The organism is Rhodococcus sp. BL-253-APC-6A1W, assembly GCF_012843405.1.
GTDB lineage: Bacteria > Actinomycetota > Actinomycetes > Mycobacteriales > Mycobacteriaceae > Rhodococcus.
Genome location: NZ_JABAFB010000003.1, coordinates 1 through 57157, shown reverse-complemented (window position 1 = coordinate 57157; position 57157 = coordinate 1). Strand labels below are relative to the sequence as shown.

Annotated in this window: 53 protein-coding genes, 1 tRNA gene and 1 pseudogene (1 of these 55 cut by a window edge); 36 read left to right on the top strand and 19 right to left on the bottom strand. The window is 67.2% G+C overall.

What is annotated here, in order from left to right; all coding sequences use genetic code 11:
* Both pyk and HF877_RS04870 read left to right on the top strand, forming a co-directional pair.
* Nucleotides 1-316 carry the final stretch of a pyruvate kinase gene (pyk, locus tag HF877_RS04875; protein WP_169620060.1) on the top strand. Its footprint begins 1106 nt before the window's first position, so only the last 316 of its 1422 coding nucleotides appear in the window; its start codon lies beyond the left edge, outside the window; the stop codon is at nucleotides 314-316.
* The gene (locus HF877_RS04870; RefSeq protein WP_169620059.1) at nucleotides 313-1185 is read left to right on the top strand and encodes an acyl-CoA thioesterase II; all 873 of its coding nucleotides are present in this window, start codon (nucleotides 313-315) and stop codon (nucleotides 1183-1185) included. Before pyk ends, HF877_RS04870 begins: the two co-directional genes overlap by 4 nt.
* Before the next feature lie 7 nt (nucleotides 1186-1192).
* Here the strand turns inward: HF877_RS04870 and HF877_RS04865 are convergent, their stop codons facing one another.
* The gene (locus HF877_RS04865; RefSeq protein ID WP_169620058.1) at nucleotides 1193-1663 is read right to left on the bottom strand and encodes a MarR family transcriptional regulator; all 471 of its coding nucleotides are present in this window, start codon (nucleotides 1661-1663) and stop codon (nucleotides 1193-1195) included.
* Nucleotides 1660-2277, bottom strand: coding sequence for a DJ-1/PfpI family protein (locus HF877_RS04860; protein ID WP_169620057.1), 618 nt, complete (start codon nucleotides 2275-2277; stop codon nucleotides 1660-1662). The genes HF877_RS04865 and HF877_RS04860 overlap by 4 nt, the downstream gene beginning before the upstream one ends.
* 345 nt (nucleotides 2278-2622) lie before the next feature.
* Here HF877_RS04860 and HF877_RS04855 point away from each other — a divergent pair, with 345 nt between their 5' ends.
* The 21 genes from HF877_RS04855 (at nucleotide 2623) to nuoN (ending at nucleotide 26520) form a co-directional block, all read left to right on the top strand.
* On the top strand, nucleotides 2623-3648 hold the full coding sequence (locus HF877_RS04855; protein ID WP_169620056.1) for an isopenicillin N synthase family oxygenase: 1026 nt from the start codon (nucleotides 2623-2625) through the stop codon (nucleotides 3646-3648).
* Between the two features lie 171 nt (nucleotides 3649-3819).
* The gene (locus HF877_RS04850) at nucleotides 3820-4656 is read left to right on the top strand and encodes a MetQ/NlpA family ABC transporter substrate-binding protein (RefSeq protein WP_169620055.1); all 837 of its coding nucleotides are present in this window, start codon (nucleotides 3820-3822) and stop codon (nucleotides 4654-4656) included.
* Entirely contained in the window at nucleotides 4602-5675 is a 1074-nt protein-coding gene (locus HF877_RS04845) for a methionine ABC transporter ATP-binding protein (protein ID WP_346765061.1), read from the top strand. Before HF877_RS04850 ends, HF877_RS04845 begins: the two co-directional genes overlap by 55 nt.
* Nucleotides 5676-5688: 13 nt before the next feature.
* Nucleotides 5689-6357 carry a methionine ABC transporter permease gene (locus HF877_RS04840; RefSeq protein ID WP_169620054.1) on the top strand — a complete coding sequence of 223 codons (669 nt, stop codon included), beginning with the start codon at nucleotides 5689-5691 and terminating at the stop codon, nucleotides 6355-6357.
* Between the two features lie 233 nt (nucleotides 6358-6590).
* The gene (locus tag HF877_RS04835) at nucleotides 6591-6875 is read left to right on the top strand and encodes a hypothetical protein (RefSeq protein ID WP_169620053.1); all 285 of its coding nucleotides are present in this window, start codon (nucleotides 6591-6593) and stop codon (nucleotides 6873-6875) included.
* 218 nt (nucleotides 6876-7093) lie between these two features.
* On the top strand, nucleotides 7094-8005 hold the full coding sequence (locus HF877_RS04830; RefSeq protein ID WP_169620052.1) for a manganese catalase family protein: 912 nt from the start codon (nucleotides 7094-7096) through the stop codon (nucleotides 8003-8005).
* Between the two features lie 598 nt (nucleotides 8006-8603).
* Nucleotides 8604-9845: a glycosyltransferase gene (locus HF877_RS04825; RefSeq protein ID WP_169620051.1), complete on the top strand. Its 1242-nt coding sequence runs from the start codon at nucleotides 8604-8606 to the stop codon at nucleotides 9843-9845.
* A 92-nt stretch (nucleotides 9846-9937) separates the two neighbouring features.
* Nucleotides 9938-10366 carry a response regulator transcription factor gene (locus tag HF877_RS04820; RefSeq protein WP_169620366.1) on the top strand — a complete coding sequence of 143 codons (429 nt, stop codon included), beginning with the start codon at nucleotides 9938-9940 and terminating at the stop codon, nucleotides 10364-10366.
* A gap of 265 nt (nucleotides 10367-10631) precedes the next feature.
* A complete protein-coding gene (locus HF877_RS04815) occupies nucleotides 10632-10991 on the top strand; it encodes an NADH-quinone oxidoreductase subunit A (RefSeq protein ID WP_169620050.1) in 360 nt (119 codons plus the stop codon).
* 91 nt (nucleotides 10992-11082) lie between these two features.
* Nucleotides 11083-11637, top strand: a complete 555-nt coding sequence (locus HF877_RS04810; protein WP_169620049.1) for an NADH-quinone oxidoreductase subunit B — start codon at nucleotides 11083-11085, stop codon at nucleotides 11635-11637.
* Entirely contained in the window at nucleotides 11634-12353 is a 720-nt protein-coding gene (locus HF877_RS04805) for an NADH-quinone oxidoreductase subunit C (protein ID WP_169620048.1), read from the top strand. The genes HF877_RS04810 and HF877_RS04805 overlap by 4 nt, the downstream gene beginning before the upstream one ends.
* Entirely contained in the window at nucleotides 12353-13678 is a 1326-nt protein-coding gene (nuoD, locus tag HF877_RS04800) for an NADH dehydrogenase (quinone) subunit D (protein WP_169620047.1), read from the top strand. Before HF877_RS04805 ends, nuoD begins: the two co-directional genes overlap by 1 nt.
* Complete coding sequence (nuoF, locus tag HF877_RS04795) at nucleotides 13675-15816, top strand: NADH-quinone oxidoreductase subunit NuoF (RefSeq protein ID WP_169620046.1); 2142 nt, start codon at nucleotides 13675-13677, stop codon at nucleotides 15814-15816. The genes nuoD and nuoF overlap by 4 nt, the downstream gene beginning before the upstream one ends.
* On the top strand, nucleotides 15813-18263 hold the full coding sequence (locus HF877_RS04790) for an NADH-quinone oxidoreductase subunit G (protein ID WP_169620045.1): 2451 nt from the start codon (nucleotides 15813-15815) through the stop codon (nucleotides 18261-18263). Before nuoF ends, HF877_RS04790 begins: the two co-directional genes overlap by 4 nt.
* Nucleotides 18260-19576 (top strand): NADH-quinone oxidoreductase subunit NuoH, encoded by a 1317-nt coding sequence (gene nuoH, locus HF877_RS04785; RefSeq protein ID WP_169620044.1) that lies wholly within the window; start codon nucleotides 18260-18262, stop codon nucleotides 19574-19576. The genes HF877_RS04790 and nuoH overlap by 4 nt, the downstream gene beginning before the upstream one ends.
* Nucleotides 19569-20117 (top strand): NADH-quinone oxidoreductase subunit NuoI, encoded by a 549-nt coding sequence (gene nuoI, locus HF877_RS04780; RefSeq protein WP_169620043.1) that lies wholly within the window; start codon nucleotides 19569-19571, stop codon nucleotides 20115-20117. The genes nuoH and nuoI overlap by 8 nt, the downstream gene beginning before the upstream one ends.
* Nucleotides 20117-20938 (top strand): NADH-quinone oxidoreductase subunit J, encoded by an 822-nt coding sequence (locus HF877_RS04775; RefSeq protein WP_169620042.1) that lies wholly within the window; start codon nucleotides 20117-20119, stop codon nucleotides 20936-20938. Before nuoI ends, HF877_RS04775 begins: the two co-directional genes overlap by 1 nt.
* A complete protein-coding gene (nuoK, locus tag HF877_RS04770) occupies nucleotides 20935-21234 on the top strand; it encodes an NADH-quinone oxidoreductase subunit NuoK (RefSeq protein ID WP_169620041.1) in 300 nt (99 codons plus the stop codon). The genes HF877_RS04775 and nuoK overlap by 4 nt, the downstream gene beginning before the upstream one ends.
* Before the next feature lie 60 nt (nucleotides 21235-21294).
* Nucleotides 21295-23187, top strand: a complete 1893-nt coding sequence (nuoL, locus tag HF877_RS04765) for an NADH-quinone oxidoreductase subunit L (protein WP_169620040.1) — start codon at nucleotides 21295-21297, stop codon at nucleotides 23185-23187.
* 16 nt (nucleotides 23188-23203) lie between these two features.
* Nucleotides 23204-24919, top strand: coding sequence for an NADH-quinone oxidoreductase subunit M (locus tag HF877_RS04760; RefSeq protein ID WP_169620039.1), 1716 nt, complete (start codon nucleotides 23204-23206; stop codon nucleotides 24917-24919).
* Nucleotides 24919-26520, top strand: a complete 1602-nt coding sequence (nuoN, locus tag HF877_RS04755) for an NADH-quinone oxidoreductase subunit NuoN (RefSeq protein WP_169620365.1) — start codon at nucleotides 24919-24921, stop codon at nucleotides 26518-26520. The genes HF877_RS04760 and nuoN overlap by 1 nt, the downstream gene beginning before the upstream one ends.
* Before the next feature lie 42 nt (nucleotides 26521-26562).
* On the opposite strand, the gene HF877_RS04750 is transcribed toward nuoN, so the two are convergent.
* Nucleotides 26563-28605 carry a heavy metal translocating P-type ATPase gene (locus tag HF877_RS04750; protein ID WP_240952042.1) on the bottom strand — a complete coding sequence of 681 codons (2043 nt, stop codon included), beginning with the start codon at nucleotides 28603-28605 and terminating at the stop codon, nucleotides 26563-26565.
* A 341-nt stretch (nucleotides 28606-28946) separates the two neighbouring features.
* On the opposite strand from HF877_RS04750, the gene HF877_RS04745 reads away from it, so the two are divergent.
* Nucleotides 28947-29864: an RNA polymerase sigma-70 factor gene (locus HF877_RS04745; protein WP_169620037.1), complete on the top strand. Its 918-nt coding sequence runs from the start codon at nucleotides 28947-28949 to the stop codon at nucleotides 29862-29864.
* A 99-nt stretch (nucleotides 29865-29963) separates the two neighbouring features.
* The gene (locus HF877_RS04740; protein WP_240952027.1) at nucleotides 29964-31178 is read left to right on the top strand and encodes an FAD-dependent oxidoreductase; all 1215 of its coding nucleotides are present in this window, start codon (nucleotides 29964-29966) and stop codon (nucleotides 31176-31178) included.
* Between the two features lie 85 nt (nucleotides 31179-31263).
* Here the strand turns inward: HF877_RS04740 and HF877_RS04735 are convergent, their stop codons facing one another.
* The 4 genes from HF877_RS04735 to HF877_RS04720 all read right to left on the bottom strand — a co-directional run bounded on the left by HF877_RS04735 (nucleotide 31264) and on the right by HF877_RS04720 (nucleotide 34248).
* A complete protein-coding gene (locus HF877_RS04735) occupies nucleotides 31264-31764 on the bottom strand; it encodes a hypothetical protein (RefSeq protein WP_346765077.1) in 501 nt (166 codons plus the stop codon).
* Complete coding sequence (locus HF877_RS21260) at nucleotides 31646-32479, bottom strand: nitroreductase family deazaflavin-dependent oxidoreductase (protein WP_240952038.1); 834 nt, start codon at nucleotides 32477-32479, stop codon at nucleotides 31646-31648. Before HF877_RS21260 ends, HF877_RS04735 begins: the two co-directional genes overlap by 119 nt.
* A gap of 155 nt (nucleotides 32480-32634) precedes the next feature.
* Nucleotides 32635-33000 (bottom strand): metalloregulator ArsR/SmtB family transcription factor, encoded by a 366-nt coding sequence (locus HF877_RS04725; protein WP_169620036.1) that lies wholly within the window; start codon nucleotides 32998-33000, stop codon nucleotides 32635-32637.
* 3 nt (nucleotides 33001-33003) lie between these two features.
* Nucleotides 33004-34248, bottom strand: a complete 1245-nt coding sequence (locus HF877_RS04720) for an MFS transporter (protein WP_169620035.1) — start codon at nucleotides 34246-34248, stop codon at nucleotides 33004-33006.
* Between the two features lie 174 nt (nucleotides 34249-34422).
* Between HF877_RS04720 and HF877_RS04715 the strand changes: the two genes are divergently transcribed.
* On the top strand, nucleotides 34423-35001 hold the full coding sequence (locus HF877_RS04715; protein ID WP_277350444.1) for a dihydrofolate reductase family protein: 579 nt from the start codon (nucleotides 34423-34425) through the stop codon (nucleotides 34999-35001).
* A 271-nt stretch (nucleotides 35002-35272) separates the two neighbouring features.
* The gene (locus HF877_RS04710; protein WP_169620033.1) at nucleotides 35273-35665 is read left to right on the top strand and encodes a hypothetical protein; all 393 of its coding nucleotides are present in this window, start codon (nucleotides 35273-35275) and stop codon (nucleotides 35663-35665) included.
* Between the two features lie 48 nt (nucleotides 35666-35713).
* Here HF877_RS04710 and lexA read toward each other — a convergent pair whose 3' ends face one another.
* On the bottom strand, nucleotides 35714-36352 hold the full coding sequence (gene lexA, locus HF877_RS04705; protein ID WP_206036664.1) for a transcriptional repressor LexA: 639 nt from the start codon (nucleotides 36350-36352) through the stop codon (nucleotides 35714-35716).
* Between the two features lie 118 nt (nucleotides 36353-36470).
* A tRNA-Leu gene (locus HF877_RS04700) sits at nucleotides 36471-36547 on the bottom strand.
* 111 nt (nucleotides 36548-36658) lie between these two features.
* Here HF877_RS04700 and HF877_RS04695 point away from each other — a divergent pair.
* Nucleotides 36659-37273 (top strand): ANTAR domain-containing response regulator, encoded by a 615-nt coding sequence (locus HF877_RS04695; protein WP_169620031.1) that lies wholly within the window; start codon nucleotides 36659-36661, stop codon nucleotides 37271-37273.
* Nucleotides 37274-37427: 154 nt separating this feature from the next.
* Entirely contained in the window at nucleotides 37428-38756 is a 1329-nt protein-coding gene (locus tag HF877_RS04690) for an ABC transporter substrate-binding protein (RefSeq protein WP_169620030.1), read from the top strand.
* A 74-nt stretch (nucleotides 38757-38830) separates the two neighbouring features.
* Here the strand turns inward: HF877_RS04690 and HF877_RS04685 are convergent, their stop codons facing one another.
* From HF877_RS04685 to HF877_RS04670, 4 genes are read right to left on the bottom strand one after another with little or no spacing between them, the layout of a single operon-like run.
* A complete protein-coding gene (locus HF877_RS04685; RefSeq protein WP_169620029.1) occupies nucleotides 38831-39649 on the bottom strand; it encodes an ABC transporter ATP-binding protein in 819 nt (272 codons plus the stop codon).
* Nucleotides 39646-40662, bottom strand: coding sequence for an ABC transporter ATP-binding protein (locus HF877_RS04680; protein ID WP_169620028.1), 1017 nt, complete (start codon nucleotides 40660-40662; stop codon nucleotides 39646-39648). The genes HF877_RS04685 and HF877_RS04680 overlap by 4 nt, the downstream gene beginning before the upstream one ends.
* Nucleotides 40655-41644, bottom strand: a complete 990-nt coding sequence (locus tag HF877_RS04675) for a branched-chain amino acid ABC transporter permease (RefSeq protein WP_169620027.1) — start codon at nucleotides 41642-41644, stop codon at nucleotides 40655-40657. Before HF877_RS04675 ends, HF877_RS04680 begins: the two co-directional genes overlap by 8 nt.
* Before the next feature lie 3 nt (nucleotides 41645-41647).
* Nucleotides 41648-43009: a branched-chain amino acid ABC transporter permease gene (locus tag HF877_RS04670; RefSeq protein ID WP_169620026.1), complete on the bottom strand. Its 1362-nt coding sequence runs from the start codon at nucleotides 43007-43009 to the stop codon at nucleotides 41648-41650.
* A gap of 223 nt (nucleotides 43010-43232) precedes the next feature.
* Between HF877_RS04670 and polA the strand changes: the two genes are divergently transcribed.
* Nucleotides 43233-45956 carry a DNA polymerase I gene (gene polA / locus HF877_RS04665; RefSeq protein WP_169620025.1) on the top strand — a complete coding sequence of 908 codons (2724 nt, stop codon included), beginning with the start codon at nucleotides 43233-43235 and terminating at the stop codon, nucleotides 45954-45956.
* A 118-nt stretch (nucleotides 45957-46074) separates the two neighbouring features.
* Here the strand turns inward: polA and trxA are convergent, their stop codons facing one another.
* The 3 genes from trxA to HF877_RS04650 form a co-directional block, all read right to left on the bottom strand.
* Nucleotides 46075-46446 (bottom strand): thioredoxin, encoded by a 372-nt coding sequence (gene trxA, locus HF877_RS04660; RefSeq protein ID WP_169620024.1) that lies wholly within the window; start codon nucleotides 46444-46446, stop codon nucleotides 46075-46077.
* Nucleotides 46447-46567: 121 nt separating this feature from the next.
* Nucleotides 46568-47590: a helix-turn-helix domain-containing protein gene (locus tag HF877_RS04655; RefSeq protein WP_169620023.1), complete on the bottom strand. Its 1023-nt coding sequence runs from the start codon at nucleotides 47588-47590 to the stop codon at nucleotides 46568-46570.
* A gap of 232 nt (nucleotides 47591-47822) precedes the next feature.
* Nucleotides 47823-48341 (bottom strand): 2'-5' RNA ligase family protein, encoded by a 519-nt coding sequence (locus HF877_RS04650; RefSeq protein WP_169620022.1) that lies wholly within the window; start codon nucleotides 48339-48341, stop codon nucleotides 47823-47825.
* Here HF877_RS04650 and HF877_RS04645 point away from each other — a divergent pair.
* The 4 genes from HF877_RS04645 (at nucleotide 48340) to HF877_RS04630 (ending at nucleotide 52281) form a co-directional block, all read left to right on the top strand.
* Nucleotides 48340-49488, top strand: coding sequence for an isocitrate/isopropylmalate family dehydrogenase (locus HF877_RS04645; protein WP_169620021.1), 1149 nt, complete (start codon nucleotides 48340-48342; stop codon nucleotides 49486-49488). The genes HF877_RS04650 and HF877_RS04645 overlap by 2 nt on opposite strands.
* A gap of 171 nt (nucleotides 49489-49659) precedes the next feature.
* Entirely contained in the window at nucleotides 49660-50532 is an 873-nt protein-coding gene (locus HF877_RS04640) for an ABC transporter substrate-binding protein (protein WP_169620362.1), read from the top strand.
* Nucleotides 50533-50542: 10 nt separating this feature from the next.
* Complete coding sequence (locus HF877_RS04635; protein WP_169620020.1) at nucleotides 50543-51511, top strand: amino acid ABC transporter permease; 969 nt, start codon at nucleotides 50543-50545, stop codon at nucleotides 51509-51511.
* Nucleotides 51508-52281: an amino acid ABC transporter ATP-binding protein gene (locus HF877_RS04630; RefSeq protein ID WP_169620019.1), complete on the top strand. Its 774-nt coding sequence runs from the start codon at nucleotides 51508-51510 to the stop codon at nucleotides 52279-52281. The genes HF877_RS04635 and HF877_RS04630 overlap by 4 nt, the downstream gene beginning before the upstream one ends.
* A gap of 17 nt (nucleotides 52282-52298) precedes the next feature.
* On the opposite strand, the gene HF877_RS04625 is transcribed toward HF877_RS04630, so the two are convergent.
* The gene (locus tag HF877_RS04625; RefSeq protein WP_169620018.1) at nucleotides 52299-53210 is read right to left on the bottom strand and encodes a class I SAM-dependent methyltransferase; all 912 of its coding nucleotides are present in this window, start codon (nucleotides 53208-53210) and stop codon (nucleotides 52299-52301) included.
* Between the two features lie 232 nt (nucleotides 53211-53442).
* Here HF877_RS04625 and rpsA point away from each other — a divergent pair, with 232 nt between their 5' ends.
* The gene (rpsA, locus tag HF877_RS04620) at nucleotides 53443-54903 is read left to right on the top strand and encodes a 30S ribosomal protein S1 (RefSeq protein WP_072698949.1); all 1461 of its coding nucleotides are present in this window, start codon (nucleotides 53443-53445) and stop codon (nucleotides 54901-54903) included.
* Nucleotides 54904-55097: 194 nt separating this feature from the next.
* On the opposite strand, the gene HF877_RS04615 is transcribed toward rpsA, so the two are convergent.
* The gene (locus HF877_RS04615; RefSeq protein WP_169620017.1) at nucleotides 55098-55310 is read right to left on the bottom strand and encodes a hypothetical protein; all 213 of its coding nucleotides are present in this window, start codon (nucleotides 55308-55310) and stop codon (nucleotides 55098-55100) included.
* Nucleotides 55311-55526: 216 nt separating this feature from the next.
* On the opposite strand from HF877_RS04615, the gene coaE reads away from it, so the two are divergent.
* On the top strand, nucleotides 55527-56744 hold the full coding sequence (coaE, locus tag HF877_RS04610; RefSeq protein WP_346765060.1) for a dephospho-CoA kinase: 1218 nt from the start codon (nucleotides 55527-55529) through the stop codon (nucleotides 56742-56744).
* Nucleotides 56745-56830: 86 nt separating this feature from the next.
* Here coaE and HF877_RS04605 read toward each other — a convergent pair.
* A pseudogene (locus HF877_RS04605) lies at nucleotides 56831-57070 on the bottom strand (MFS transporter); the annotation flags it as partial.
* Nucleotides 57071-57157: the final 87 nt, after the last annotated feature.

Here is a 57157-nt window from a genome sequence, read left to right as displayed (position 1 = left end):
ACTCGTCGCGTTCACGCAATCGGGCGACACGGTGCGCCGACTCGCGCGGCTGCACACAAGGCTCCCGCTGCTCGCCTTCACGCCCGCGCCGAGTATTCGCAATCAGCTGGCACTGACGTGGGGCACCGAAACGTTCTCCGTGCCGCCGGTGGACACCACCGACCAGATGGTCGAGCAGGTCGACGCGGCGCTGCTCTCGCTCGGGCGTTACCAGCGTGGCGATCTCGTGGTGATCGTCGCAGGTGCCCCTCCGGGACGGACGGGTTCGACCAACCTGATCCACGTACACCGGCTGGGGGAGAAGGACACCCGGTGACGGGTGTCGACACGTCGGATCTCCACGTCCTCCTCGGACTGTTCGATCTCGAGCAGACCGGGGAGGACGTGTTCCGCGGCGAACATCCCCCGCAGGTCGGTGCCCGGACGTTCGGAGGGCAGCTCGTCGCGCAGGCGCTCGTCGCGGCGGGACGCACGGTCGGAGACCGGCCGGTACACGCGATCAACGCGCACTTCATCCGGGGTGGAAACGTCAAGGCGCCCATCGAGTACCGGGTCGCGCGGCACCGTGACGGTCGTGACTTCGCGAACCGGATGGTGACCGCCTACCAGGACGGGCAGGAACTGTTCGTCATGCTCGCGGCGTTCCAGCGCTGGGGGAAGGGACTCGAGCATTCCGTCGGGGTTCCGGAAGTTCCTCTGCCGGAAACACTTCCATCCATCGGGGAGCGGTTGCAGGGGTTCGAGGCACAGTTGCCGTACTTCGCGGGGGCACTCAAGCCCATCGACATGCGGTACGCGAACGACCCCGCATGGGTGCTGCGGGGCACCGGCGAGAAGCTCAACCACAACCGTGTCTGGATGCGTCCCGACGGTGAGATGCCCGGCGATGCGCTGCTGCACGCGGCGACTCTGGCCTACAGTTCCGACACCACGGTCCTCGACTCGATTCTGACCACGCACGGATTGTCGTGGGGTCTCGACCGGATCGTCGCGGCCACCGTCAATCATTCGATCTGGTTCCACCGCCCGCTCCGATTCGACGACTGGCATCTCTACGCCACCGAGTCGCCGGTCGCGGCCGGGTCGCGCGGGATGGCGACGGGCCGGTACTTCGACCTCGACGGGCAACTCGTCGCGACGGTTGTGCAGGAAGGTCTGGTGCGGCACTTCCCGTCCCGCCGCTGAGCGACGCTCACGCGCGGTCGCCGGAATCGCCGGTCATCCGCTCGAGCGCCGCCGACAACCGTCGCAGCGCCGACACGGCCTCCTCGAAGTCGTCGCAGCCCATCTCGTCGCACAGACGGCGCGCGGCCGTCGCGTGCGCGGGGTCGATCTGTGCGACCGCCTCGAGACCCGCCGGCGTCGCGGCGACCAGCTTCGCGCGGCGATGCGCCGGGTTCGGCCGGTATTCCGCGAGCCCCTGCTCGACGAGCAGATCCGCGATGCGCTGCACGCTCTGGCGGGTGATGCCCATCTCGCGTGCGATCCCCGCGACCGGCAGCGGCGTGGTGAGTACGGCGCCGAGTACCTGCCAGCGCGAGACGGTCAGGCCTGCGGGTGCGGCGAGGGTGTCCGCGAGGTCCAGGAACTGGCCGTTGAGGCGGAACGATGTCAACGCGGCGGCGCTGAGCAGTTTCGGAATCGAGGTTTCGGTCGTGCTCATCCCTCGTGTGCCGTCAGTTCGTAGTATCCCGACGGGTCGTGCTCGCCGTAGAGCTTGTACCAGGCGGTGAGCACCTCGGGTGTGTACAGATCGAGACGCTCGAAGATGGCGCGGGCGAACTCGACCGGCGCTATCCCGCTCGCGGTGAGGAGGTCCCGGTCGGTGACGGCCAGGTCGTCGCGATAGAGGTGCGCGCCGCCGTATCCGACGCTCTCCAAGAATTCCCTCGCATTGCTCGTGTGGGCGTGGTCGTCGAGCAGCCCCGCCCGCGCGAGTCCGCCGGTCGCTCCGCACATCGCGGCGACCGGGACGCCCGCGTCGAGGAACTCTCTCGCTTTGTCGGTGAACGGAGTGAACGCCTCGGTGGGCCAGATGTTGTTGCCGGCGAGCACGAGCATTGCGGAGGAGGGCGGATCCACCTCGTCGAGTGTGACGTCCGGCACGATGCGGAGGCCGCCCATGGTGGTGACCGGGTCGCGTCCGGTCGAGACGGTGCGGACGCTGTAGCGCCCCGGCTGACGTTGGAAGTCGGGATCTGCGATGCCCGACATCGCGTATCCGATCTCCCAGTCGGCGAGCGTGTCGTACACGGCGAAGTACACGATGCCATCCATGACAGTATGCTGTCTGCATGACAGCGTGCTGTCAATGGTGTGCCGCCGATGGACGATTTGCCCGACCGCCGCGTCGACGATTAGCCTCGTATCGACCACTCGGTGGTTTTGCTGTCGTCTAGGGTCGAGCCCGACCCATCGGAGGGGACATGTTCGGCATGAATCGAGCACAGGACATGCACACACGTGCGGGCGTCGCCGCCCCGTCGTGTTGTTGCGCCTGCCGCTGATACCCCCGACCGGGGCATAGGTCCCCCTCGGGAGCCGTGCCCGAAATCCGTCCCCCGAACCGTGCGCCGTTGGCCTCGTCACCCGAGCCCGCGACGGTTCGAAAGGATCCTCCGCATGTCCGATTCGACGGCACTTCCCGTCATCGATCTCGCCGACTTCGATGCACCTGAAACACGCGATGCTGCGCTCGACCGTCTTCGCACCGTCACGCACGAGATCGGCTTCTTCCACCTCGCCGGCCACGGAATCGATCCCGCGGCGGCCGATCGCCTGATTGCTGCCTCCCGCGAGTTCTTCGCGCTTCCCGACGCCGCCAAACTCGAGGTCGAGAACAGCCACTCACCACACTTCCGCGGTTACACCCGGGTCGGCGGTGAGCGCACCCAGGGCCACGTCGACTGGCGCGAACAACTCGACATCGGGCCGGAACGCGACGCCGTCGCCGAGTTCGATCCGGCGCGTCCCTGGGGGGTGCTCCACGGACCGAACCTGTGGCCCGCGCAGGTTCCGCAGTTGCGCCCGGCAGCAGTGGAGTGGATGGACCGACTCCAGGTGGTCGGTCTCCGCTTGCTGCGCGCCTGGGCCGAATCCCTGGGGGCCCCCGCAGATTTCTTCGACGAGGCCTTCGCCCACCCGGACCCGTTGCTCAAGATCGTGCGCTATCCCGGCCACGATCGATCGGTGACCGACCAGGGAGTGGGCAGCCACAAGGATGTCGGCGCGCTGACCCTTCTGTACCCCGAGCCCGGGAGCACCGGCTTTCAGGTGCAGCGCGACGGCGCATGGTTCGAGGTCGATCCGCTCCCGGGGCACCTCCTCGTCAACATCGGCGAACTGCTCGAGGTGGCCACCGGCGGATATCTCACGGCGACCGTCCACCGCGTCGAACCGCCGTCAACAGGAACGGATCGGGTGTCCCTGCCGTTCTTCCTCAATCCCGCACTCGACAAAGCGCTGCCCACCCTCCCGCTGCCGGATCATCTGGCGGCCGCGGCGCGGGGCGTGGGACACGACGCGCACGGCGGAGCGCTGCACGCGGTGTACGGACTGAACGCGCTCAAATCCCGGTTGCGTGCTCATCCCAATGTCACCGATCGGTACCACGCGGAGTTGCTCCGCTCGTTCGAACTCGGCCGATGACCTCGTCGTCGCCTGCCGCCCCCGCACCGCCGGATTCGTCCGGCCCGACCACACGTCCGCCGTAGCCTGAGAGCCGACCCGTCCGGACTGCGTGATCCCGCGTCGTCCGGGGCGCTCCCACAGTTCCACCCTGCCGACCACCGGCAGTTCCACAACGGAAGGTAGTACCCGATGTTCCTGCGTCGTACCGTCGTCGCGACCACCGCTTTCACCCTCGCCCTCGGCCTGGCAGCCTGCTCGTCGTCCGGAGGAGACGAGAACACCCTGCGGATCTCGGCCTCGTCCACGCCGCACGTAGAGATCCTCGATCACCTCGTGAGCACCGGTGCGCTCGGCGACTACCAGCTCGACATCCTCGACATCACCGGCGAGGTCGATCCCAACGAGTTGCTCGAAGCCGGTGACGTGGACGCGAACTTCTTCCAGCACGAGCCGTACCTGATCGACTGGCAGAAGCAGAACGGTGTCGACGATCTCGTCGCTGTTGCAGACGTGCACCTCGAGCCGCTGAGCCTGTACTCCAACAAGATCGGGTCGCTCGACGAGTTGAAGGACGGCGACACCATCGCGGTGCCGCGTGACACCACCAACTACGCCCGCGCGCTGTACCTGCTCGAATCGGCCGGGCTGATCGAGATGGACGTGCCGTTCGACCAGGCAGATCTGTCGGTGGTCACCGAATCGAACATCACCGCGAATCCGAAGAACCTGAAGTTCCTGGCGATCGAGCGGCCCCAGCTCGCGCGTCAGCTCGACGACGCGCAGGTCACCGCCGCCGTCATCAACTCCAACTACGCCCTCGAGGCCGGACTCACCCCGGCCGAGGACGGCATCGTCACCGAGCAGGTCGACGGCAACCCCTTCTCCAACCTGCTCGTCGTGCGCGCCGAGAACGAGAACGACCCCGCGGTGGTCGCACTCGCGGACGCTCTCGAGTCGCCGGAAACCGCTGCGTGGATCGAGGAGACCTACTCGGGTTCCGTCGTTCCGGTCCAGCCCACGAACTGATGATCGTCGTCGACAATCTCGTCAAGACCTTCCCCGGCGCCGGCGGCGCCGGGGAGGTCGCGGCGTTGCGAGGGGTTTCTCTCGACATCCCGGACGGAGAGATCTTCGGCATCGTGGGTCCGTCCGGATCGGGTAAATCCACTCTTCTCCGGTGCCTGAACCTCCTCGAAAAGCCCACGTCGGGTCGCATCCTTCTCGGCGGGGACGACCTGTCGACTCTCTCCGGGGCCGAACTGCGCTCCGCCCGGCGCCGGATCGGCACCGTCTTCCAGCAGTTCAACCTGCTGCACTCGCGCACCGTCCTCCGCAACATCGAGTTGCCACTCGAACTCGCCGGCTTGGGCAAGGACGAGCGGCGCGCCCGCGCGGCGTCGCTGATCGACCTCGTCGGCCTGTCCGGCAAGGAGAAGAGCTACCCGTCCCAGTTGTCGGGCGGCCAGCAGCAACGCGTCGGCATCGCGCGCGCGCTCGCCGCAGAACCCGAGGTGCTGCTGTGCGACGAAGCGACCAGCGCCCTCGACCCCGACACCACCGAGCAGGTTCTCGACCTCGTCGCCGAGGTGAACCGCACCCTGGGCGTGACGGTTGTGGTGATCACCCACGAACTCGGGGTGCTACGCAGAATCTGCACGTCGGCGGCGCGACTCGAAGCCGGCCGGATCGTGGAGACCGGGCGCATCACCGACCTCGTCGCCTCGCCCGACTCTGCGCTCGGTGCCGCGATGCTGCCGGTCGGTAACGACCCCTCTCTGGGGTCGAGCGCCGACACCGCAGTGGTCACGGCGATCGGAGACGCGGCGCACGGGCCGTGGCTGTCCCAGATGATCCGGGCTGCGGACGCCGATATCGCCGTCGTCGGCGGGCGCGTCGAGCAGGTGGGCGACGTGACCGTCGGCCGGATGCGTTTGCGATTCACGACGGACACCGACCACGCCCGGGTCGAACGATTCGTGGACCAGCACCCGCACCTGACCCTGTCGTGGGGCGCGGGGACCGAACTGGAGGGACTCACCGAATGAGGTCACATCCGCGATGAACAAGCTCACGTGGTACGACTCCTTGCCCGAAGTGTGGGAGGCGACCCTCGAAACGCTGTACATGGTCACGGTGTCGTTCGTGCTCACGGTGATCGGGGGAGTGCTGGCGGGCATCGTCCTGCAGGTCACCTCCCCGTCGGGCCTCCTGCCGCGGCGGACACTCAATACGGTGCTCGGTGTGATCGTGAACCTGTTCCGGTCGTTGCCGTTCCTGATCCTGCTCATCGCGCTGATCGGAGTCACCCGGGCGATCGTCGGTACAGCGATCGGCCCGACGGCGGCGATCGTCCCGCTCACCATCGGGGCCATCCCGTTCTTCGCGCGGATCGTCGAATCCGCGCTGCGGGAGGTGCCGCGCGGCCGGGTCGAAGCAGCCCAGGCGATGGGAGCGTCGACCGGGCAGATCGTGCGGAAGGTTCTCCTGCCCGAAGCCGTCTCGCCTCTCGTGGCCGGCGCGACGCTCACCCTGGTCCTTCTCGTCGGGTACTCCGCCATGGCCGGTGTCATCGGCGGCGGCGGACTCGGCGACTTCGCGATCGTGTACGGCTACCAGCGGTTCAACACGCCGGTGCTTCTGGTTGCCGTGGTCGTGCTGATCGTGATGGTGCAGATCATGCAATCGGTCGGCGACGGCATCATCCGGGCCTACGCGCACCGGCGGTGATCGTCGACAGATACAGGCCGGTGACGAGCCACTAATCGATTGCGAGATGTATGTCACAGTTGATAGTATTTCCGTAACCAAACCCGCTCTCTTCGAGCGGAAGGGAAGCAGAACGCCGAATCCGTTGACAGCGGAGGTGCACACCGTCGTACCGAGAAGGGCATCGGTCGGCAGGGGTGCGGACGTGGGGGCGTCCGGCAACTGTTCTCCAGGGAGGGAACGGAGAGATCGTGATGGCTGCACACCGTCGAAAGGCATCCGAGAACGCGCCGTCGTCGCAGCGGAGGATGCTCGCCATACTTGTTCTTTCCGGCATGCTCACCATCGGCTTCGTCGCTGCCGCACTCACCGGTTCGTACTCGGTGGGGCTGATCTCGTCGCTGCTCATCGGAGCGTGCATCATCGTGGCGCACCTGATGATCGCGCCCGGCGCGATCATCGGACGGGGGACTGTCCATGGTCCCGCTCGGCACGAAATCGCACCTCCGCCACGAGTATTCGAGATCCGTCACGGCTGATGAGTGCCTCCGTATCCGGAGCGCGTCCGCAACACGCGGGGCGCTCCGGATCGTTCTGCACGGTGACGGTCACGACCGGTGTGGCACGGGCGCCGCCGGGGACGGGCACCGGACGAACCGAAAGGGACAGATCCGCTCCAGGAGTTTGGGCGCGTTGTGCGGTGGTACGACACCGCTACTGCACGCACTGTGCGCCGACCTCCTGAAAGGTGAAACCCTTGTTCCGTCACACAGATCACCTCCAGTTCGACGTCAAACCCGAGAAGCCGGACCCCGTCTACGCCCGCAAACTCCAAGAACTCATCGGCGGCGCATACGGCGAAATGACCGTCACCATGCAGTACCTGTTCCAGGGATGGAACTGCCGGATGCCCGGCAAGTACAAAGACATGATCATGGACGTCGCCACCGAAGAAATCGGCCACGTCGAAATGATCGCCACCATGGTCGCCCGGCTCCTCGAAGGCGCACCGGCCACCGAATCGACCAAGAACGCCGCCGCCGACCCCGTCGTCGCGGCCGTGCTCGGCGGGATGGACCCGCAACAGGCCATCGTCTCCGGCGGCGGACCGACGCTGTCGGACAGCAACGGTGTGCCCTGGAACGGACGGTTCATCGTCGCGAGCGGCAACCTGCTCGCCGACTTCCGGGCCAACGTCGCTGCCGAAGCGCAGGGCCGGGTACAAACCGCACGTTTGTATCACATGACCGACGATCCGGGTGTCAAGGACATGCTCGAGTTCAACCTGGCGCGCGATACGTACCACCAGAATCTGTGGCTCGCGGCGATCGAGGAACTGCAGGCCGACGGGATCGAGCCGTCCCCGATCGCACCGAACGCGTTGTTCGACGAGGAGCATTCCGAACATGCCACGAGCCTGTGGCATCTGTCGGACGGTGTCGCGTCGGATCAGGGCCGGTGGGCGCACGGTACCGGTCCCGACGGGTCGACGCCGATGTCGTTCCTGGCCGATCCGGTTCCGCTCGGTGATGTGGCCAGTGCGCCGCCGCCGGATCCGAAGCTGTATGCGACCTATGACGGGTCGCAGGGTGAGCCGCGTTCGGCTGCGCTGGGCACGGAGAAGGGGCTGATGGGCAAGATGAAGGACGCAGTCAACACCGAACCCTGAGTAGGCGAGGGAGACGGTCGCCGGTGCCCGGCGGCCACGGACACCACGGAGTGGTTCGGGTCCGCAGTGGAAACGCACAGCGGCGCTCGGGCGCAGGAACCAGGGAGGGGCCGACATATGTCGGCCCCTCCCGTCGCATGTTTGGTGCTCCCGTACCGCGGGTACAAGTCCGGTACCGATAGGTCGGTCCAGCAGTGCGCCGCCCTCGCATCGAATGCACCGCGTGCCGCGCTTGGCACCGGCGAGGCGAAAGCGACACTGCTGATGGATCCGACGTATTTCGAACGGCTCATCGCCGCACTCTGGACGAGGTGTTCTCCACGCCCCCGATGGGCTCCCGCCCTCGGTGACGGGTGGATGAAAGCCCCGAGCCCCGTGCCTGCCGACCGTGTCGTCAGCATGCGCGCTCCGGAGTCACCGCGCGAATCAGCGCAGGTCGCCGGCTCGTCTTCAGCTCGGCATCGGATGCACACAACGCTCGCGCAGTGGGAGGCGGCGCCCCTCCGCTGTCGAGAGCACCGGCGCTACGGCCGCGGTCGGCAGCAGTAGCCGACTCCGACCGGCCACCGGAATACGCGAAAGAAGAAAGAGGAAGATCATGCGAATCGCGATGGTATCCGACGACATCAGCCCGCTCGCCACCTGCGGGCGTGCGGACACGGACCGCCGGAAAGCGCATAGTGCCGAGTTGTTCGCCGCTCTCGCCCGTGCGGGCCACGACGTGACCGTCTACACCCGGCGCGACAATCCTGATCTCCCCGAACGCGTCACCACAGCTCACGGATACACGGTGGTCCATGTACCCGCGGGCCCGGCAGCCCCGCTGGCGGAAGACGAAGTGCTGCCGACGATGGGCACGTTCGCAGGCTTCCTGGAAGCGGACTGGATGCGGCACCGTCCCGACGTCGCGCATGCGCATTCGTGGACATCGGGAATCGCCACCCAACTCGCCGCCCGAGCGCTCTCCCTCCCTACCGTGCAGACCTTCGCCACCCTCAGCGTTGCCGAATCCGCGCTGCAATCCGGTGGGGAGATGGACCTTTCGAGCCGGATGCGGCTCGAACGTGTGCTGGCGAAGGGAGCACATCATGTGGTCGCGACGTGCTCGGAACAAGTCTTCGAGTTGTCTCGGATGGGTCTGCCACGAACGCGGGCATCGGTAGTCCCGTCCGGCGTCGACGTCGACCACTTCACCGTCGCCGGATTCGGCACGGTCCCGTCGTCCCGTGGACGGTACCGGCTCGTGGCGGCGGGGCGGCCGGCGCCGGAGGACGGGTTCGACACCGCCGTCACGGCGTTGTCGCTGCTGCCCGACACCGAACTCGTCATCGCCGGGGGAGCCGCGCACGACGACGCGGCGGCGGACGAAACGGACCGATTGCTCGCGCTCGCCGACGAACTCGGGGTGCGCGAGCGAGTGCACATGGAGGGGCACGTCACGCGAGACAGGATGCCCGCATTGTTGCGTTCGGCCGACGTGGTGCTGTGCCCGTCGCGGTACGAACCGTTCAGGATCGTGGCGCTCGAGGCCATGGCGTGCGGACGCCCGGTGGTGGCGACCGCAGTCGCGAGCCTGCGCGACATCGTGGTCGACGGGGTGACCGGGCTCCTCGTACCACCGCGCTCCCCGCACGCCGTCGCTACGGCCGTACGGGAACTGATCGCTGATCCGGTGCAGCACGGCGCTTTCGGTGTCGCGGGGCGCGATCGTGCCGAAACGCGCTATTCCTGGGGACGGGCCGTCGTCGACCTTGTCGGTGCCTACGAACGCGCTGTCCGGCAGTCCCTCGCCGAACCCGTCACGGTCCGCGCCGGCGCCTCCCGGTCGGGAGCACTGTGAGACCGGCGGCAGCGAGCGCTTCGGACCGGCCTCCGGCGACACGCGTCCCGACGCCCGCCGGATACGCCCCGCTCGCCCGGTGAGCCTCTAGCATCGGGCGCGTGACCGCCGCGCCCGACAGCACCAGCCCCTCCGCGCCGCTGCGGATACTCCTCTACAGCGACGACGCGGGTGTGCGCGCGCAGTTGAGGTCGGCGCTCGGAGACCGGGTGCACCCCGACCTGCCCCGGTTCGAGTACCTCGAAGTGGCCACCGCGCCGGTGGTGATCGCACATATGGACGCGGGCGACGTCGACCTCGCGATACTCGACGGTGAGACGGCGCCCGCGGGCGGACTCGGCATCGCGAAACAGCTCAAGGACGAGATCGATCCGTGCCCACCGATCGTGGTGCTCACAGGCAGAGCCGATGACGCGTGGCTCGCGTCCTGGTCACGTGCCGAGGCGGTCGTCACGCGCCCGATCGATCCACTGACGCTCGCCCGTGAAGTGGTACGACTGCTGCGTCCGGCCGGCCGCTGAACCGCCCGCGGGCCGATACCGAACCGACCGCTCCGTACCGAACGGCGCGCACGAACCTACCCCATCCGTACCTCGCTTCCGAGCGGACACGCGCGACGGAATTCTGCATCCGAAATCGCTGACAACTGCGGCACGAACGCTACTAGTGTGTGTGCGGTAGCTCACATGTGACCGAGTTGTCCCGGATTGCCGGGCTCGGGCACCGGGGACCGAGGTTCTGTGACTACGGCACGACCGGGAGACGTCAGCGGAACCGGAGGTGGCGATGAACGTCTATGTACCGATCCTGGTGCTGGGAGCGATCGCTGTCGCGTTCGCGGTGTTCTCGGTGGTCGTCGCGTCGATAGCCGGGCCGAGTCGCTACAACCGGGCCAAGCTCGAAGCCTACGAATGCGGCATCGATCCGACACCGCAGCCCGTCGGAGGCGGACGTTTTCCCGTCAAGTACTACCTCACGGCCATGCTGTTCATCATTTTCGATATCGAAATCGTCTTCCTGTATCCGTGGGCGGTGAATTTCGACGCGCTGGGCGTGTTCGGACTGCTCGCGATGGGGTTGTTCATGGTCAATGTGTTCGTCGCGTACGCCTACGAATGGAAACGCGGCGGACTCGCCTGGGAGTAGCCCGCGTGACGCACCGGCCGAGGGCGGTGTCGTCGAAGTGGCTGCGCGCGAAAGTGATCCACACCAACGACGCAAGTGGTAGGAGTCGAACATGGGTCTCGAGGAGAAGGTGCCGAGCGGATTTCTGCTGAGCACGGTCGAAACCCTCGCAGGATTCGCACGCAAGGGTTCGCTGTGGCCGGCGTCCTTCGGACTCGCGTGCTGCGCGATCGAAATGATGTCCACCGCGGGAGGCCGCTACGACCTCGCACGATTCGGAATGGAAGCCTTCCGGGCGTCCCCCCGGCAGGCCGACGTCATGATCGTCGCCGGCCGGGTGAGCCAGAAGATGGCGCCGGCGCTGCGCCAGGTCTACGACCAGATGGTCGAGCCCAAATGGGTGCTCTCCATGGGGGTGTGCGCATCGTCGGGCGGCATGTTCAACAATTACGCCATCGTCCAGGGCGTCGACCATGTGGTGCCGGTCGATATCTACCTACCCGGGTGCCCCCCGCGCCCGGAAATGCTGATCCACGCGATTCTGGCGCTGCACGAGAAGATCGCGCACATGCCTCTCGGTGCCAACCGCGCGGACGCTGTGCGCGCAGCCGAGGAGGCCGCACTCTCGGCACGCCCGCTCATCGAGTTGACGGTGCCTCGGCGATGACGGGCGAACACCCCACTGAGGCCGGCCGGGAACAGATCGGCCCCGAGACCGGCAGGGAGCAGATCGATGTCCGGCGCGGCATGTTCGGTGCCCGCGACAGCGGCGACACCTCCGGGTACGGGCGCCTCGTACGGAGGATCACCCTGCCCGGCAGTTCGCCCCGGCCCTACGGCGGCTATTTCGACGACGTGGCCGACGCCCTCGACGATGCGCTCGCGCCCACCGCGGGGGAGGGATTCGCCGACGCGGTCGAGAAGATCGTCGTCTTCCGCGACGAAATGACGATCCATGTCCGCCGAGAGCATCTGCCGCGTGTCGCCCTCGCCCTGCGCAACGACGCCGCGTTGCGGTTCGAACTGTGCCTGGGAGTCAGCGGGGTGCACTATCCGGAGGAGACCGGCCGCGAACTCCACGCGGTGTACGCCCTCATGTCCATCACGCACAACCGGCGCGTGCGACTCGAAGTCACTGCGCCGGAGTCCGATCCGCACATCCCGTCGCTCTACGCCATCTATCCGACCAACGACTGGCACGAGCGTGAAACGTACGACTTCTTCGGGATCAGGTTCGACGGTCACCCCGCGCTGACCCGCATCGAGATGCCCGACGACTGGTCCGGGCATCCCCAGCGCAAGGACTACCCGCTCGGCGGGATCCCCGTGGAGTACAAGGGCGCCACCATCGCGCCTCCGGACGAACGGAGGGCATACAGCTGATGAGCGACACAGCAGCCACGTCCGGCGGCGCGCGTGACGACACCACCATCCTCACCGCATCCGGCCAGGACTGGGACGAGGTCGTCACGGCCGCCGCGGCGGCGGGTGAAGACCACATCGTGGTCAACATGGGCCCGCAGCACCCGTCCACGCACGGCGTCCTTCGGCTCGTCCTCGAGATCGACGGCGAAACCATCACCGAAGCGCGATGCAGTATCGGCTATCTGCACACCGGTATCGAGAAGAACGTCGAATACCGCAACTGGACGCAGGGCGTCACGTTCGTCACCCGCATGGACTACCTCGCGCCGTTCTTCAACGAGGCTGCGTACTGCCTCGGCGTGGAGAAACTGCTCGACATCACCCATCTCGTGCCCGAGCGGGCCGACGTCATCCGGGTGATGCTCATGGAACTCAATCGGATTTCCTCGCACATGGTCGCCCTCGCGACCGGAGGCATGGAACTCGGCGCCACCACGCCGATGCTGTTCGGCTTCCGCGAGCGCGAACTGATCCTCGACGTCTTCGAAACCATCACCGGACTTCGGATGAACCACGCGTACATCCGGCCGGGCGGGCTGGTCCAGGATCTCCCGTCCGACGCGGTCCCGAAGATCCGCGATCTGCTGGCGATCCTGCCCTCGAGGATCCGCGACATGGAAATGCTTCTCGACGACAACCCGATCTTCATCTCGCGCACCCGGGGTATCGGCTACCTCGACCTGACCGGGTGCATGGCGCTGGGGGTCACCGGGCCGATCCTGCGGTCGACCGGACTGCCGCACGACCTGCGCAAGGCGCAGCCGTACTGCGGATACGAGAACTACGAATTCGACGTGGTCACCGACACCGGCAGCGACTGTTACGGCAGGTACCGGATCCGGATCGGTGAAATGAAGGAGTCGCTGAAGATCGTCGAACAGTGTCTCGACCGGCTCCGCCCGGGCCCGGTGATGGTGGAGGACAGGAAAATCGCGTGGCCGTCGCAACTCACCCGCGGCGGCGACGGTCTCGGCAATTCCCCCGAGCACGTCCGCCGGATCATGGGCACGTCCATGGAGGGACTGATCCACCATTTCAAGCTCGTCACCGAAGGACTGCGGGTGCCCGCGGGCCAGGTGTACGTCTCGGTCGAGTCGCCTCGCGGCGAATTGGGGGTCCACATGGTCAGCGACGGCGGCACACGGCCCTACCGGGTGCACTACCGCGACCCGTCGTTCACGAACCTCCAGGCGGTGGCCGCGATGTGTGAGGGCGGCATGGTGTCCGACGTGATCGCCTCGCTCGCGAGTATCGATCCGGTGATGGGTGGGGTGGACCGATGAGCACCGAATACGTCCACAAGGGAGACACACCCGTTCCCACCGGAGGGCAGGAACCGGTCTTCCTTCCGCTCGGGCCGCGACCGGAAGAAGACGCCTCGATCGTGCGCCCCGGTGCACGCCGGAGCTATCCCGACGACGTGCTCGCCCGGCTCGAGAAGGATGCCGCCGAGATCATCGGCCGCTACCCCCACGGCCGCTCCGCCCTGCTTCCGCTGCTGCACCTCGTCCAGGCCGAGGACAGCTACATCACGCCCGCAGGACTCGAATTCTGCGCCCGGCAACTGGGATTGTCCGGCGCGGAGGTCGCTGCGGTTGCCACTTTCTACACCATGTACCGGCGCAAGCCCACCGGCACCTACCACGTCGGAGTGTGCACGAACGCGCTCTGCGCGGTCATGGGCGGTGACGAGATCTTCGAAGCGGTGCGGGATCATCTCGGCGTCGCCAACGGCGAGACCACCGAGGACGGCGCGATCACGCTCGAGCACATCGAATGCAACGCCGCCTGCGATTTCGCCCCCGTGATGACCGTCAACTGGGAACTGTTCGACAACGCGTCCGTGGAGTCCGCGGTCGACCTCGTCGGCGACCTCCGTGCGGGGCGGCCGCCTCAGCCCACCCGCGGCGCCGCGCTCACGACGTTCCGCGACACCTCCCGGTTGCTCGCCGGATTCCCCGACGAACGCGACGGCGCGCTCGAAGCCGGCGGCACCGCAGGTGGCGCCTCGCTGGCCGGTCTGCGCGTCGCTCGCGATCGCGGTATGGCCGCCCCGCCGGCGCCACGCGACGGTGACGCCCGCGCCGACAGCGATCTCGGGAACGTGGGGACGGCTCTGACGCCCGTGCTCACGCGGTCCTGGGGCGACGACGAGGCGTGGACTCTCGACGCGTACCGCCGTCAGCACGGTTACGAGGCGTTGCCGATCGCCCTCGGCATGGAACCCGACGCCGTGGTGTCGGCGGTCAAGGACGCGGGCCTGCGCGGGCGTGGGGGCGCGGGGTTCTCCACCGGCACCAAGTGGTCGTTCATTCCGCAGGGTGACGACAAGCCCCACTACCTCGTCGTCAACGCTGACGAATCCGAGCCCGGAACCTGCAAGGACATCCCGCTCCTGTTCGCCACTCCGCACGCCCTCCTCGAAGGAGCGATCATCGCGGCCTACGCGATCCGCGCGCGGCACGCGTTCGTGTACCTCCGCGGTGAGGCTGTTCCGGTACTGCGGCGGTTGCAGGCCGCTGTCGCCGACGCGTACGCCGCCGGGTACCTCGGCAACGACATCCTCGGCTCCGGATACGACCTCGATCTCGTCGTGCACGCCGGCGCCGGCGCCTACATCTGCGGTGAGGAAACCGCGCTGCTCGACTCGCTCGAAGGTCGCCGCGGGCAGCCGCGTCTGCGGCCGCCGTTCCCGGCGGTCGCGGGTCTGTACGCGTGCCCCACCGTGGTCAACAACGTCGAATCCATCGCCAACGTGCCGCCGATCATCCGCAACGGAGTCGAGTGGTATCGGTCGATGGGCACCGAGAAGTCTCCGGGCTTCGCCCTGTTCTCCTTGTCCGGGCACGTCACGACCCCGGGGCAGTACGAGGCTCCGCTCGGGATCACGCTGCGCGAACTGCTCGAGTACGCGGGCGGTGTCCGTTCCGGTCACGAGCTGAAGTTCTGGACTCCGGGCGGATCGTCCACACCGATCTTCACCGCCGAGCATCTCGACACACCGCTCGACTACGAAAGTGTCGGCGCCGCAGGGTCGATGCTCGGGACACGTGCCCTGCAGATCTTCGACGACACGACGTGCGTGGTCCGGACGGTGTTGCGCTGGAGCGAGTTCTACGCCCACGAGTCGTGCGGGAAATGCACCCCGTGCCGCGAAGGCACGTGGTGGCTCGTGCAGATCCTCGAGCGGCTCGAGGCGGGCCGGGGCACCGAAGAGGACCTCGCCACCTTGCTCGACATCTCCGACAACATCCTGGGCCGGGCGTTCTGCGCACTCGGCGACGGCGCGACGAGTCCGATCACCTCGTCGATCGGATACTTCCGCGACGAGTACCGCGCGCACGTCGAACAGGGCTGCTGCCCCTTCGATCCGCACAGCGCCACACTCGCCGCCGGCGCAGTACGCGAGGAGACTTCATGAGTTCAGCTCCAGGAACGGACCCGGTCGGCGCCGCCCCGGCGGACGATCAGGTCACCGTCACCATCGACGACATCGAAATCCGTGTTCCCAAGGGAACATTGGTGATCCGCGCGGCCGAACTCGTCGGCGTGCAGATCCCTCGCTTCTGTGACCACCCGTTGCTCGACCCGGTCGGAGCGTGCCGGCAGTGCCTGGTGGACGTCGAAGGGCAGCGCAAACCGCTCGCCTCGTGCACCACCGTGGTGACCGACGGCATGGTCGTCCGGAGCCAGGCCACCTCGCCGGTGGCGGACAAAGCGCAGCGCGGTGTCATGGAGTTGCTGCTCATCAACCATCCGCTCGACTGCCCGGTGTGCGACAAGGGTGGTGAATGCCCGTTGCAGAACCAGGCATTGAGCAACGGTCGCGCCGAATCCCGGTACATCGAAGAAAAGCGCACGTACCCCAAGCCGATCGCGATCTCGTCGCAGGTGCTGCTCGACCGGGAACGCTGCGTCCTGTGCGCGCGCTGCACCCGCTTCTCGGACCAGATCGCCGGCGATCCCTTCGTCGACATGCTCGAGCGTGGGGCACGGCAACAGGTCGGGATCTACACCGAAGAACCGTTCGAGTCGTACTTCTCGGGAAACACCGTGCAGGTCTGTCCTGTCGGGGCGCTCACCGGCGCCGCCTACCGGTTCCGGGCGAGGCCGTTCGATCTCGTGTCCAGCCCGAGCGTGTGCGAACACTGCGCCAGCGGCTGCGCACAGCGCACCGACCATCGTCGCGGCGTGGTGCTCCGGCGACTCGCCGGCGACGATCCGGAGGTCAACGAGGAGTGGAACTGCGACAAGGGCCGGTGGGCGTTCGCGTACGCCACGCTGCCCGACCGGATCACCGGTCCGCTGGTTCGCGACGAGTCGGGTGAACTCGTCCCCGCGTCCTGGCCCATGGCACTGGCGGTGGCGGCGCGCGGCCTGAAAGCCGCCCAGGGCGCGGCCGGGGTACTGGTCGGCGGGCGGCTCACCCGGGAGGATGCCTACACGTACGCGAAATTCGCCCGCGTCGCGCTCCGGACCAACGACATCGACTTCCGGTCCCGGGTCCACTCGGCGGAGGAGACCCGGTTCCTCGCCACCCGCGTCGCGGGGCGCGGCGTCGGTGTCACCTATCGCGACCTCGAGAACGCGCCGGTCGTGCTCCTGGTCGGTGTCGAACCCGAAGAGGAATCGCCCATCGTGTTCCTCCGGTTGCGCAAAGCCGTCCGGGCCGGGCGCACCGCGGTCTGGGCCGTCGCACCGTATGCCGGTGCCGGTGCGAAGAAAATGCAGGCCCGCGTGCTCGGGTGCGTACCCGGCACCGAGGCGGAACTGCTCGACGCGCTGCGCTCGGGTGACCGGCAGGATGTCGACACCGACCTCCTGCGCCGCGACGGAGCACTCGTTCTCGTAGGGGAGCGTCTTGCCGGTGCCCCGGGCGGACTCACCGCCGCCGCCCGACTCGCCGACGCCACGGGTGCGCGCCTGGCGTGGATCCCGCGGCGCGCCGGGGAACGCGGCGCACTCGATGCGGGCGCGTTCCCGGCGTTGCTTCCCGGTGGCCGTGCCGTCACCGACGCCGACGCGCGGCGCGAGGTCGCGACGGCATGGAATCTGCCTTCGGCGGACGATCTTCCGGACGTTCCCGGCCGCGACACCGCCGCGATGCTCGAGGCCACGGCAGCGGGCGATCTCGGCGCTCTGGTCGTCGCCGGGGTGGAGATCGCCGATCTGCCCGACCCGGACGCGGCGCGGGCGGCGCTCGTCGCCGCGCCGTTCGTCGTCAGTCTCGAAATGCGCCGCAGTGAGGTCACCGACCGTGCCGATGTCGTATTTCCCGTCGCGTCCGTGGCCGAAAAGTCCGGCACGTTCGTCGACTGGGAGGGCAGGGCACGACCCTTCGGAATCGCACTGCGCGAGGCCGACTCGATGCCCGACCAGCGTGTACTGCACGCGATCGCCGACGCCATGGACATCGATCTCGGTGCGTCCGACACCGCCTCGGCGCGAACCGAACTCGGCCGTGTGGGTGACCGTCCGGCACCGGACGCACCGCTTCCCGACGTCGTCTCCACCGAACGCGAACGCCCCGGACCGGGCGAAGCGGTTCTGGCCACCTGGCGGATGCTGCTCGACGCGGGACGGCTCCAGGACGGTGAGCCGAATCTCGCCGGGACCGCGCGGGTACCGGTCGTGCGGCTGTCGGAGCCGACGGCCGCCGAGATCGGTGCCCGCGACGGCGAATCGATCACGGTGTTCACCGAACGCGGTGAGATCACATTGCCGCTCGTGATCGACGCGCTCCCCGAGCGGGTGGTCTGGCTCCCGACGGCCTCGCCCGGTGCGGGCGTCCACGAACACCTCGCCGCGACGGCCGGTGACGTGGTGGGTATCCGTGCCGCGCTTCCGGATACGGAGGTACCGCAATGATCATCTCCGCCGACCGGTCCGTGCCCACAGCGCGGGAGGTCGACCTGTCGATGTTCGGGATCGACCCCTGGTGGCTCGTGATCGTCAAAGCCCTGCTGGTCTTCGCCTTCCTGGTGCTCACCACGCTCGTGCTGATCCTCGCGGAACGCAAGGTCATGGCATGGATGCAGATGCGGGTCGGACCGGACCGGGTCGGACCGAAGGGACTGCTGCAAACCGTCGCGGACGGCATCAAACTCGGTCTCAAGGAAGGCATCACCCCGAGCGGGGTGGACAAACCCCTCTACCTGCTTGCGCCCGTGCTCGCGACCGCCCCCGCGCTCATGGCCTTCGCGGTCATCCCGTTCGGTCCCGTGGTGTCCGTGTTCGGAGAACGCACGCCGCTGCAGCTGACCGACCTTCCCGTCGCCGTGCTCTACATCCTCGCCGTCACCTCGATCGGTGTGTACGGGATCGTGCTCGCCGGATGGGCGTCGGGATCGACGTACCCGCTGCTGGGCGGATTGCGTTCGACGGCGCAGGTCATTTCGTACGAGATCGCGATGGGACTGTGTTTCGCCGCCGTCTTCCTGCTCGCCGGCACCATGTCGACGTCGGGGATCGTCGCCGAGCAGACGGGGATCTGGTTCGCTCTGCTGCTGTTGCCCGCATTCCTCATCTACTGCGTGTCGATGGTCGGTGAGACGAACCGGGCGCCGTTCGACCTTCCCGAAGCTGAGGGCGAACTCGTCGGTGGGTTCCACACCGAATACTCCTCGCTCCGGTTCGCGATGTTCATGCTTGCCGAGTACGTCAACATGATCACCGTCTCCGGGCTGGCCACCACGCTGTTCCTCGGTGGCTGGCGCGCGCCGTGGCCGCTGAGCATCTGGGACGGAGCGAACACCGGATGGTGGCCGCTGCTGTGGTTCGTCGTGAAGATCTGGCTGGTGCTGTTCGTGTTCGTGTGGCTCCGGGCCACGCTGCCCCGCCTGCGATACGACCAGTTCATGGCACTGGGATGGAAGGTGCTCATCCCGATCGCCGTGGTGTGGGTGATGGTGGTCGCCGTCATCGTTCTTCTCGCCGGCGAAGGACGCCTGCCCGGCACCGCATCGCTCGTCGTCGCGGGCATCGCCGTCTCGGCGGTGTCGTTCTGGTACCTCGGGTACCGCTGGCGTCGTGCGGCCGACCCCCGAAACGACCCCGGCACCGGCACAGCCGGGCCGCCCGTCCGGCACGACCCCACGATGGGCGGATACCCGGTGCCTCCCTTGCCCGGGCAACTGCCCGCGAGTGCGCCGGCCACAACCCAGGAGGAGAGCAATGTCTGAATTCCTCGGCCCGCTCGCCGGTTTCGGCGTGACCTTTTCGACCATGTTCAAAAAGCCCAACACCGAGTTCTATCCGGAAGAAAAGAATCCGACCGCCGAGCGTTACCACGGTCGCCACCAGCTCAATCGGTACGCGGACGGACTCGAGAAGTGCATCGGGTGCGAACTCTGCGCGTGGGCGTGCCCGGCCGACGCCATCTACGTCGAGGGAGCGGACAACACCGAGAGCGAACGGTATTCGCCGGGTGAGCGATACGGACGCGTCTACCAGATCAACTACCTGCGCTGTATCGGCTGCGGACTGTGCATCGAGGCGTGCCCCACCCGCGCCCTGACGATGACCAACGACTACGAGATGGTCGACGACAACCGCACCGATCTGATCTACGACAAGGATCGCCTTCTCGCGCCGCTCCAGGACGGAATGCAGCCGGCGCCGCATCCCATGTCGCCGGGCGCCACGGACGAGGACTACTACCGCGGCACCGTCCCGCCGGTGGACGACAGCGATGCGTCGGCTCCGACGGAAGGGCAACAGTGATGGGTGCGCCGGGAACAATGCTGCTCGCCCAGGAACTCACCCGCACCTCTACCGGGGAAGGGGTGCAGTTCTGGATTCTCGCGACCGTCGCGGTGATCGGTGCACTCGGCGTCGTCGGCGCGGCGAAGGCCGTCTATTCGGCGATCTTCCTCGCGATGACCATGGTGGTGCTCGCCGTGTTCTACATCGCCCAGGGAGCGTTGTTCCTCGGTGTCGTGCAGGTGGTCGTGTACACCGGTGCCGTCATGATGTTGTTCCTGTTCGTGCTCATGCTCGTGGGCATCGACTCGTCGGACTCGCTGGTCGAGACACTGCGCGCACAGCGCGTTCTCGCCATCGCGGTGGGAATCGGCTTCGGGGTGCTGCTGATCGGCGGACTCGGAAACGCTGCGGTGACGGGCTTTGTCGGCTTCGACTCCGCCGACGCAGCCGGAAATGTCGAAGAACTCTCGGTACTGCTGTTTTTGGACTACGTCTGGGCCTTCGAACTCACCGGCGCTCTGCTGATCACCGCGACCATCGGCGCGATGGTGCTCGCGCACCGGGAACGGCTCGGGCCGCGGCGCACCCAGCGTGAACTCTCCGAGGAACGGTTCCGCAACGGCGGCCGGGTGACTCCGCTGCCCGGACCGGGCGTCTATGCCCGGCACAACGCCGCCGACGTTCCGGCGATGCTCCCCGACGGCTCGTTCGCGGACAGTTCCGTCGGTCCGCTGTTGCGGCGGATCGGGCGCGGCTGGGGGCCTGCCGATCTCGGCATCCCGGGCCCCGCGGAGCAAGGGGAGGCCCGGCCTGACCGTGACGAGGGGGAACGGCCGTGAATCCGGAGAACTATCTCTACCTCTCGGCATTGCTGTTCACGATCGGCGCCTCCGGAGTGCTGTTGCGGCGCAACGCGATCGTCGTCTTCATGTGCATCGAACTCATGCTGAACGCTGCGAATCTCGCCTTCGTCACGTTCGCGAGAATGCACGGCAACCTGCACGGTCAGGTCTTCGCCTTCTTCACGATGGTGGTCGCTGCAGCCGAAGTGGTGGTGGGACTCGCGATCATCGTCACCATCTTCCGGACTCGTCGCTCCGCCTCGGTGGACAACGCGGATCTTCTCAAATACTGACGGTCGCCCCCAAAGGACGGTGAGAGTGACGAACCACGACGCGCCGAGAGGACACAGGACATGAACTCGTTCCCCTCGTCGGCACTCTGGTTGATCCCCGCGATCCCACTGTTCGGGGCAGCGGTACTACTACTCGCGGGGCACCGCAGCGACAGGTGGGGTCACCTGCTCGGCTGCGGCACCGCACTCGTGTCGTTCGTACTCGGGGCGGTGGTGTTCGCGCAGATGCTCGGCACGGACGCCGACGCACGCAGCACCGGGCAGACCCTGTTCGAGTGGGTGTCCGTCGGCGGGCTGCAGGTCGACTTCGGGCTCCGGATCGACCAGCTGTCGGTGTGTTTCGTGCTGCTGATCACCGGGGTGGGGGCGCTGATCCACCTCTACTCGGTCGGATACATGGCTCACGACGCCGCCCGGCGGAAGTTCTTCGCGTACCTCAACCTGTTCCTCGCGGCGATGCTGGTGCTCGTTCTCGCCGACAACTTCCTCGTCCTGTACCTCGGCTGGGAGGGCGTGGGTCTCGCGTCGTACCTGCTGATCGGTTTCTGGCAGCACAAGCCCTCCGCGGCGACGGCCGCGAAGAAGGCGTTCGTGGTCAACCGCGTGGGAGACATGGGACTGCTCGTCGCGCTCATGATCATGTTCGCCACCTTCGGCTCCCTGGACTACGACACGGTGTTCGCTGCCGTACCGGACGCGAGCGAGGGGATCGTCACCGCGCTGGGCTTGATGCTGCTGCTCGCCGCATGCGCGAAATCGGCACAGCTGCCGCTGCAATCGTGGCTCGGCGACGCGATGGAAGGCCCGACTCCCGTCTCGGCGCTCATCCACGCGGCGACGATGGTCACCGCCGGCGTCTATCTCATCGTCCGGGCGAACACGGTCTTCGAGGCCGCGCCCGCCGCGCGGCTCGCCGTGGTGATCGTCGGCGCTGCCACGTTGTTGTTCGGCGCGATCATCGGCTGCGCGAAGGACGACATCAAGAAAGCGCTCGCCGCGTCCACGATGAGCCAGATCGGGTACATGGTGCTCGCCGCCGGGCTGGGACCCGCCGGATGCGTCTTCGCGATCCTGCATCTGCTCACCCACGGATTCTTCAAGGCGGGGTTGTTCCTCGGCGCGGGCTCGGTGATGCACGCGATGAACGACGAGACCGACATGCGACGATTCGGCGGGCTGCGGACGGTCATGCCCATCACCTTCGCCACGTTCGGTCTCGGATACCTCGCGATCATCGGGGTTCCGCCGTTCTCCGGGTTCTTCTCCAAGGACAAGATCATCGAGGTCGCCTTCGCCGAGGGCGGTGTGGGGGGAGCCGTACTGGGGAGTGCGGCGCTGCTCGGCGCGGGGCTGACCGCGTTCTACATGAGCCGCGTCATGATCATGACGTTCTTCGGAGAACGGCGGTGGGACGAACCCGTCGAACCGCACGAAGCACCGCGGATCATGACGTGGCCGATGATCGTGCTTGCGATCGGATCGGTGGCCGCGGGGGGTGCGCTGGTCGCCGGCGGGGCGCTCGAGCACTGGCTCGAACCGGTGGTGGGGGTCGCACCGCACGGCGGCGGGTTGCCGGTGTGGCTGGTCACGACGCTCACTCTCGCTGTGGTCGCGATCGGAGTCGCCGTGGCGTACCGGCAGTACGCGACGCGGCCGGTGCCGGAATCCGCCCCGGTCGACGTGTCGTCGTTCACGACTGCCGCCCGCCGGGACCTCTACGGCGACACCGTGAACGAAGAGGTCTTCATGCGACCCGGGCAGGTGGCGGTGAGTGCGCTCGGTGAGGTCGAAAGCCGCGGAATCGACGGCACGATCGACGGAACGGCCGCCGTCGTCGGTGGTGTGTCCCGCCGGTTGCGTTGTCTTCAGACCGGGTTCGTCCGGTCGTACGCCCTCTACATGTTCGCGGGCGCCACGATCGTCGTCGGCGCCCTGATGCTGGTGAGACTGTGATGGGGGTGAAGCGCTCGTGACCACCGTGCCCTGGCTGACGATCCTGTGGGTCCTCCCGCTGATCGGCGCAGTGCTCGTCTTTTCTCTGCCTGCCCGGATGGCCTCCGGGGCGAGGATGCTCGGGCTCGGGGTGGCTGTCGCGGTCCTGCTCGTCGGTATCGGGCTGGCTGCCGGCTTCGATCCGTCCGGTGACCGTTTCCAGTTCGTCGAATCACAGCCGTGGATACCGTCTTTCGGTTCCGGATACCGGCTCGGCATCGACGGCATCGCCCTCGTGCTCGTCCTGCTCACAGCAGCCCTGGTGCCACTGCTCATGATGGCGGGGTGGAACGACGGCCGTGACTCCGACGAACGGGACGCCGACGAACGATATGCCCACGCTCGTGAGTCCGGCGACCGCGCAGAACGGTCACGGCCCCGCTCCGCGCACACCTATGTCGCGCTGATACTGCTCGTCGAATCGATGGTGCTGGTCTCGTTCACGGCACTGGACGTGCTGCTGTTCTACGTGTTCTTCGAGGCCATGCTCATCCCGATGTACTTCCTCATCGCGGGTTTCGGAGGCCGGGGCAGCGACCGTGGTACCCGGTCGCGCGCCGCCGTGAAATTCCTGCTTTACAACCTGCTCGGTGGTCTCGTCATGCTCGCCGCCGTGGTCGGCCTCTACGTGGTGACCGCGCGGGCGGGACTGGGCAGCGACCCCGGGTTCGGCACCTTCGACATCCGGGTGATCACCGAGGCCGCAGCGGCCGGGGATCTCGGTGTCGCACCGGTCGTACTCAACTTCCTGTTCCTCGGTTTCATGGTTGCTTTCGCGGTCAAGGCGCCGCTGTGGCCGCTGCACGGATGGCTTCCCGACGCGGCGGTGCAGACCACCCCGGCGGCCGCGGTGCTCATGATGGCGGTGGTCGACAAGGTCGGCACCTTCGGCATGCTGCGGTACTGCCTGCAATTGTTTCCGGAAGCGTCGGTGTATTTCGCGCCCGTGGTGGTCACGCTGGCGGTCGTGGGAATCGTCTACGGCGCGATGCTCGCGATCGGCCAGACGGACGTGATGCGGCTGATCGCCTACACCTCCATCTCGCACTTCGGTTTCATCGTGCTCGGCATCTTCGCGATGACCGCGCAAGGTCAGACCGGGTCGACGCTGTACATGGTCAACCATGGCGTCTCGACCGCAGCATTGTTCCTCATCGCGGGATTCCTGGTCTCGCGCAGAGGTTCCCGTGCGATCGCCGCCTACGGCGGGGTGCAGAAGGTGGCTCCCGTCCTGGCCGGCACGTTCCTGGTCGCGGGCCTGGCGACGCTCTCGCTTCCCGGTCTGGCACCGTTCGTGAGCGAGTTCCTCGTCTTCGTCGGCACGTATCCCCGCTACCAGGCCGCCGCCGTGATCGCGACCGTGGCGCTGGTCCTCTCCGCCCTCTACATCCTGTGGCTGTACCAGCGCATGATGGGTGGCCCGGTCCGCGGCGACACGTCCGGTGACGCCGCACCGCACGGCACCCGCGTCACCGACCTGGTGCCGCGCGAAATCGCCGTGGTGGCACCGCTCATCGCTGTACTGCTGTTCCTCGGTCTCTACCCCCAGCCGGTACTCGACGTGATCACACCCGCGGTCGACGCCACGCTGATCTCCATCGACCTGGACCAACCCGAGCCGACCGTTCCGTCGGACAGTCCCGTAGCCGAGCACGGCTCGGGTGACGGCACCGAGGAAGGGGCCCACGAGTGATACTTCCCGACAGCGGAGCCGCGCTCGCACAGTCGTTGCCGGCGCCCGACATCGACTACGGCATGCTCGCGCCGATGCTGTTCGTATTCGCGGCTGCGGTCCTCGGAGTCCTCGTCGAGGCCTTCGTTCCGTCCCGGGCGCGATACGTCACGCACGTCGTACTGAGTCTCGGTGCACTGATCGCCGCACTCGTAGCGGTCGTGCTGCTGATCGGCACCCGAGGGTGGACGGTGGGCGGGGCAGTCGTGATCGACGGCGTCACGCTCTTCCTGCAGGGCTCGATCCTGGTGGTGTCGGTGCTGTCCATCGGGCTCGTCGCGGAACGCGGCGTCGAGACCGCGCCTCTCCCGGAACCCGACGGCGGGGGTGCGCCCCTGCGCACCGACGCATTCGCACCCCAAGCCGCCGCGCTGCCCGGCAGTGTCGCCGAGCGTGAGGCGACCGCGGCGGGAATCACCCGTACCGAGGTGTTTCCCCTGGCACTGTTCGCGATCGGCGGCATGCTGCTCTTTCCCGCGTCGGGCGACCTGCTCACCATGTTCGTCGCGCTCGAGGTCCTGTCGTTGCCGCTGTACCTGCTGTGCGGACTCGCCCGCCGGCGTCGGCTGCTCTCGCAGGAAGCGGCACTGAAATACTTTCTGCTCGGGGCGTTCTCGTCGGCGTTCTTCGTCTACGGAATCGCCCTCCTGTACGGCTACGCGGGCACGGTGCAACTGCCCGGGATCGCCTACGCGGTCACCGCGGGAATCGGAGACGAGACGGTCGCGCTGATCGGCGTCGGCCTGCTGTCGGTCGGGTTGCTGTTCAAAATCGGTGCGGTGCCGTTCCATTCGTGGACCCCGGACGTCTATCAGGGAGCGCCCACACCGATCACCGCCTTCATGGCCGCCGCGACGAAGATCGCCGCATTCGGTGCCCTCATGCGAGTGCTGTACGTCGCGGTGCCGGGCCTGAGCGACGACTGGCGCCCCATCCTGTGGGCCGTCGCCATCGCGACGATGCTCGTCGGGGCGGTGCTGGCGGTGACCCAAACCGACGTCAAGCGCATGCTCGCGTACTCGGCCATCAGCCATACGGGATTCGTGCTCACCGGCGTCGTGGCCTCGAACGCGGTCGGGGTGGCGGCCACACTGTTCTATCTGTTCGTCTACGCCGTGGGTGCCGTCGGCGTGTTCGCGGTGGTCAGCCTGGTCCGCGACCCGGACGGCGAGGCGTGGGATCTGTCCCGGTGGGCCGGTCTGGGCAGGAGGTATCCCGCCCTCGGCGCGGTGTTCGCGTTGTTCCTGCTCTCGCTCGCAGGTATCCCGCTCACCAGCGGGTTCATCGCGAAGTTCGCGGTGTTCGGTGCTGCGGTCGCGGGAGGCGCGGTCCCGTTGGTGATCGTCGGTGTACTGGCCAGTGCCATCGCCGCGTACTTCTACGTCAAGGTGATCGTGCTGATGTTCTTCAACGATCCACCCGAGTCGCCACCGGAGTTCGCGGCGACGAGCACGTCCACAGGTGCGGTGGTGGCGTTCGCGGCGGTCATCACCGTTCTGCTGGGCATCATGCCTTCCCCGGTGCTCTCCCTTGCGGAGCAAGCCGTCGGATTCCTGCAGTAGCGGTCCGACGATCACCCCTGCGGCGGGTCGTGAGCCCGACGATCAGAGCCGGTGCACGCGCTCCGACGACAGGTGATGCGACACCGGTGTGCCGGTGCGAGCGAGGTGCACAGGGTCGAGGTTGAGGCGGCGCAGCAACTGGGCGTTGAGGGCCACCACGATGGTGGAGATCGACATCAGGATGGCGGCGACCGCGGGTGAGATTGCGATCCCGGCGAAGGCCAGTACCCCGGCGGCGAGCGGCACGGCGACGACGTTGTAGCCGGCCGCCCAGACCAGGTTCTGCCACATCTTCCGGTAACTGGCGTGGGAGAGTTCGATGATCGACAGCACCGCCCGGGGGTCGTCGGCCGCGAGGACCACCCCGGCGGATTCGATGGCCACGTCGGTGCCGGCGCCGATGGCGACGCCGACGTCGGCGCGCGCCAGAGCGGGTGCGTCGTTGACGCCGTCGCCGACCATCGCGACGGTGCGACCGCGCTGCTGTAGTTCGGCGACCTCGGCGTCCTTGTTCTCGGGCAATACCTCGGCGAACACCTCGTCGATGCCGAGGTCTGCGGCCACGGCTTCCGCGACCTGCCGGGCGTCGCCCGTGATCATCGCGACATCGATTCCGCGGGCGTGCAGAGCGTCGATCGCCTGCCGGGATTCGTCGCGGACCGCATCTTCGAGCGCCACGGCGCCGAGCACGCGGCCTGCGAGCACGACGTGCAGGACCGCTGCGCCGCGCCGGACCCAGCCACGGGTGACTCCGGCGACGTCGTCGGGCACCGACAACCGTAGGTCGGAGAGCATCGCCGGGCCACCGACGATCACTTCCGTGCCGTCGACGAGCGCACGCACCCCGCGCCCCGGCAAGGAACGGAAATCCGTGGCGCCCAGACGGTCGGGCGCGGCAACCCGGTCGTCGGCCGCAGCCACGATCGCACGGGCCACGGGATGTTCACTGTCCGCTTCGACTGCGGCGGCCAGGGCGAGCAGGTACGCGTCGCCGGTGTCCGCCGTGGCGGCGACCCCCGTGACGCGCGGGCGGCCTTCGGTCAGCGTGCCGGTCTTGTCGAACAGAACCACATCGACAGTGCGCATGCGTTCCAGCGCGAGCCGGTCCTTGACCAGCACCCCGGCCTGCGCGGCCCGCGTGGTGGAAATGGCGATCACGAGTGGAATGGCAAGACCCAGAGCATGAGGACAGGCGATGACGAGAACGGTGACGGTGCGGACCACGGCCTCGTCGAAGTTCCCCAGCAGCGACCAGATCAGGAACGTCAGCACGCCCGCGCCGGCAGCGAAGTAGAACAGGAACGCAGCAGCCTTGTCCGCGAGCGCTTGGGCACGGGAAGAGGAGGCCTGGGCGTCGGCAACCAGACGCTGGATACCGGCCAGTGCGGTGTCGTCGCCGACCGCGGTGACCCGCAATCGCAGGGCGCTGTCGGTGGTGACGGTACCCGCGACCACCGTGTCGCCGGCGCTTCGGGCGACAGTCTTGGATTCGCCGGTGATCATCGACTCGTCGACCTCTGCACGCCCCTCGACGACGGTGCCGTCGGCGGGCACGCGGGCTCCGGCGCGCACCAGCACCAGATCGCCGGTGGACAACTCGCTGAGGGGGACTTCGCGGGTCCCGTCGTCGGTGATCTTCTCCGCGGTGTCCGGGAGCATCGCCGCCAACGCTTCGAGGGCTCCGGACGCCGATCCCAGGGCGCGCATCTCCAGCCAGTGCCCCAGCAGCATGATCACGATCAGCAGGGCCAGTTCCCACCAGAAGTCCAGTTCGAACCCACCGATTCCGAGCGTGGTGACCCACGATGCGACGAACGCGACGGTGATCGCCATGGCGATCAGCAGCATCATTCCCGGCCGGCGGGAGCGCAGTTCGGCCCAGCCCCCGGTGAGGAAGGGCATACCCCCGTAGAAGAAGATCACCGTGCCCAGAACGGGCGGAATCCACGAGGCGCCCGGGAAATCCGGCAGGTGGTAGCCGAGCAGGTCGGCGACCATGTGGCTGAATGCGACCACGGGCACAGACAGGACGAGGCTGATCCAGAATCGGCGGCGGAACATCGCGGCGTGACCGGCATGTCCCATATGCCCGCCGTGGTCGGCGTGTCCGGTGTGACCGCCCTGTTCCGCGTGGGCCGGATGCTCGCCGTGGGTGACGTGCTCGGCGTGCGTGGCCGTGGCCGAGTCCGGATGGGAGTGACCGGGTTCCGGATGCGACATGAGTCTCCTCCCGACCTGCGGATCGATCTGCCGCCGCGCGGACCGCCACCGAAAGTCCCGGCGGATGTGCACGGGCGCTCCGATCGATTGTGCGCCCGGAGCGCCGACCTCGGGACGGGTTGGGCGACTCCGTCGGCTGCGGGTCGTTGCACCGACCCCGGGTGGGGTGCTGTCATCGAACACACGGATCTACGGGAGGGGCAGAGGTGACTGCCGTCGAGGAGTTCGAAGACCTGCGTCCACTGCTCTTCGCCATCGCCTACCGCATCCTCGGGAGCGTCGCGGAGGCCGAGGACGCCGTCCAGGAAACCTGGGTGCGATACGACGCATCCGGAACACTGCCGGAGTCGCCTCGAGCGTTCCTGTCCACGGTCGTCACGAGGGTGTCGATCAACGTGCTCGAATCGGCCCGCGCGCGCCGCGAACAGTATGTGGGGGAGTGGCTTCCGGAGCCGATACTCGACGAGCCCTACGACGATCCGCAGCGCTCGGCAGAGCTGACGGAATCGGTGTCGATGGCGGCGCTCGTCCTGCTCGAGCGCCTGACCCCCCTCGAGCGCGCCGTCTTCGTGTTACGTGAAGCATTCGGATTCGGTTTTGCCGAGATCGCCGACATCGTCGACCGATCGGAGGCGGCGTGCAGGCAGCTTGCGGTGCGAGCACGCCGTCACGTCGACCGCGGCGCGGCACGATTCGATGCCGATCCGCATGCCCACGAACAGCTCACCGCGCGATTTCTCACGGCGTTTCAGGACGGTGACGTCGACGGCATGCGCGACCTGCTGGCCGCCGACGTGCACCTTGTGGCCGACAGCGGCGGCAACGCGCCGGCGGTGCGGAGGGTTGTCGTCGGCGACGACAAGGTCATGCGTTTGCTCGCCTCGTATGTGGCGCCCATGGCGCAGATCGGCATGGTGCTCGAGCCTCGAAACATCAACCGGCATCCAGGTGTGATCGTGCGCGACAACAGCGGTGCCATCGTGCAGGTCATGTCTTTCGACATCGCCGACGGAAAGATCGGCGCGGTCCGGGTCGTGATCAACCCGGACAAACTCGCGCACCTCGGGCGGGTCGCGGACGTACGCGCGCTCGCGCAGCAGCTCCGCGACCTGCAACGACCGTGAACCCACGGGCCCGATTCTCTGCAACCGTGTCACAAACACCGATCCTGTCTTGTCTTCGATGACGAGGGCTCGACACGGAGCCACGTAGGGATCGGAGAAATGATGTCTCAGCCACGCCCCCGCGTCGTCGTGATCGGCGGCGGATACGCCGGAGCTGCCGCAGCCGGTCGCATGAGCCGGAAGGCGGCGGTCACCGTGATCAATCCTCGGCCGCACTTCGTCGAACGGACCCGGCTCCATCAGTTCGCAGTCGGAAACCATCATGCTTCCGGCGACTACCGCACACTCCTGGGGAAAGGAACAGAACTGCTGGTCGATACCGTGACACGCATCGAATCCCGCATGCGGACAGTTCATCTCGCCACCGGCGACTCCGTCGGGTACGACTACCTGATCTACGCCGTGGGGAGCACCGCGACACGGCGGGCCACCGTGCCGGGGGTCGAAGAATTCGCCTACCCGGTAGCGGAATTCGAGCACGCAGAGCGCCTTCGGCACGCCCTGAACACGCTCGACGCCGAGGCGGTGATCACGGTGGTCGGCGCAGGGCTCACCGGTCTCGAAACAGCCGGGGAACTCGCCGAGCAAGGCCGTCGGGTCCGTCTCGTGTGCAGCGGTGTCATCGGCCCGGTGCTGACCGGGAGAGCACGCCGCGCCACGCACGAACGTCTGTCGAACCTGCACGTCGAGGTCCACGAGAATGCACGTGTGGTCCGGGTCGGCCCGGATGAGTTGGCGCTCGGGGACGGTACGGTTCTGCCCAGCGCGGTCACCGTCTGGACCGCCGGATTCGGGGTTCCCCAACTCGCCCGCGCGAGCGGGTTCCGCACGGATACGCTCGGCCGGATCCTCACCGACGAGACACTGACGAGCATCGACGACGATCGTGTGATCGCCGCAGGAGATTGCGCAGCCCCCTCGGGCGACCCGGTGCGGATGGCATGCCAGTCTGCACTTCCGATGGGACTCACCGCGGCCGATACGGTTCTCAGCCGTATCGCGGGCGAGGAACCCGCGACGCTCGACCTCGGATTCAACGGCATCGGTATCAGCCTGGGACGACGCTCGGGCGTCGTCCAGTTCCACGAGCGGGACGACACCCCGAAGGATCGAGCATTTGCCGGCCGGATTGCCCTGTCGATCAAGGATCTCGGGCTGAAAGCCGCCATGGCGGGCCTTCGCGTGGAGGCACTACGTCCGGGCACCGTTGCCTTGCCGGGAGGCGGCCGGCATCCCTCCGATACCCAGGCGCGTACCGCTGACCCTGCTCACGCTGCCACCGAGGACAGCGCTCCGTTCTCCGACACGCGCTGACAAAAGGGTCGCCGGCGCGCGGCGCGTTGCGTGACCGGACGACGGTGAGGGCCCGGGGTGCCATGGCACGGCCCGGGCAGGGGAGTCAGCGCATCCACAGTCGCGGCTCGCGGTACCGCCCGGCGCCCACCTGCGGCGCGACGATGTCGTCGAACGCGTCGATCAGGTGCTCGGGAAACCATCGGGGATCGGTGTCCGCGGTGGTCGCCACCACCGTCAGTTGACGCTCGCGTGCCGTGACCGCCAGGTCGGTGAGCGCGACACGGGATCGGGCATCCAGCGCCGCGACCGTGGCTGCGAGGTCGGCCACGAGCAACAGGCGAGGCCGCACCACCACGCCGGCTGCGAGCTCGGTGACCACCCGGGACATCTGTGCGGGTGTCACGGCGGAAAGGCACGCAGCGGACTGCCGGGCATCGAGCCCCGTCAGCCAGCCGTGCCGACGGTGCGGATCGAGCACGACCACGTCATGCGTGCCACACGACAGGGCGTTCATGGCCGCCAGGTCGAGGGCGACGCTGGGCGGGGCGAGTCGCTCGTCGCGCGCGATGAGGAGATTGCGCCCGGCCGACAGATCCCAGGACACCGGCATGCCCGCACTGTCGCGGCCGAACGGAATCAGGGTCCGGCGGGCGGGGGCGGCCGCAGTGCATGTAGATGCGCCGCGCGGCAGCCCGTCGCCCGGCGCTCGCGCCGGGCGTGCGGGGGCAGCGCCGGAACAAGCTCGGGGTGCGGGGGGAATGACCGGCGGCGTCATGGTGGGAGTCCGTTCCGTGTCGGTGAGGTGCGAGGCAATCTCCGATACGGCGCAACCCTAGACGGGACCTCCGACAGAATCCGGGCCCGCTCCCGTGAGCGGGACTGCCGCGATGCGTGCCATGCCCGGTGGCGAGCACACCGCGACGTGCGCTATTGCGGCGGTGCCAGCGGTTCCAGTTCGAAAGCCGGATGCAGGTGTGCCTCGGCTTCGAATCTTCCGCGGGCGCGTTCTTCTCGGCGCGGAAATAGTCCCGGGTAGCCGAGGCGACGGCGACATAGTGCTTCAGGACGGGTCCTGCCTCGTGTGCCGAGATTTCCCGCACGGAATAGTCGTGGCTGCGGAACCTGCGCGTCAGACGGACGTGGCCCGCGGCGCGGGCGTTGTGAACCCAGGGAACCGCGCCGTACGGCGCGACCAGCCAGCGCCGGCCGTCGTGCCGGACGACCGTCACCGGGTTGGTGCGAGGTCGGCCCGTGTGCCGGCCCCGGGTGGTCAGCAGGTGGGTGTGGGGCACGACGCCGGCGCGTACCAGCGCACTCATGACAGTGTTCTCGAGGCGATGCGCGCGACCCCGGCTGTAGGTCCGGATCTTCCGTGGTTGCCCGTCGGGAGCGGACGGGTCGCGCCGGTCTGCATTCATGGTGTGCCTCCTGCGCTTTCGAGCCGCGCACAGCCCGCCGGGGAGTGTAGGTGGGTCTATTCGTGTGGGGGTTCGCCGGTGACGACATGGTCGGCGTGGTTCATGCCTTCGCGGACCAGGCGGGCGAGGTGCCCGTCACGGATGCGGTAGATCACGCGCCGGCCTTCCTTGCGGGTGTCGACGAGGCCGGTGAAGCGCAGTTTGGCCAGGTGTTGACTGACTGCGGTGCGGGAGCCCCTGCACGCATCGGTCAGAGCGGTGACGTCGGCTTCGCCGTGCGTGAGCAGCCAGAGAATATGGAAGCGGGTCGGGTCGGCGAGCATCCGGAATGTAGAAGTTGCTGCGTCGAGCCGCTCCTGGTCCGGCGCGACCGGGTGGCTCAGGCTCGCGGACCGTTGCGGCGCTTCGATTCCCGGCTTCATCGCTCACGCCCTTCCTGCCGGCACCGGCTCGGTGATCGGTTCGGTGCGCGCCGGCCATGCCCGGGCAGCAACGAGTCCTGCGAGTGTAGCGAGAACGGCGAGGGTGATTGCCGCTATCGGCTGGCTTACGGTGGCCCCGACCCAGCCCGCGATCGTGTAGGTGAAGAAGAAGCAGGCGTGCGAGAGCGAGAACTGCGCGGTGAACACCGCACCCCGGTTCTCCGGCTCGGATTCGAACCGCAGCAGCCGCGCCGACGGCGTGTTGATCAACGACGTACCCATGCCCATGACCAGCCAGGTCCCTGCGAGCAACGCCCACCCGGCGCCGCGGCCCGCGTCGGCGACAAGCAGCGCGACCGTCGCCGTCAGTCCGATCGGCAGGAGGGCCGCGCCCGTGAGCATCACCCGCCGGTCCGGGATCCGGGCGAGCAGGCGGGGCAGCGTCAATGCCACCAGCATCGACCCGCCTCCGTAGATACCGAGTGCAAACGCAACCCCGGTGTTCGAGCCGCCGAGGAGTTCGCGGACGTAGACGACGGTGTTGACCAGGACCAGCCCGGTCGCTGCCGCGACCGACAGGTTCAGTGCGAGAAGGCCCCTCAGCCGCGGCCGGGAGAACATCACCCGCGCGCCGAGGGTGACCCGCTGCACCAGCGGGACCGAACGATCGGCGGGCGCGATCATCGGCAGAGTCGTGGAGACCACCAGCAGCGCAGAGGCGGCGAACCCGGCAACGGTACCGAGGAACAGATAGTTGTAGGTCACCACCGACAGCAGCGCCGCTGCGAGTATCGGGCTCAGCAGCGACTCGAGGTCGTAGGCCAGCCGCGAGAGGGAAAGCCCCCGGGTGTAGTCGTCCTCGTCGACGAGCACCGACGGGATCACCGACTGGAACGCGGGTGTGAACGTCGCCGACGCCGACTGCAACACGAAGATCAGCACGTAGATCTGCCACGGCTGATCGACGAACGGCAACGCCAGTGCGATCACCGCACGCACCACATCCGCACCCACCAGGAGCGCCCGCCGCGGCACGTGAGCGGTCAGGGCCGAGATCACCGGTGCGATCACCACGTACGCGACCATCTTGATCGCCAGTGCCGTGCCCAATACCGCGCCGGCCTGGGTGCCGGCCAGGTCGTATGCGAGCAGACCGAGCGCGACGGTCAGCAGGCCGGTGCCGACGAGCGCGACCACCTGCGCGGCGAACAATCGGCGGAACGTGCGGTTCCGCAGGGTCGCGAGCACCCGGCTACCTCCTGAACCATTTTCCTACTGTCCACGATACGCCAACAGGTGCGCACCTACGCACATGTATAACGAGGGAAGTGCGCGAATGATCCAACCCCTACAGCTGTGGCCGATGAGTTCGCCGCAGGTTGCGAGTCCGTGTTGTCGAGACCCGGACGAAAGGCGACGACGATGCGCAAAGTAATTCTGTCTGTCATGACGACGCTCGACGGCTTCACGGCGGGACCGAACGGCGAACTCGAGTGGATCGACGTCGCGGACGACGAACTGGACTCTGGCATCGCCGAGTTGCTTGCCGGGATCGACGGCGTGTTCTTCGGGCGCGTGGCCTATGAACTTCTGGCGCAGCATTGGCCCGCCGCCGAAAACTCGAACAGGGAAATCGAAGCCCAGCAGGCGCGGCTGATGAACTCGCTGCCGAAGTACGTGCTCTCGCGTTCGTCACTCACCACCGACTGGGGTCCAGCCCGGCGGGTCGGCGACGACCTCCCACGGGAGGTCGCGCAGATGAAGGAACAGCCCGGTAAGGACTTGGCCCTCTTCGCCGGGGCGACCGCGATCTCCGCCTTCGCTTCCCACGATCTGATCGACGAATACCGGCTGATGGTCTTCCCGGTGCTGCTCGACAAGGGAATGCCGCTTCCGCCCCTGGGGCGCCGAAATCTGCGATTGGTGGAGTCGACGAAATTCCCGCAGTCCGGCGTCGTTCTGCTCCGCTATCTTCCTCGGGCGGAGGAGCCGACTGCGTAGGGGTTCTCCGACTTGTAGAAGCAGTGGTCTGTCGGCCCGGCGCGATTCGGGCGAATGAAGCGGATCGGCGGCGATGATTCGTACCTCGACAGCGGAGCTGACGGACTCACGGACTGTGCGATGTCCGCGGCGATCCTCCTCATGGAGCGCACTTCGGGGCGCGGCATCGTGCACCAGGGAGCGCTCCGAAGCGTGCAGTCCGAGAACATCTTCCGTCCCGGAGCCGTCACGGAACGGACTCCACGAGCAGGACCCGCGCCGCTTCCTTCGCATGGCGGGCAGGCTCGGGCGACCGCGTCCGGGTGTCATCCTCCGCGCGTATCCCGCCGCAACCATCGGTGCGCTCACCATCGCCGAACTGCTCGCCCCCTCGCAGACCGCTGCGGCGCTGTCGGCCGTGACTGCCGTCGCCGTCACGGTGTTTCTCCGCGCTCCTCACGTACCGGCGGCGCTGTGCGCTGGCGGAATAGGACTCGCCGATCCCGGTTTCGCATATTTGTGGCAGACCCTCGTGCCCGCGTTGGTGATCGTGCTGCTCGGTGCCGAAATGGCCGGGCGTATCGTGCCAGGATTTTCTTATCCACCCGAGGGAGCGCGCCGTTTATGGGGCCCGGTCGAATTGGACCGGATCCTTAGGTTCCGAATGCGCGCACAGTCGAAGTGAGCCCGACCGCCGCGCGACACCTCACTGTGCGGCGGGGCGGCCCGGCGCTCAAAGCCGCCGCATCACCGACACCACCTTGCCCAGCACGACCGCGTTGTCGCCGTCGATCACCGAGTATGCGGCGTTGCGGGGTTCGAGATAGACGTGACCGCTGCGGCGCCGGAAAACCTTCACGGTCGCCTCGCCGTCGATCATCGCCGCCACGATCTCTCCGGAGTGGGCCTCGTCCTGGCGACGGACGACGACGACATCGCCGTCGCAGATCGCGGCGTCGATCATCGATTCCCCGCGTACGCGCAAGCCGAACACGGTGCCGGTGCCGACGAGTTCGCGGGGGAGATCGAGCACCTCGTCGGGATGCTCCTCGGCGAGGATCGGTGTACCGGCCGCGATGTCGCCGACGACGGGCACCGACACCCTGTTGTCGGACGATCGGCCCGCCGACGATCCGGCGAGGAAGGGTCGCACATCGAGTTGGCGTGCCATCGCGGAGCCACGGCGCAGGAAACCCGCATCCTCGAGGAGTCGCAGATGCTTCGACACCGTCGACGTCGATTTCAGGCCGACCGCATCGGCGATCTGCCGGGTGCTCGGGGCGGAACCGTGGGAGGCCACCCAATCCCTGATGGTCGCCAGAATCAGTTGCTGGCGATGGGGAAGGGCGGAGGCGTCGAGGCCGCCGAACATATCGAGATCGTCGTAACCGGTCACCCGGCGATCCTAGGGGAGTGGCCGGACTCCTGAAACGGGCGATGGTGCGGGACCACGCAGGTGGTGCCGCACCATCATTCGTCGACCGGTGTGGTGGTGCCCTCGGTGAGACTCGAACTCACACTGCACGGGTTTTGAATCCGTTTCCTCTGCCAATTGGGATACGAGGGCGTGCTTGCGGAGACCACTGTAAGGGATCAGGCGTGGCGGTCAAACACCGGTACCCTTCAATCGTTCCACCCCTTCGCGGGGGCCGCCAGAGCACGATGGGAAGGGCCGATCATGACAACCGCGCCGCACGACAGCACCGCAACCCCCCGGAGGGTCGTCGTTGCGGAAGACGAGACGCTGATCAGGCTCGACCTGGTGGAAATGCTGCGCGAAGAAGGGTACGACGTCGTCGGGGAGGCGGGCGACGGCCAGCGGGCGGTGGAACTGGCAGAGGAACTCTCGCCCGACCTCGTGATCATGGACGTGAAGATGCCCCGCCGGGACGGGATCGACGCAGCGTCGGAGATCGCGCAGCGCCGCATCGCGCCTGTGGTTATTCTCACAGCCTTCAGCCAGCGCGACCTCGTCGAACGTGCTCGCGACGCCGGAGCGATGGCCTATCTGGTCAAGCCGTTCTCCAAGAGCGACCTCGTTCCCGCGATCGAGGTGGCGGTGAGCCGGTTCGCCGAATTGCGCGAACTCGAACGTGAAGTCGCCGGGCTGTCGGAGCGGTTCGAGGCCCGCAAACTCATCGACCGGGCCAAAGGCCTGCTCATGGCGAAGCACGCGATGACCGAACCGGAGGCGTTCCGCTGGATCCAGCGTGCCGCCATGGACCGCCGTACCACCATGAAGCAGGTCGCCGAGGTCATCGTCGACACGCTCGGTTCCGAAGCGGCAGGCTGACTCCGCTCGTTACGGCCACATCAATTCTCCTGCCCGAAATATAACGGTCGGGTCACAACGATTTCGGCTGTGTTCGAATCGTCACTTCTCCGGCTATGTTTCGACCCACGTCCGGCGCATCAGCCGGGGGGACAGGCGATTGAAGGAGAGTTGGATGGCAAAACGGACCTATGTCCGCGCCGCTGCGGTTCTCGGTGCTGTGACACTCGCACTCGCGGGTTGTAGCTCGGACAGCGACGATTCCACGAGTGGTTCTGCCGAGGGCGGTGGTTCCGCGACCGCCACGACTGTCGACACCGACTGCGAACCCGAACAGGCCACGCCCGGTGCGACCCCGGCGACCGGCCCGCTGAAGATCGGCACCCTGCTCCCCGAGACGGGCAGCCTCGCGTTCCTCGGTCCGCCCGAGGTCGCGGCGGTGCGCCTGGCCGTGGACGAGATCAATGCTGCCGGCGGCGTCCTGAACCAGCCCGTGGAGCTGATCCCGGGCGACTCGGGCGACACCACCACCGATACGGCGAACGCCACCGTCGACCGGGAACTCGCCGCGGGTACCCAGGTGATCATCGGTGCGGCGTCGTCGTCGGTCTCGCTCAAGGTCATCGACAAGATCGCCAGCGCGGGCGTGGTCATGTTCTCTCCTGCCAACACGTCCGATCAGTTCGTGTGTTACGCCGACGGCGGCATGTACTTCCGTACCGCGCCCACGGACTCCCTGCAGGCGCAGGCACTTGCTCAGCTCATCGCCGAGGACGGCGCTCAGCGCGTCTCGATCCTCGCGCTGAACGATCCGTACGGCACGGGCCTGGCCGAGAACACCGTGACGAACCTCGTCGACGCCGGTATCCCGGAAGACCAGATCCAGAAGATCATCTACGACCCCAACGCGCAGTCCTTCAACGCCGAGGTCGACCAGGTCGCCAACTTCAGTCCTGACGCCGTGGCGCTCATCGGGTTCGAGGAATCGGCCAAGATCATCACGCGTATGCACGAGGTCGGCATCGGCCCGTCCGACGGCATGGCGGTCTTCGGTGTCGACGGGAACATGGGCAACGCGCTCGGCGACAGTGTCGCCGACGGCCTGCTCGCGGGCATGGCGGGTACGACCCCTCTCACCGACACCGGTGAGGCTTTCCAGCAGCGCCTGCTCGAGGTCGATCCCGCGCTGATCGACTTCAACTACGCCGGAGAGTCTTACGACGCAGCTGTCGTGTCGGCGCTCGCCGCCGAGGTGGCCGGCTCCACCGCCGGCGTCGACATCGCGGCGAACATCAACGCGGTCACGAAGGACGGCGAGAAGTGCACGACCTTCCAGCAGTGCAAGGACCTCCTCGCATCGGGACAGGACATCGACTACGACGGCGCGACCGGCGAGCTGTCGTTCGTGGATGCCGGTGAGCCCGGAGTCGGTTCGTACGGCCGTCTCGTCTTCGGACCCGACAACACCTTGACGACCGAGGATTACATCGTCGTGGGTGGCTGACAGACGCAGGAAACATACGACGGGGCCGGTCATCCGATGGATGACCGGCCCCGTCGTATGTTCGGGCGAGCGCGTCAGGGAGTCTTCTTCTCCTTGCTGCCCGCGAGAGTCCCGAGATACAACTCGATGACCTTGGGGTCGTGCATGAGGTTGGACCCGGTGTCGGTGTAGGCGTTACGGCCCTGATCGAGCACGTACCCGCGGTCACAGATCTGCAGGCAGCGCCGCGCGTTCTGCTCGACCATGATGATCGACACGCCCGCGGCATTGATCTTCTTGCAGCGGATGAACACCTCGTCCTGGAACATCGGCGACAAGCCCGCCGACGGTTCGTCGAGAAGCAGGACCGACGGATCCATCATCAGTGCGCGGCCCATCGCCACCATCTGCCGCTCACCACCGGACAACGCTCCTGCCTTGACCTTGCGGCGTTCCCCGAGAAGGGGGAACAGGGTCGAGACCCGGTCGAACTGCTCACTGAACTGCTTGGGCCGCAGGTAGATTCCCATCTCGAGATTTTCCTCGATGGTCAGCGACGGAAAGACGTTCTGCGTCTGCGGGACGTACCCCACGCCCTTGCGCACGAGGACGTGCGCGGGCTCCGAGGTGATCGATTCGCCCCGGAGCGTGACTTCGCCCCTCCGCACCGGGATCAGGCCGAAGAGCGCTTTGAGCAGAGTGGATTTACCGGCACCGTTCGGGCCGATGATCCCGACGATCTCACCCTCGCGGAGAAAGAAGTTGCAGCCACGCAGGATGTCGACGCCGGGGAAGTAGCCGGCGACGACGTCGTCCGCGCGCACGAGCGCACCCTCGGCCAACCGCGCGTGTTCGCCGGGAGTCGCGGCCGATTCGGCCGGGGTCATGGACCCGGTGGGTGGGGTGTCGCTCATGACTTCTCCTGGGATCCTGGTAGATCGGTGGGGCGTACCGCGTCGGGGTCGGACAGGTCGGCTCCGGACTCGAGAACCTGGGCCTCCGCCTCGGCGAGCACCTCCGCCAACTCCGCGGTCGCGCCGACGGGATTGCCCTCGTCGTCGAACTCGAGTGCCTGGTCGTGGTGGCTGCCGAGGTAGGCGTCGACGACCGCATTGTTGTTCGCGAGTTCGTCCGGCGGTGCTTCGGCGATCACCGATCCCTGGGCCATCACCACCACCCAATCGGAGATGTCGCGGATGACATCCATGTCGTGCTCGACGAACACCACGGTCATACCGTCGTCGCACAGCGATTTGATGTGCCCGAGAAGGCTTTGCGTCAGTGCAGGATTCACGCCGGCCATCGGCTCGTCGAGCATCACGATCGTGGGATCGGTCATCAGTGCGCGTGCCATCTCGAGCAGTTTGCGCTGTCCGCCGGACAATGACCCGGCGAGATCGTCGGCCTTCTGCTCGAGGTTGAACCGGGCGAGCAGTGCGTGGGCGCGTTCGGTGATGGCGCGCTCCTGCGCGTGCCACGTCCAGGGGAGCAGCGCGCCGGCCATCCGCTCACCCGTCTGGTGACGTGCTCCCAGACGGACGTTGTCGAGCACCGTCATCTTCGACAGCGCCTTGGTGAGCTGGAACGTGCGCACGATGCCGTGCCGCGCGACACGGTGCGGAGCCATGCGGCCGAGTGAGTGGCCGTCCATGCTCCACGTTCCGGTATCCGCGTGGTCGAAACCGGTGAGCAGATTGAACAGGGTCGTCTTGCCTGCTCCGTTCGGCCCGATCAGGCCGGTGATGCAGCCGCGCTGGATCTCGAGGTGAGCGACGTCCACGGCTTTGAGCCCACCGAAGGTCCGGGAAACGTCGTCGACGACGAGGATCGGATCAACCTTCGGGCTTCCCGGATCGTGGGGGACATCCGCGAACACGGCGACTCGTTGTTCGCGCGACAGAGGCGTGCGGATGGTGGTGTCAGGCATCGAGTTGTACCTCCCGCTTGCTGCCCAGGATTCCTTGTGGACGGAACACCATCATCACCGCGATGAGGATGCCGAGGAGGACGAATCGCATCGCCCCGACCTGCTGTTCGGTGAGGGAGATCAGCGGATCGGGTCCGGAGATCGCCTGGCGCAGGAATGCGTCCGGGAGCGTGAGGATGAACCAGAACAGCATCGCCCCGAGGACCGGGCCGAACACGGTGGCCGCGCCGCCGAGGATCAACGCGCCGAACGCGAAGAACGTCTGCGCAGTGGAATAGAAGTCCGGGTTGATGGACTTGGTCTGCAGCGCGTTGAAGATGCCGCCGAGGCCGCCGATCATGCCGCCCAATACGAGAGCCTGCATCTTGTAGACGAACACGTTCTTGCCGAGGGCGCGGGCGGCGTCCTCGTCCTCTCGGACCGCTTTGAGGACGCGTCCCCACGGGCTGTGGGACAGCAGGTAGACGACGCCGCACAGGACGAGCACGAGCGTCCAGCCGACCACCATCGCCCACAGGTCGTCGCCGTAGAAGCGCATCCCGAGCAGGTTGTACTGCTTACCGGAATCGAAGGGGCTCCACGCCGTGAACGGACCTGCGAATCCCCACAGGCCGCGGGTCGACCCGGTGACGGAGTCGGAGGCGGTGGACCGGAACACCAACCGCAGGATCTCGGCTGCGGCAATCGTTGCGATCGCCAGATAGTCGGCTCGGAGACGGAGCGTCGGGATACCGAGCAGGAGGGCGAGCAGTGCAGGGAGCGCGAGCCCGACGAGTACACCCATCCACAGCGGCTGGCCGTAGGTGACCGTCATGATGCCCACTCCGTACCCGCCGAGCAGCGCGAAGCCGATCTGGCCGAAGTTGAGCAGACCCGCGTAACCGAAGTGGAGGTTGAGGCCGATTGCGAGAAGCGCATAGAAGATGGCCGACGGGCCGATCATCTGCGCGAAGGACACTTGGAGAACAGCGAGGAGGTCCATGTGTCACCCGATCCTTGTTCTGCTGCCGAGGATGCCCTGAGGGCGGATGACCAGAATCACGATGAGTACCAGCAGGCCGCCGATGTACTTCAGGTCGGGATTGATCACCAGTGTGGACAACTGCACGAGCAGCCCGACCACGACGCAGCCGAGTAGCGCGCCGTACGCCGTTCCGAGTCCGCCGAGGATGATTCCGGCGAACATCAGCAGGAGCAGCTTGAAGCCCATCTCCCACTGGACGCGTCCTCCGAGCTCGGAGAGACCGAACAACACACCGCCGAGCGCGGCGAGTCCGCCGCCGAGGCCCCACACGAAGCGGATCACCTTCTCGACGTCGATGCCCGACGACGCGGCGAGATCGCGATTGTCGGCGACCGCGCGCATCGCTTTGCCGATCCGGGTGCGCTGGAGCAGCAAGGCCACCCCGACGAGCACCACCAGGCTGATCACGATGCACGCGAGATTGACCGGGGTGATCGCGAGCGGACCCCACTGGAGCTGACGCTGTGCTTGGTAGTCGCTGTAGGGCTGAGCGCGGTCGGAGAAGAAGATGAGGATCAGGTATCGCAACGCGATGGCGAGACCGATCGACACCACGAGCTGTGCGATCAGGCCGGTGCGCCGCCGCCGTAGGGGAGCCCAGACCAGCGCGTTGTTGAGCCAGCCGATGATGACGCCGACGATGATCGCGAGGATCGTCGCCGGTATCAGGTGGATGCCGAAGCTGACGTTGAAGACCCAGGCCGCGACCGCGCCCAACGTCACCAACTCGCCGTGCGCGAAGTTCGTCAGGCCGGTCGTCCCGAAGATCAGGCTCAGACCGACGCCTGCGATGGCGATGATCAGGCCGAACCGTAAGCCGTCGACAATCGTGCGGATCAGTGTCTCCGCGAACGCCACATTCGATCCGGACCTTGCCTCACCGAACGAGAAGATCACGGTGTTGGGCTGGCCGGCGGCGACATCGCGGGTCACGGTCGACTGCACGGTCACGTCGTCGGGGAGGCTCTCACCGATGACCTCGAAGACGTATGTCCCCGGCGGCACCGCGAGTTCCCACCGGCCACCGTCCGCGGACTCCGTTTCGCCGACGACCTCGCCGGCCGCGTCCGACGCACGGACCGTCACGCCGTCCAGTCGTTCTCCCGCATTGTTGAGCGTGCCGCGAACCGTGACGGCATCGTCCGCAACCGGTGGTGCGTCGGCGGGAGGTGCTGTGGTGCCTGTCGGCGAGGGCTCCGGAGGGTCTTGGGCGGCGGCGGTGCCGGCTCCTATCACTAAGCCGAAAACCGCCGCCAGGAGCAATAGCACGATTTGGAATCCGGACGCCCATCGACGTCTCCGGAGTCTCACCGTAGGGGCCACGCAGGTCCTCCCGAATCAGGTGCAATGTTGTCGAGCGCGACGCCTGGGGCGGTGTCGTGAGTGGGCACTTTAGCGTCTGTAACGGAAATGCACCGACATCCCCGGTTTCCCACGTGTTTCGTTCCCGTATCTCACGAAAACACCTGTGTTTCGGAGCCGGCGACCCCGTGTCACCGCACTTGCGGCTTCGACGGGTGTCGGGACCGGTCCCTAGACTGAGCGCGTGACCCGTGCATCCTCCTCGACTACGCCCACTGCGGACGCCGACGCCCGCCCGACCCTTCTTCTTCTCGACGGACACTCTCTGGCTTTCCGTGCCTTCTATGCGCTGCCGGCAGAGAACTTCAAGACCCACAGCGGGCAGACCACCAACGCGGTGTACGGGTTCACCTCCATGCTCATCAACCTGCTGCGCGACGAGCAGCCCACGCACGTGGCGGCGGCCTTCGACGTCAGCCGCAAGACCTTCCGGGCAGAGCTGTTCGCCGCCTACAAGGCCCAGCGCAGCGCCGCACCCGACGAGTTCAAGGGTCAGATCGAACTCACCAAGGATGTGCTCGGCGCGATGGGCATTCCCGTGATGGCGATCGAGGGGTACGAAGCCGACGACCTCATCGCCACACTCGCGACGCAGGCCAACGCCCTGGGCTACAAGGTGCTGGTGGTGACCGGCGACCGCGACGCGCTCCAACTCGTCAACGACGACATCACCGTGCTGTATCCACGTCGCGGGGTCTCCGACCTGACTCGCTTCACCCCCGAGGCGGTCGAGGAGAAGTACGGCCTGACACCGGCGCAGTATCCCGACTTCGCGGCGTTGCGCGGTGATCCGAGCGACAATCTGCCGGGCATCCCGGGCGTGGGGGAGAAGACCGCCGCGAAGTGGATCAGGGAGTACGGCAGCCTCAGCGGTCTCGTCGACAGGGTCGACGAGGTGCGTGGCAAGACGGGCGACGCGCTCCGCGAGAACCTGTCCAACGTCCTGCTCAACCGGCAGCTCACCGAGATGGTGCGCGACGTGGCGCTGCCCTACTCTCCGGATCAGCTCGCGCTCGCGCCCTGGGATCGCGACCGCATCCACCGCTTGTTCGACGACCTCGAGTTCCGGGTGCTGCGAGATCGCCTCTTCGAGACGCTCGCCTCGTCCGCGCCCGAAGCCGAAGAGGGTTTCGAGGTGCGCGGCGGGATCGTCGAGCCCGGTGCGCTCGGCGACTGGCTCGCCACGCACGCTGTGGCGGGCCACCGCCACGGATTGTCGGTGGTCGGATCCGGAACGCCGTACGGCGGCGAGGCCACTGCTGTGGCGATCGCGGCAGCCGACGGTGAAGGCGCCTACGTCACGACGATCGCTCTCACTCCCGAGGACGACGCCGCGCTCGCCGCGTGGCTCGCCGACCCGGCCGTCGAAAAGGCTTTGCACGAAGCGAAATCGGCGATCCACGCCTTGCGTGGCAGAGGCTGGACACTCGCGGGCCTCACCAGCGACACCGCGCTCGCCGCGTACCTCGTCCGGCCGGGACAGCGCAGCTTCAAGCTCGACGACCTGTCGTTGCGTTACCTCAAGCGGGAACTGCGGGCGGAAAGCAACGGCGACGGTCAGTTGTCCCTGCTCGACGATGCAGACGCCGTCGACGAGGAGGCCGCACAGACTCAGATCCTCGCTGCCCGCGCGGTGGTCGACCTGGCCACGGCGCTCGACGCCGAACTGGCCGACATCGAGTCGGTGGCGTTGCTGTCCGAGATGGAACTGCCGCTGCTCGAAGTGCTGGCAGACATCGAGGCCACCGGCATCGCCGTGGATGCGGACCACCTGCACGACCTTCAGTCCGGTTTCGCCGCCGACGTCGCCGCCGCCGCGAATGCCGCATACGAGGTCATCGGAAAGCAGATCAATCTCGGCTCGCCGAAGCAGTTGCAGGTCGTGCTGTTCGACGAACTGGACATGCCGAAGACGAAGAAGACCAAGACCGGGTACACCACCGACGCGGACGCACTGCAGGGCCTGTTCGACAAGACCGGCCACCCGTTCCTCGAACATCTTCTCGCACACCGTGAGTCGACCAAGATGAAGACGACGGTCGACGGGCTCATCAAATCGGTGGCCGACGACGGCAGGATCCACACCACGTTCAACCAGACGGTCGCGGCAACCGGCCGGCTGTCGTCGACCGAGCCGAACCTGCAGAACATTCCCGTACGAACCGATGCGGGACGGCAGATCCGCGAGGGTTTCGTCGTCGGCAACGGCTTCGACATGCTCCTCACCGCCGACTACAGCCAGATCGAGATGCGCATCATGGCGCACCTCTCGGGCGACGAAGGACTGATCGAAGCCTTCCGCACCGGGGAAGATCTCCACACGTTCGTCGCGTCGCGGGCGTTCGGGGTGCCGCTCGAGGAGGTCACTCCGGAATTGCGACGCCGGGTCAAGGCCATGTCCTACGGTTTGGCCTACGGGCTGAGCGCCTATGGTCTCGCGCAACAGCTCAAGATCTCCGCGGACGAGGCGCGTGCGCAGATGGAGGCGTACTTCACCCGGTTCGGTGGGGTGCGCGACTACCTCCACAATGTGGTCGAGGAGGCCCGCAAGGTCGGTTACACCTCGACGCTGTACGGGCGACGCCGCTACCTGCCGGACCTCAACAGCGACAATCGTCAACGCCGGGAGGTGGCCGAGCGCGCGGCGCTGAATGCCCCGATTCAGGGCACGGCTGCCGACATCATCAAGGTGGCCATGATCGATGTGCAGCGCGCGCTGCGGGCCGCGGACCTGCGGTCCCGGATGCTGCTCCAGGTGCACGACGAACTCGTTCTCGAGGTCGTCGACGAGGAACGCGAGCAGGTCGAGGCGATCGTGCGGGAGAAGATGGACTCCGTGATCGACTTGTCGGTGCCGCTCGATGTCTCGGTCGGCTACGGCCGCAGCTGGGACGCCGCCGCCCACTGACGGGCCGCACCCACCGGATACCGGGCAAAGACGACAACGTCCTCCCTACCCGCGCGGGGTGGGGAGGACGTTGTCGTGACGGGGAGGCACGGCCGCGACGGACCGTGGTCCGGGTCGGTCAGTTCTGGGCGTTCTGCGCTTCCGCGATCTGCTTGCGCACATCTTCCATATCGAGTGCCTTGACCTGGCTCACGAGATCGGAGAGGGCAGCCGGGGGAAGGGCACCGGCCTGGTTGTAGACGAGAATGCCTTCCCGGAAGGCCATGATCGTCGGGATCGACCTGATGTTCGCCGCTGCCGCGATGCCCTGCTCGGCCTCGGTGTCGACCTTGGCGTGCACCACGTCGGGGTGCTCCTCGGACGATGCCTCGAAGGTCGGGGCGAACTGCTTGCACGGGCCGCACCAATCGGCCCAGAAGTCGACGAGCACGATGTCGTTACCGGTAACGACCTCATCGAAGTTCTGCTGCGTGAGAGCTTGGGTTGCCACGGAAATCCTTTCGTCGGCGTATCGACGGTTCCAACATCCGGACGTCTCGTTTTCTTCCCGCCACGCTACGCGAGTGGTTCCGCCCGTGCGGCGTGCTCGGCCCGTCGATCGGGCCCGGTGGTCAGGACACCGGTACCGCTTCGGCTGCTCGGAACGCACGCCGATAAGCCTGGGGCGTGGTCTGCCGAAGCCGCAGGAAATGCTGCCGGAGCACCGCGGCGGTACCGAACCCGACGCGGTCCGCCACCACGTCGACCGGGAGGTCGCTGTGCTCGAGAAGTCGCTGGGCAGCGAGAACGCGCTGGTCGCGCAACCACCGTGCCGGAGTGGTGCCGGTCTCGGCGGCGAAACGCCGCGCGAAGGTCCGCGGCGACATGTGCACCCGCGCGGCGAGCGCCGGAACGGGCAGGTCGAGGCCCAGATTCTCGGTCATCCAGTCGAGGAGCGGGGCCAGAGCCTCGGATTCGCATTCCGGCAGCGGCATCGCGACGTACTGCGCTTGGCCGCCGTCGCGGTGCGGGGGAACGACCATGCGCCGGGCGATGGAGTTGGCGACGTGGGAGCCCTGCACCGTGCGCACGATGTGCAGGCACAGATCGATGCCGGCTGCGGTGCCCGCGCTGGTGAGCACCGAGCCGTCGTCGACGTAGAGGACATTGGGGTCGACCCGCGCCTCGGGGTACATCCGGGCGAGTCGCTCGGCATGTCGCCAGTGGGTCGTGCAGCGCCGGCCGTCGAGAAGCCCCGCCGCACCCAGGAGGAACGCTCCGGTGCACAGGCTCGCAACGCGGGCACCGCGGTCGACTGCCGCGCGGAGACGCTCGAACAGCGGTTCGAGTTCGGATGCGTCGGCACCCTTCCCGCAGAGGAAGGACGGATCGTCGAGGGAGGCCATGTCCGTGCCGCCGGCGGGAAGCACCACCAGATCGGCGTCGTCGATCTTCGTCAGGTCGTAGGGCGCGTCGACCGTGAACCCGAAGCGGGTCCGGGACGGAGTCGGACTCCCGGCGATCAGCGAGAAATCGTAGGTGGGCAGGCCGTCGTCGGATCGGTCGAATCCGAAGACCTCGCACGCGACACCGAGTTCGAACATCTCGGTCCGGGGCAGGACCGGAACCACCACTGTCTCGAGTTTGTCGGCCATGACGTCAGTCTGCACCCTTGGTGGCAGGAAAGCGAGTAATCATGTCGTTTCTGCCACTGTTGTGGCGGGTGGACGACGGCGACGCTGGTAACCATGATCTCGCTACTGCTTCTGTTCCTGGCCGTGTTGCTGGTCCTGGACGTGCTCGCGCTCCTCGGGAGGACGCCCGATACCCACTTGGAGACAACGCAATTCGGCGACTACACGTTCTGAGCACCCTCCGGGTACGCGGTCAGACCAGACGCCGTTCGCGCTTGGCTGCGCCGTCCCACCGGCGGATCCCGGCACTCGTCCCGCTCAGGTCGCGGCCTCCGATGTGTGCCGCGACGAGGGCCGCTCCGATGCGATCGGCGGGGACCCGCCGGGCCAGGGTCACGTGCGGGGTCCACTCGCCGGGCCGGATGTGTGCCGGTACTCCGGGGCACACTTTCAGCAGTTCGTAGATCCGCGCATGCAGATCGAGGAGCGCGGACGACGGTACGACCAGGCGCGCGAGCGTCGCGTGCCGGTCGCCGAACACGACGGCGCCCCCGAGCCGCACAGGCAGGGGAGCGCCGGTGAGGGTCGCGCGTACGGCGTCCTCGACCTCGGGCGGGATCTCGGCCGAGACGAACAGGGTCACGTGCGGGCGATTGGTCGGGGAGCGGACACGGCCCTGACTGTCGATTCCCCCGTCGAGCATGCGCGTCCACTCGTCACGCACCGCCGCGTCGAGGCGGTCGTCGAGCAGCAGTTCCACCGACTGCACCATGGTGAGCAATGATGACCGGGTGACCGACCAGACCGCAACGCCCCGCGACGCGACACGACCGGCAGCGCTCCCCGGAACACGTCCACACCGCATCGGCCTTCTCGAAGGCGACGGCATCGGCCACGAGATCGTCCCGGCGACGCGGGAGGTCGTGGATGCGGCGGTCGCCGCGGCCGGAGGAATCGGGGTGGAGTGGGTCCCGCTGCCGATCGGGGCCGAGGCGATCGACACGCACGGCACGCCCTTGCCCGAGGAGACGCTCGACGCGCTCGAGGGCCTCGACGCGTGGATCCTGGGTCCGCACGACAGTGCGTCGTACCCGGAGCCGTACCGGAGACAACTGACTCCCGGCGGACGCATCCGCAAGCACTTCGACCTCTATGCCAACATCCGGCCCGCGCGCGCACTCACCGGCGTGCGGGCGGTCTCACCGGCGATGGACCTGGTGGTCGTCCGTGAGAACACGGAGGGCTTCTACGCGGACCGCAACATGGCGGTCGGAAGCGGTGAATTCATGCCGACCCCCGACGTCGCCCTTGCCGTGGGTGTCGTCACACGGACGGCGTGTGAACGGATCGCCCGGACCGCGTTCGACCTCGCGTCGAAGCGCCGCGGCCGCGTCACCATCGTCCACAAGGCAAACGTGCTGTCGATGACCACGGGACTGTTCCGGGACGTGTGCCGCGAAGTAGGCCGCGACTATCCGAGCGTGCAGGTCGACGACGCCCACGTCGACGCGATGGCAGCGCTGCTGGTCCGGCACGGCGACCGGTACGACGTCATCGTGACCGAAAACATGTTCGGCGATATCCTCTCCGATCTGACCGCCGAGTTGTCGGGTTCGCTCGGCACCGCCGCGTCGGTCAACGCGTCGGGCACCAGAACGATGGCGCAGGCGTCACACGGTGCCGCACCCGACATCGCCGGTCTCGGCCGGGCCAATCCCATCGCGCTGATCTCTTCTGCGGCAATGCTTCTCGATCGGATCGGCGATACATCCGATCCTTCCTTCGCCGCAGCCGCGCGCAGGATCGACGCTGCCGTGGACGCGACGGTCGGCTGCGGAATCGCCACCGCCGACCTCGGCGGCACGGCGTCGACCGCCGAGTTCACCGACGCCCTGATCGCGCGCGTGCGCGACCTCTGACCCCGGAGCGATCGGCGCGGGATTCGGCCGCACGGGCACCGGAGTGGATACTGTTTCTCTGTGAAAGAAGCAGTGCGCACCCACGGCAGGGGGCACACCGGCGACACACATCCCACCGAAAGCACCGGTCATTCCGGACGCAAGGCGAGCGGAACGCGCCGCGGTCGACGCATCGCGGCAGCGTGTGTATCCGTGTTCGCGGTGCTGTGTGTCGCGACGGGGTGTGTCGTCAACTCGGAATCGACCGTGCCCGCGGGCGACCGCGTCCGCGCCGAGCGCGTCGACAGCATCGCGTCCCAGCTTCCCGACTGGGCCTCCGACCCCGACCTCCAGATCGGCGTCAACGTGCCCTACGCCCCGAACGAGTTCCGGGACGACGACGGCACGATCGTCGGCTTCGGCGTCGAACTCGTGCAGGCGCTCGGCGACGTGCTGGGCGTGCAGACAGTCTTCAACGAGGCCGACTTCGACCGGATCATCCCGGCGGTGCAGGCCCGCACCTTCGATCTGGGTTCCTCGTCGTTCACCGACACGCTGGAGCGCGAGGAAACGGTCGACTTCGTGACCTACTACAACGCCGGGGTGCAGTGGGCACAACGGACCGGCGAGCACGTCGATCCCGACAACGCCTGCGGGATGCGTGTCGCGGTGCAGACCAACACGGTCGAGGACATCGAAGAAATCCCCGCGAAGAACGAGGCTTGTGCCGCCGCAGGGCTCCCGCCGATCGACAAGGTCAAGTACGACAGCCAGGACGAAGCGGCGAACGCGCTCATCCTCGGACGCGTCGACGCCCTGTCCGCCGACTCACCGGTCACCGCGTACGTCATCGCCCGCAGCGAGGACCGACTCGAGGCGGCGGGACCGCTGTTCGACGCGGCGCCGTACGGCTTCGTCGTCGCGAAGGGATCACCGCTGGGCCCCGTACTGCAACAGGCCGTCCAGTACCTCATCGACACCGGTGTCTACGCCGAGATCCTCGAGCGCTGGAACATGTCGGTCGGGGCGATCACCACGTCGCAGATCAATGCGGCAACGAGCTGAGAGGGAACCGATGAGCGAGCACACGCATCCGAGCGGTGCGCCTGCGACCGAACCGGAACCGATCCAGGCGGTTCCTCTCCGGCACCCCGGACGCTGGATCTCCGGGGCACTGGTGCTGATCGGGCTGGGCCTGTTCCTGTGGGGCGCGGCCACCAACGAGGCCTACCGCTGGGATGTGTACGGCCAATACCTCTTCGACAGCCGCATCACCGCAGCCGCGTGGAAGACGGTGCAGTTGACGGCACTCGCGATGCTGATCGCGGTGCTGCTCGGTGTCCTCCTCGCCGTGATGCGACTGTCGCCGAACCCGGTGCTCAAGTCGGTGTCGTGGCTGTATCTCTGGGTCTTCCGTGGCACCCCGGTCTACGTGCAACTCGTCCTGTGGGGCCTGTTTCCCTCGATCTACAAGCAGATCGATCTCGGCATCCCGTTCGTGCACCAGTTCGTCCACATCGACGTCCAAGGGCTCAACGCCGCATTCCTGTTCGCCGTCGTCGGTCTCGCCCTCAACGAAGCCGCCTATATGGCGGAGATCGTGCGCGCCGGCATCGGATCGGTTCCGGAAGGGCAGGTCGAGGCGTCGACCGCGCTCGGGATGTCATGGTCCCAGACCATCCGGCGCACCGTGCTGCCCCAGGCCATGCGGGTGATCATCCCGCCGACGGGCAACGAACTGATCAGCATGCTCAAGACCACCTCGCTCGTGGCGGCGGTGCCCTACAGCCTCGAGTTGTACGGCCGAGCGCGAGACATCTCGGGCGCGAACTTCCAGCCCATCCCGCTGCTGCTCGTCGCCGCGACCTGGTATCTCGCCATCACCAGCGTGCTGATGGTGGGCCAATACTTCATCGAACGGCACTACTCGAAGGGGCTGAGCCGCCAGTTGACGAACCGCCAGTTGCAGGCCCTCGCCGACGCACAGGACACGCCGGCCGCCGCGCCGAAGACCCCGAAGCACCCCGGAGGTGGGCTCGCATGACCTCGACCGAAACGCCGATGGTTCGCGCGGACCGCGTGTGCAAGAACTTCGGGGCCGTCAAGGTGCTCAAAGGCATCTCTCTCGAGGTGGGACGCGGTCAGGTCGCATGCATGATCGGCCCGTCCGGGTCCGGCAAGTCCACCTTCCTGCGGTGCATCAACCACCTCGAACGCGTCGACGCCGGGCGCCTCTATGTCGACGGTGACCTCGTCGGTTACGCCGAACGCGGTTCCAAGCTCCACGAGCTTTCGCCCAAGGTCGCCGCCCGGCAGCGCCGCGAGATCGGCATGGTCTTCCAGCACTTCAATCTGTTCCCGCACCGCACGGCGCTCGAGAACATCATCGAGGCTCCGATGCTGGTGAAGAAGGTCAAGCGCGCGGAGGCGGTGGAGCGTGCGCGTGAACTCCTTGCCCGCGTCGGCCTGTCCGACAAGGCCGACGCGTACCCGGCGCAGTTGTCGGGTGGCCAGCAGCAGCGCGTCGCCATTGCCCGTGCCCTCGCGATGGACCCCAAGCTCATGCTCTTCGACGAGCCCACCTCGGCGCTCGATCCGGAACTGGTGGGTGAGGTCCTCGCCGTGATGCGGGATCTCGCTGCCGGCGGAATGACGATGGTCGTGGTCACCCACGAGATGGGTTTCGCGCGCGAGGTCGCCGACGAACTCGTGTTCATGGATGGCGGTGTCGTCGTCGAAGCCGGCAATCCGCGTGAGGTGCTGTCGAACCCGCAGCACGAGCGCACCCGCGGGTTCCTGTCACGCCTGCTGTAGCTGGGCCGGCGCCCGGGTCAGTGCCGTTTGCGGCTGCAGAAGATCGCGGTGCCCGGGAAGTACTCGCCGCGCAGAGGGCTCCACTGTCCCCACTCGCGGTCGAGATGCTCGGGCCACTCGGGTTCGATGATGTCGTAGACCTCGAGTCCTGCGCCGACGAGTTCGCGCACCCGGTCGCCGATGGTGCGGTGGTGTTCGACGTAGGTGGCGGTGCCGGCGTCGTCGAGTTCTACATAGGGCGTGCGATCGAAGTAGGGGAACATCGCGACCAGTCCCTTTTCGGTCGGGTCGTCCGGGAAGATCCACCGCATCGGGTGATTGACGGAGAACACCCAGCGGCCTCCGGGTCGCAGCACCCTCGCGACCTCCCGCATGACCTGCGCCGAATCCGCGACGAAGGGCACGGCCCCGAAGGCCGAACACACCACATCGAAGCTCCCGTCCGCGAACGGGAGATTCTCGGCGCCGGCCTGCACGAGCGGAACGCGACGCTCCCGGGGTGTGTCCGTGGCGTCCATCGCGGCCAGGCCGCGCTCGAGCATCGCCATCGAGATGTCGAGTCCGACGGGGTGTGCGCCGTGCTCGGCCAGCCACCGCGCGCACGGAGCGGACCCGCAACCGATCTCGAGCACATCCCGCCCCGCGATGTCGCCGAGCAGATGGACGTCGCCCTCGTGGAGTCCTTCGGGGCACCAGACGAACTCACCGGCGGCCGAGTCGACGCCGAGGAACTCGCCGTGCGTGCGGTGGTAGTCCTCGGCGTCGGCGTCCCACCACGCCCTGCTTGCGCGCTCGCTGTCGCGGGAGCCGAGCCGGAGGCGCCCGACCTTGGCGGTGCCGAGGAGCGCGTTCGCGGATGCGTGCCGTTCCTCGGGTGACAGCTGGGACTGGTGAGGTGCTGTGCCGGAGGAGTTTTCGGGGCTGGGCATGGATCCGAGCGTAAAGGTCTCGCGGGGGCGGGCACGCGGGTGGGGCGTCCTGGTTTGCCCAGCTCCCCTGCGGACGCGTAGCCTGGTGGTCGCGAGTGTCCGCTGCTCGGCTTCATCGGTCGGACGGGGACGCTCGCCGTGATTCGATCACCGCTTCATCGCAGTGCCCGATTCGCATGCCCGACCGAAGTTCCATCAACCGACTATCAACCCGTCCGGAGCAACTCAACACATGGCCTCCACCACCGTCACCTCGCCGCAGGTAGCCGTAAACGACATCGGCTCCGCCGAGGATTTCCTCGCCGCCATCGACGCCACGATCAAGTACTTCAACGATGGCGACATCGTCGAAGGCACGATCGTCAAGGTCGACCGCGACGAGGTGCTGCTCGACATCGGTTACAAGACCGAAGGCGTCATCCCCTCCCGTGAGCTCTCCATCAAGCACGACGTCGACCCCAACGAGGTCGTGTCCGTGGGCGATGAGGTCGAGGCTCTGGTCCTCACCAAGGAGGACAAGGAAGGCCGTCTGATCCTGTCCAAGAAGCGTGCGCAGTACGAGCGCGCCTGGGGCACGATCGAGGAGCTCAAGGAGAAGGACGAGGCCGTCAAGGGCACCGTCATCGAGGTCGTCAAGGGCGGCCTGATCCTCGACATCGGCCTGCGTGGCTTCCTGCCCGCGTCGCTCGTCGAGATGCGTCGCGTCCGCGACCTCCAGCCGTACGTCGGCAAGGAGATCGAGGCCAAGATCATCGAGCTCGACAAGAACCGCAACAACGTGGTCCTGTCGCGCCGCGCATGGCTCGAGCAGACCCAGTCCGAGGTCCGCAGCGAGTTCCTGCACCAGCTCCAGAAGGGCCAGGTCCGCAAGGGCGTCGTGTCCTCCATCGTCAACTTCGGCGCCTTCGTCGATCTCGGCGGTGTCGACGGCCTCGTGCACGTCTCCGAGCTGTCCTGGAAGCACATCGATCACCCGTCCGAGGTTGTCGAGGTCGGCACCGAGGTCACCGTCGAGGTTCTCGACGTCGACCTGGACCGCGAGCGCGTGTCCCTCTCGCTCAAGGCGACGCAGGAAGATCCGTGGCGTCAGTTCGCCCGGACCCACGCGATCGGCCAGATCGTCCCGGGCAAGGTCACGAAGCTGGTTCCGTTCGGTGCGTTCGTGCGCGTCGAAGAGGGAATCGAAGGCCTCGTGCACATCTCCGAGCTGGCCGAGCGCCACGTGGAGGTCCCGGACCAGGTTGTCGCAGTCGGCGACGACGCGATGGTCAAGGTCATCGACATCGACCTCGAGCGTCGTCGTATCTCGCTGTCGCTGAAGCAGGCGAACGAGGACTACACGGCCGAGTTCGACCCGTCGAAGTACGGCATGGCCGACAGCTACGACGAGCAGGGCAACTACATCTTCCCCGAGGGCTTCGATCCCGAGACCAACGAATGGCTCGAGGGTTACGAGAAGCAGCGTGAGGAGTGGGAGTCCCGCTACGCGGAGGCCGAGCGTCGTCACAAGATGCACACCGCTCAGATCGAGAAGATGGCCGCCGACGAGGCTGCCGAGGCTGCTGCCGGCGTGTCCAGCAGCAACTACTCGTCCGAGACGGATGCCGAAGAGCCCGCCGAGCAGACCGGTGGCTCGCTGGCCAGCGATGCTCAGCTCGCTGCACTGCGCGAGAAGCTGTCCGGCAACGCCTGACAGATCTGATCGACTCTGATCGACGGAAGACCCCGCACCGATTCGGTGCGGGGTCTTCCGCTTTTCTGCGTTCGGTGCCGGTTGCGTCGGTGCGTCATGCGGCGCTCCCGGGCTCGGACGACGACGGCGACCACCTCCTGTCGGGAGGGGTCGCCGTTGTGGTGTGTGACCGTAGCGGTCCGGCCCGTGCGGGATCAGCCCACGGCGGGGGTGGCCCACTGCGCGGGAAGTGCGGCCGCGCGCTTACGCATCGCGGCGTGACTGTGCCGCGCATTGCTCAGCAGCGTGGTGAACCAGTTGCGCCGATGCTCGGCGAGCGCGGCGGCCACCTCGGGAATGAGGACGCAGTGAACACCGTGTTCCATACCGAGGCGATGTCGACCGGAAGGTGAGGGGGAGGAACGCATAGCCTGCCTTCTCGATGAACGGGATAACCGGAGTCGGACGCTTCGCCAAGACGATATCGGACGCGAAGAGCCCTGCCGGTCATTTACCGCAGGTGAAAGGCCGTGTTTCCCCAGGAAGGCCGCGGTCGCGACCAGCTTGTGACCGTGCCGTGACTGTGCCGTGACAGCGGCGGGTCGACTCACGGTGCCCGGCTGTGTGGTGCGACACTGGTCGGCGTGCTGCGAATGGGGTTAACCGGAGGTATCGGCGCGGGTAAGTCCACTGTCGCCAAGGAACTCGTGAATCTCGGGGCGGTGCTCGTCGACGCCGACGCGATCGCGCGCGAGATCGTCGAGCCGGGCTCGGAAGGTCTCGCCGAACTCGTCGACGCGTTCGGAGAGGACATTCTCCGGCCGGACGGCTCGCTGGACCGTCCCGCGCTCGCGGCCAAAGCGTTCGCCACCGACGACGCACGCGCCGTCCTCAACGCCATCACCCACCCGCGGGTCGGCGCTCGCACCGCCGAACTCGTTGCTGCGGCACCGGAGGATGCAGTCGTCGTACAGGACATCCCGTTGCTCGTCGAAGGTGGAATGGCCCCGATCTTCCATCTGGTGGCCGTCGTGCACGCGGGGGAGGACGAGCGACTCCGCCGGCTGGTAGAGCTCCGGGGAATGCCCGAGTCCGACGCTCGTGCCCGGATCGCGGCGCAGGCGACGGAAGAGCAGCGGCGCGTGGTGGCCGATGTCTGGCTCGACAACACCGGCGAGCCGGACGATGTCGTGAGCCGGGTACGGGGGCTGTGGGCAGACCGTCTGGTGCCGTTCGAACGCAACGTGCGCACCCGCACCGCGGTGACAGCGGCGCCGGTACTCGTTCCGGCACGCCCCGAATGGGATCGGTCAGCGCAACGACTGATCGCCCGGCTCGCCGTGGCCTGTGGCGGCAGCGCGCTGCGCATCGACCACGTGGGATCGACCGCAGTGCCAGGGCTCGACGCAGTCGACGCGCTCGATCTGCAGGTCACGGTGCCGGACCTCGCTGCCGCCGACGCGCTCGCCGAGCCGCTGGCCGTCGCAGGTTTCCCTCGTATCGAGCAGGTCGATCACGACCAGCCGAAGCCCTCGTACGGCGCGGGCGGTGAGACGGACCCTGCGTTGTGGGCGATGCGGTTGCACGGAAGCGCCGATCCTGGGCAGCCCGCGCGGGTCGCGGTGCGCGTCGACGGCTGGCCCGGGCAGCAGTTCGCGCTGCTGCTACGCGATTGGCTGCGTGCCGACGCGGAAGCGGCCGCGGAATACGCCGACGTCAAACGTGCCGCAGCAGACGCGGCGTCGGCATTCGGTGATCCGTTGGAGTCGGCCGTGGCGTACAGCGAGGCGAAGTCGCCCTGGTTCGACCGCGCCTACCACCGCGCGTGGGCATGGGCGCAGGACACCGGCTGGAGCGCATAGCCGGACGCCCTTCTCCGGTGTCGGCTTTCCTTTGCAGTGGGTAGACCCTGCACAACAGGGCCTACCCACCGGGTCCGTCGTGGGCTCTACTCCATCTTGCTGGTTTCCAGGTTCTTTCCGCTCGTTTCCGACGCGGTCCACGCGGCGAGGATGGTGATTCCGGCGGTCGCCGCGAGTAGGAGGCTCAGCGGCACACTCGAGCCGTCGAAGGCAACCAGCAGGCTCGCAGCGATCATCGGGGTAAAGCCTGCGCCGATCAGGCTGGCGAACTGGTAACCGAACGACACCCCGGTATATCGCACGTTCGTTCCGAACATCTCAGAGAGCATCGGCGCGGGGGGGGTGTCCCTATGTTCTCGTCAACCCTTGAGGCTGCGAGTCAGGATGCCTGCTCGGGTTGCTGACGGGTCACC

Bases quoted from the DNA above. Each gene is read 5' to 3' on its own strand.
- HF877_RS04865 (WP_169620058.1), bottom strand. From the start codon at position 1,663: ATGAGCACGACCGAAACCTCGATTCCGAAACTGCTCAGCGCCGCCGCG.
- HF877_RS04860 (WP_169620057.1), bottom strand. From the start codon at position 2,277: ATGGATGGCATCGTGTACTTCGCCGTGTACGACACGCTCGCCGACTGG.
- HF877_RS04855 (WP_169620056.1), top strand. From the start codon at position 2,623: ATGTCCGATTCGACGGCACTTCCCGTCATCGATCTCGCCGACTTCGAT.
- HF877_RS04850 (WP_169620055.1), top strand. From the start codon at position 3,820: ATGTTCCTGCGTCGTACCGTCGTCGCGACCACCGCTTTCACCCTCGCC.
- HF877_RS04840 (WP_169620054.1), top strand. From the start codon at position 5,689: ATGAACAAGCTCACGTGGTACGACTCCTTGCCCGAAGTGTGGGAGGCG.
- HF877_RS04835 (WP_169620053.1), top strand. From the start codon at position 6,591: ATGGCTGCACACCGTCGAAAGGCATCCGAGAACGCGCCGTCGTCGCAG.
- HF877_RS04825 (WP_169620051.1), top strand. From the start codon at position 8,604: ATGCGAATCGCGATGGTATCCGACGACATCAGCCCGCTCGCCACCTGC.
- HF877_RS04815 (WP_169620050.1), top strand. From the start codon at position 10,632: ATGAACGTCTATGTACCGATCCTGGTGCTGGGAGCGATCGCTGTCGCG.
- HF877_RS04810 (WP_169620049.1), top strand. From the start codon at position 11,083: ATGGGTCTCGAGGAGAAGGTGCCGAGCGGATTTCTGCTGAGCACGGTC.
- HF877_RS04805 (WP_169620048.1), top strand. From the start codon at position 11,634: ATGACGGGCGAACACCCCACTGAGGCCGGCCGGGAACAGATCGGCCCC.
- nuoD (WP_169620047.1), top strand. From the start codon at position 12,353: ATGAGCGACACAGCAGCCACGTCCGGCGGCGCGCGTGACGACACCACC.
- nuoF (WP_169620046.1), top strand. From the start codon at position 13,675: ATGAGCACCGAATACGTCCACAAGGGAGACACACCCGTTCCCACCGGA.
- HF877_RS04790 (WP_169620045.1), top strand. From the start codon at position 15,813: ATGAGTTCAGCTCCAGGAACGGACCCGGTCGGCGCCGCCCCGGCGGAC.
- nuoH (WP_169620044.1), top strand. From the start codon at position 18,260: ATGATCATCTCCGCCGACCGGTCCGTGCCCACAGCGCGGGAGGTCGAC.
- nuoI (WP_169620043.1), top strand. From the start codon at position 19,569: ATGTCTGAATTCCTCGGCCCGCTCGCCGGTTTCGGCGTGACCTTTTCG.
- HF877_RS04775 (WP_169620042.1), top strand. From the start codon at position 20,117: ATGGGTGCGCCGGGAACAATGCTGCTCGCCCAGGAACTCACCCGCACC.
- nuoL (WP_169620040.1), top strand. From the start codon at position 21,295: ATGAACTCGTTCCCCTCGTCGGCACTCTGGTTGATCCCCGCGATCCCA.
- HF877_RS04750 (WP_240952042.1), bottom strand. From the start codon at position 28,605: ATGGGACATGCCGGTCACGCCGCGATGTTCCGCCGCCGATTCTGGATC.
- HF877_RS04740 (WP_240952027.1), top strand. From the start codon at position 29,964: ATGATGTCTCAGCCACGCCCCCGCGTCGTCGTGATCGGCGGCGGATAC.
- HF877_RS21260 (WP_240952038.1), bottom strand. From the start codon at position 32,479: ATGAGTGCGCTGGTACGCGCCGGCGTCGTGCCCCACACCCACCTGCTG.
- HF877_RS04725 (WP_169620036.1), bottom strand. From the start codon at position 33,000: ATGAAGCCGGGAATCGAAGCGCCGCAACGGTCCGCGAGCCTGAGCCAC.
- HF877_RS04715 (WP_277350444.1), top strand. From the start codon at position 34,423: ATGCGCAAAGTAATTCTGTCTGTCATGACGACGCTCGACGGCTTCACG.
- HF877_RS04710 (WP_169620033.1), top strand. From the start codon at position 35,273: ATGGCGGGCAGGCTCGGGCGACCGCGTCCGGGTGTCATCCTCCGCGCG.
- lexA (WP_206036664.1), bottom strand. From the start codon at position 36,352: ATGTTCGGCGGCCTCGACGCCTCCGCCCTTCCCCATCGCCAGCAACTG.
- HF877_RS04695 (WP_169620031.1), top strand. From the start codon at position 36,659: ATGACAACCGCGCCGCACGACAGCACCGCAACCCCCCGGAGGGTCGTC.
- HF877_RS04690 (WP_169620030.1), top strand. From the start codon at position 37,428: ATGGCAAAACGGACCTATGTCCGCGCCGCTGCGGTTCTCGGTGCTGTG.
- HF877_RS04685 (WP_169620029.1), bottom strand. From the start codon at position 39,649: ATGAGCGACACCCCACCCACCGGGTCCATGACCCCGGCCGAATCGGCC.
- HF877_RS04680 (WP_169620028.1), bottom strand. From the start codon at position 40,662: ATGCCTGACACCACCATCCGCACGCCTCTGTCGCGCGAACAACGAGTC.
- HF877_RS04675 (WP_169620027.1), bottom strand. From the start codon at position 41,644: ATGGACCTCCTCGCTGTTCTCCAAGTGTCCTTCGCGCAGATGATCGGC.
- HF877_RS04655 (WP_169620023.1), bottom strand. From the start codon at position 47,590: ATGGCCGACAAACTCGAGACAGTGGTGGTTCCGGTCCTGCCCCGGACC.
- HF877_RS04645 (WP_169620021.1), top strand. From the start codon at position 48,340: ATGGTGAGCAATGATGACCGGGTGACCGACCAGACCGCAACGCCCCGC.
- HF877_RS04650 (WP_169620022.1), bottom strand. From the start codon at position 48,341: ATGGTGCAGTCGGTGGAACTGCTGCTCGACGACCGCCTCGACGCGGCG.
- HF877_RS04635 (WP_169620020.1), top strand. From the start codon at position 50,543: ATGAGCGAGCACACGCATCCGAGCGGTGCGCCTGCGACCGAACCGGAA.
- HF877_RS04630 (WP_169620019.1), top strand. From the start codon at position 51,508: ATGACCTCGACCGAAACGCCGATGGTTCGCGCGGACCGCGTGTGCAAG.
- HF877_RS04625 (WP_169620018.1), bottom strand. From the start codon at position 53,210: ATGCCCAGCCCCGAAAACTCCTCCGGCACAGCACCTCACCAGTCCCAG.
- rpsA (WP_072698949.1), top strand. From the start codon at position 53,443: ATGGCCTCCACCACCGTCACCTCGCCGCAGGTAGCCGTAAACGACATC.
- HF877_RS04615 (WP_169620017.1), bottom strand. From the start codon at position 55,310: ATGCGTTCCTCCCCCTCACCTTCCGGTCGACATCGCCTCGGTATGGAA.